Below are 57,671 nucleotides of genomic sequence, written 5' to 3' on the forward strand. Positions count from 1 at the left end.
GAAAAACGACCCAGGGACCTGCCGTGCATGCAGGTGAAATTCCTTTCGTCCAGGTTTTCGGCAACCTCAGGAACGGCTCCAACGCTGGCTTGCGCCGCGTGAACCTTAACAACTGGCCCGGCAGGACGAGGTGGAACAACGCTTCGCGCGAATCTGATTGATAGCTCCCATAAAACCCGCACGGCAGCGTACCCGGTGGAAGCATCGGGCTCGCCTGGCTTAACCAAGTGAAATGGCATATAAGACCACCGGGCCAGTAGACATTTTGCCGACCGCTCGGAATGCAATCAGAGAGCTGAATTGGTCGAATGAAAAGTTACTGCAAGGGCCTTGCCGTCGATGCCGATCTTGTCGGCAGGGCCTATGAGAATTGGCGGTCCGGCGAATCAGGCCGGACCAATGAATGGCGCGTATACAAGGAATACGGCTCGCCCGATGCCCTCATCGCCGAGATCGTAGCCGAGGCTAATGCCGGCACGCTGCGATTCGAGCCCTTGAGCACGAGGCCAAGGCAAGATGGCGGCAAGCTGCGCAACATCGGCGTCGAAGGTGTCAAGCAGCAGATCTGCGGCTACACCGTCGACCTCGCCGTCGATTCGCTCATGCGCGCGAAAACTGGATTCTGGCAGGTCAACAGACCTGGTATGGGACAGTTCCGCGCGGCACCGACGGTGCAGAAGTGGGTCAATCAGTGCGCCTACCATGTGCATCTCGACGTCAAATCCTGCTATGAGTCCGTGAGGTGCGCCGACGTCATGCGCGTGCTCGAGAAGTATGTGCGCTCGAGCGTCGTGCTCGGTATCGCCAAGGCGATCATGGACTCGTATCCGGACGGTCACTTGATGATCGGCAGCTATTTTTCGCTCAGGATGGCGCTGCTTATCCTGAGCTTCGGCTACCACCATGTCGAGGACATGCACAAAACTCGCCGCGGCAAGCGCGTCGCGCTTGTCGAGCATCAGGCATGGTACGTCGACGATATCTGGCTGTTCGGCAGCGACAAGAGAAATCTCAAGTGCGCAGCGCGTGACCTTGCGAAGTACCTCAAGGCCGAGTTTGGGCTAAAGCTCAAGCCGTGGAAGGTATGCAGGGCAACCGACGATGAGCCGACGGACATTGCCGGTCCAGTGGTCAGGCGCAAGCGGATCACCATCCGCGACAAGACCTTTCGCAAGGGGCGTCGAGCGCTATTTCGATGCCGCCGAAAGCCGACGAATCTGAGGTTGGCGAGGCGTTTGATCGCCTATTGCGGCTGGTTCAAACACACCGACAGTCAGAGATTCTGCGATGACAACGGTCTCTGTCCGGCACGCCGTCAAGCCAAAAAGGTAATCGCTAGACACGACAGATTTAGGAGTTCTCATGCAATTCGAGCTTGAGTTTTGCGACCGCGAGCCCGCAAAGGTGACGGTCATCCAGGACGGTCCCATCGCCAACATCTGGCTCCGCAAGGACATCACCGAGGACACCGTCGATAACGGTCCCGATGGCACGCCCTACAAGATTTGGCGCTGCAACACGCTGTTTTTCCAGCGCATCGGTACGCCGAGCGTTGAGGAAATCGAAGCCGACTTCGATGCAATCGCCGAGCAGCAGATCGCAGGCGGTCGCACGGTCGACGAGCGCATCGGTGCGACTGAGCAGACTGTCGCCGACAACGGAAAGCAGCTTGAGACGGCGTTTCAGGCGCTCGCCGAACTCGGCGACATGATCGCAACTGCGGGAGGTGAAGTCTAATGGCAGCAATCTACGCGACCCTCATCAAGGATGGGGCAATCAACCCCAAGACCGGTGAGCCTTGGAAGATTGAGGACGTGAACGTCCTTTGGCGCGCATCCGTCAAAAAGATTCTTGAAAAGTAGGACTGGCCCCGAAAGGGGCCTTTTCTTTTGCGCTGGCTGATTGCCCGCCAGTGCCGTGATGGGGCAAGGGGGGTGAATGAATGGAAGTGCTAAAGCTCTTCGTCCCATATGGTCCGGCGTGGCTTGGCGGCGTACTGCTGGCACTCATCGCCTTTTATTTTGGCCGACAGTTCCTCGAAGAGTACAAGCTCCAAAACGAGCGCAAGAGCGCCCTCGACATCAAGCGCGAGGAGCGCAAGCAAGACGAGGTGAAGGAGCGCGCCCAGCGCGACCGCGAGCGGTCGGAGATGGAGGGGCGGATTGCAGCCCAGATGGAGCGGTCAAATTCGCTGATGGAGGCCATGAAAACCCTAATGGAATCCGTTGTGGCGTCAAATGACGTCCTCCACTCGGATCTGGTTCACAGCCAGGCGCGCAGCCAGGGAATGGCGCAAAAGGTCGACCACATCTGCGACCGGGTTGATTTGCTCTACGACAAAGAATCTACGAGATAGGTTTATGAAATGACAGAGATTCAGGCGGGCCTCACGGTCGCCACGGTGCTCGTGGTGCCATACATCGTGCAGGCCATCAAGACTAAGGCGATGACTGGGAACGTTGCGCGTTGGACGGCCATTGCCGTCTCCGCACTGTGCGGCGCCCTCACCGCCATGGCAAGCGGGATGCCGACTGACCCAGGCGCCTGGGTGACATCAATCTTCGCTTGCGTCGGCGGCGTGCAGGTAGCTTACGCAGCTTTCAAGAGCGTTGGAATCACTGACAAATGGCTCGATGCGCTGCTCGCGCTCGGCGATATCAAGGCGGATTAGCCATGGCAATTACCCAGCGCGAGGCATTCGCGCAGGTCATGGAGCACCTTGTCACTCATGACGGCGGCTCCGGCCATGGATACTCGCAATACAACCGCATGGGCGATGGAACGACCGAGACGATCAGGCTGTCGGATGGCACAACTGTGACCATCGCCGGCGGCGATCGCGACTGCTCGTCTGCCGTCATTATGGCACTCCGCGCCGTCGGCATTAATACCTTTGGTGCCACGTATACCGGCAACATGCGCGAGCAGCTGCTCAAGACCGGTCTTTTCGGTTGGCGAAAAATGGGCGTCAAGTCAGCGCAACGCGGCGATATCTACCTCAATGAGAAGCGCCATACCGCCGTGTGCATCTCGCCTTATGGCTCCATGCGCGGCGACCTTTTGGCGCAGTTCTCCATCTCTGAGAGGGGAACCATCTCCGGCACCAAGGGCGACCAAAACGCCCGCGAGTCCAACATCAAGGCGTACTATTCCTATCCGTGGGATGGCACGCTCTATTGGCTCAACGACGGCAAGACGCTTTCGGGCACTAACACCGAGGTTGCCGACAACACCGACGCCGATCTCGGCGATGTGCGTTACTGGGGCCCCAAGTTCACGCGCGCGATTCAAAAGCAGCTCGGCACTACCGTTGACGGCGTTATATCCGGGCAGTGGGAGTGCAACCAGCGATCTTTCTGGGCTGTCGACCAGGGTTGCGTCGAATGGACCAAGACCGGCAAGGGCGTCGGCTCAGACATGGTGCTCGCCTTGCAGCGCAAGGTCGGATGCGCCATCTATCCTGTCGTCGGCGGTGTCCAGGCTCGACAGATGACCAACGGCACCATCCACAAGCACCAGCAATGGCTTATGGACCATGGCATCTCGGTTGGATCGTGCGGCGCCGATGGCTACCACGGCCCCGACACCAACAGGGCGGTCGCCCAGGCAATCAAGCGTAAGCTCTACGCAGCTTAGTTAGGAGCAGAAATGCTAGGTAACATCATTCTGGTGCTTTTAGGTGCACAGCTGGGCGCAGCTGTCGGCGTGCTCGCCATGTGCCTTTTCATCAATCGCAAATAGCGCTTCGCCCACTCCGGCTCTGCCGGGGTGGGCATTTTTTTGGCAAAAAAGGCCAAAATTATACTTGCGTACTGCTACCAAAGGTAGCATAATATAGACAACGACAGGGGCAAGAGGCACCTGCAATCCCGGGGGGGAGAACATCATGACTGACATCAAGCGCATCACCGACGAAGAGATCTTCGCTCTCAACACCGTTCGCAAGCGTCCGTGCATCACCGAGAGCGGTGAGTGCTACATCATCACCAATATCCGCATTTATGACGATGGCGAGCACTTCGAGATTGACGGTCTCCACGAGACCAACGTCCTTGCCACCGAGCGTGAGGCACGCGAATGGGTCGCAAAGATGATGCTCTCTAAGGATGAGTCCTGCTACTCGATCAAGCATACTTACACGATCCGTTGCCATCACGTCTTTTAGTTGGTGGTTTAGCGATGGATTGCACTGTAAAGTACTTGGACGTTCCTACTAGCTTTGACAGTATCGATGCTGTAGTCATCTGGTTTGATGATAAGAAAATGACCGTCAGTCACATGAGAGTGTTCGAGAAGATTTCCGACGCTCGCGAGTTTGCCGCGCAGCTTTGGGATGACGGAAAATTCTGCTGCGTTGAGCGCACGGTCGGATTGTACACACCGGACGCCATTGACCTTTCGATTCCGATTTATAAGATCCGCACTGTTTAACGGCGAAGCAAAGAATGGAGCCACCAATCATGAAGAGCGCGACGAATTCCAAGCACCAGTTCACTCGCGACGAGGTCATCGAGCGCGGTGAATACCTCGGGTGTACCGAGTATGACAGCGGATGCACCGAGCAGCGCTGGGTTCTCGACGGCATCGTCTTTGCTGAGACCTGCAACGCCGATGGCTACCGCACCGGTTTCCGCTGCCTGGGCAAGGCATCGAAGGTTTTGAAGTAGAGGGACGCGATTGTCATGAGGTATCCCAGCATTCAGGACGTTATCAACTACGAGATCATGCCGGCACTCGGTGAGTTTGCCGACGAGTATGACGTCGAGGAGATCGCACGCCGAACGTTCGACTGTGTCGATGGGCGTTTCGTGGAACGAGAGGACGTTGACTTTTGGGAGGTAGCTCGCGATTGCTACAAAGGCAATGCTCATGAGGATGACCTCGCCGACGAGCTTCGCGGCGCCTATGGCAGCTCTACCGAGACGCACCTGCCGTATGCTGAGAAGGTCTCAGAGCCTAGGACCAAGGCTGATTTCAAGGCACTGCGAGAGGCATGCGGACTTTCTCAGCAAAACGTTGCAGACGCGCTCGGCGTCCATTTGCAGACGATCAAGCGTTGGGAAAAGCCTTCATTTCCCTATGCCGTGCCGGATGATGCCTTTGGCTATCTCGACAGCGTCGCAGAGTCCCAGGCAAATCAGGTCAACTATATGCTCGGCGTCGTTGCCAAGCAGGTCGAGCAATTCGGTAAGAATCCAGTGCTGGTCCCGATCACTTACTACCGAGACCAGCAGATGTACGACAAGTACGGTCGAGACAAAGGTCCTTTTGGATGGCCAAACGCTGTCGCTCGAAAACTCGCTTACGAGCTCGACAAGCGCGGAATCTCTTACTCATTTCGCTACCCGGATGACGGCGCCGTGAGCACACCTGGCAGCAACTACTAGGCCGCGAGCAGCACGCCAAAGCCGCCTTTGAGTGGCAGTATCCCAACGCTGTGATATACTTGAAATAGTTCGGGATAATTCACGCCCGGGCTACCAAAATTGAACGCCCGGGCCTCGTAAGAGACCCGGGTTTTGTGTATTGACCGATATTTAAGGCGCGCGTTGAGTCTGCCGCCCGGACCGAGGAGTTGTCATGGACCTGCCTATCAGCTTGGAAGACATCACGTATGCCGAGAACTATCTGGCGCAGGGCGACCTGGCTACGGCGACGCCGCTGCTTGAGCGTCTGGTGGAGCTCGCCGAGGAGTATATCGACGCTGAGTGCAAGACGGAGGAGAAGCGCCAGTACTTTAGCTTCGACAGCAAGTTTGAGCGCCTGGCCTATCGCCGCGTGGAGAAGGATCCGCGCGAGCTGGTGCAGGTCGAGGTTCCCTTTGACCGCCTGTACTCCGACATGGCGTTTGCCTACATTCGCCAGCAGGATTATGTGAGTGCTCGGAATGCCCTGATGCAGGCCGTGCGTTGGGATCCCATGAACTGCAACTATCGCTTGGACTTGGCCGAGCTGTTCCGCGCGCTCGAGGACAAGCAGGAGTGGGCATCGCTCTCGTTCTCGGTGCTGGAGCGCGCGAGCGACGGTAAGTGCGCCGCACGTGCCTACACCAACTTGGGTCAGTACTTCTTGGAGCCCGAGACCGAGAACATTTCGGCAGCCGTGGGCTGCGCGCGTCTGGCGCTGCGCCTGGCGCCCAATGATGCGCATACGACGCGCCTGCTCAACAAGATCCATACCACCTATCCGGATGCCGCGGACGAGAGTGACGACCATGTGATGGGTGAGCTCGCCCTGCAAGGCGTGCCGACTTCGCCTTCGGCCGAGATTGCCATCTGCCTGATCATGTGTGCGACCGATGCTGCAAGCGACGGCGACAAGCAGGAGGCGACGCGCCTGACGGTGCGCGCTCGTGATTTGGTGGGCGAGGAGGCCTGCGCGGCGATTATCAAACTGGTGCGCGAGAGCGACGCCGAGCTTAACGCCGAGCGCAAGGCAAAGCGCGAGGCTGCGGGCTCAAACGCCGACGACGTCAAGGAGGCCGGCGATGCCCAGTAAGCGCGAGCGCAAGCTCATTTCCAAGAATCGCTCGGCACATCACGAGTACTTTATCGATGAGACGTTTGAGTGCGGTATTGAGCTGAGCGGTACCGAGGTCAAGTCGATTCGCGAGCGCGCGTGCCAGATTACCGATACCTTCGCGCTGATTCGTGGTGGGGAGTGCTGGCTCGTCGGCCTGCATATCCACCCTTATAGCCATGGTGGCGTGTGGAATCGCGATCCCGACCGTCGGCGCCGTCTGCTGCTGCACCGCAAGGAGATCGACTTTCTTGACGGCAAACTTCGCAACCGCGGCTATGCGCTGGTGCCGCTGGAGCTCTACTTTAATACCGACGGCCGCGTAAAGCTGCTGCTGGGCCTAGGCCGCGGCAAGAAGCTTTACGACAAGCGCGAGGATATGGCCAAGCGCGATGTCCAGCGCGAGATCGACCGCGCCCTCAAGGAGCGCAATCGCTAGGCGTTCTGTATAAGTTGCGGTGGAATACGGACTGTTTTGCCTGTTTGAGGGGCTATTCAGTCCTTATTTCACCGCAACTGCGGGCCTCTCATCTTGCTTATACTGTTTTGACACATATGTCTCAAAGGTGGTGTCCGTTGTGGGCGCCGCCTTTTTTTGTGGGTACATACATCCATGAGGTTCCAACCCGCGTTAGGGGAGTGATTGTTATGGACAAAACTGCGTACTTTACCATGCCGAGCGGTCTGTACGTGGTGAGCGCCGCGGCAGACGGGCTGCGCGCCGGCTGCGTCATCAACACTGCGGTGCAGGTGACGTCCATGCCGCCGCGCATTTCGGTTGCCGTGAACAAGGACAACGTCACCTCGGGCGTCATCGCTTCGGCCAAAGCGTTCGCGCTGACCGTGATCGATCAGACCGCCGATATGCTCTACATCGGTAACTTTGGGTTCCGCACCAGCAGCGATTATGACAAGTTTGCCAAATACGAGACCCGCGAGACGGCTCTGGGCATGCCCTATGTGCCCGAGCACGCGGCGGCCCTGTTTAGCTGCCATTTGATCGACACTGTGGATGTTGGCACGCATCTACTGTTTATCGGCGAGGTCGAGGATGCCGAGCGCTTGAGTGACGAGACGCCGCTCACCTACGATTACTACCATAAGGTCCTGAAGGGCAAGACGCCTCCGAAGGCGTCCTCGTATCAAGGCTAGAAATGTTTTAAAAATACTTGCATTATATTATTGAGAATCTATACTGATAAATGAAGTACATCACCAGTCGCGTTTGAGAGGAGAACATCATGGCTGAGGAGAAGAAGACGTATAAGTTCGTGTGCGTCGTTTGCGGTTACGAGGTTGAGGTCGATACGCCCGAGCTGCCCGAGGATTATGTGTGCCCGGTGTGCGGCGTCGGTCCCGATCAGTTTGAGCTCGTCGAGGAGTAGCTCGCAGACACACGGCGAAAGCCGAACATAGCTCTGTCCAAGGGCCTCGGTCGAATTCTCGGCCGGGGCCCTTTTCCTCCGCCCCCAAGGGATCACGGTTGCTGTTGGCCGATCCTGTCTGTTGTGAGTCCGGCCGACCTTTTGTCTCAATCTGTAACATCTAACGGTGGAAATTGGGCCCACTTGTTACATATCGAGACAAACCAAAACCGTCCGGCAGAAGATCTCAATCTGTAACATCTAGACATCGAAAGCGGGTCTAGATGTTACAGATCGAGACGTTTGCCTGAGTAGGTGCCCCGCCCCATTACATCCCTGTCAACAACACGACATCGAGAATCGTCACGATGGCACCGATCCCTACGAGCAGCGCGTTGAGCGGGCGCGAATTGGCATATTTGCCCATGACGCGGCGTGAGCTGGTGAGCCGTATGAGCACAAAGACCGTAATCGGCAGCTGAAGCGACAGCAGCGCCTGACTCCAGATGAGACCTTCAAAAGGATTTGGGACGACCAGGCACGCCGTCACTGCGCCGACGAAACAGGCCGCCACCCCGATCGAGGAATGTCGGTCGTGGATGTCGTATTCCTCGTCGAACATGCCCGCGGTGATGGTGCCCGCCGCCATGCCCGCCGTCACACTACTCGAGAGGCCCGCAAACAGCAGCGCTACCGCAAAGATGGTCGAGCTCGCCGGGCCCAAGATGGGGGAGAGCGTGGCCGCTGCGACGGCGAGGTCGTCTACGACCATGCCGTGCGCAAAGAAGGTCGTTGCGGCAAGGATGACCATGGCCGAGTTGATTGCCCAGCCCACGCCCATCGAAAAGAGCGTGTCGAAGAGCTCGTAGCGCAGACGTTCTTCGATAACCTGCTCGCCTTGGCCTTCGAAGTGCATGGATTGGATGACCTCGGAGTGCAGAAAAAGGTTGTGTGGCATAACGACCGCACCCAGAACGCTCACGATAATCGCGGCAGAGCCAGTGGGCATACTAGGCGTGATCCAGCTTGCGGCGGCTTGCGGCCAGTCGACCTTGACTAGTGCAAGCTCGGCCAAAAACGAGAGTCCTACCACGCCTACGAAGGCGATGATCCAGCGTTCGGCATGCTTGTAGGAGTTCGTCATGAGCATCGCCATCGATACTGCCGCCACGATGACGCAGCCCGCGCGCACGGGCAGCCCAAAGAGCATTTGAAGGGCAATCGCGCCACCCAGGACTTCGGCCATGGCGGTGGCGACAGTCGCGAGATAGGCGCTGGCGAGCACGGCACGTCCCGCGGGGCGGGGCAGGAAGCGAGTCGTGGCCTCGGCAAGACAGGCGCCCGTGGCGATGCCCAAGTGCGCCGCGTTGTGCTGCAGGACGATGAGCATAATCGTGGACAGCGTGACGATCCACAGCAGCGCGTAGCCAAACTGCGAGCCCGCGGCCATATTGGAGGCCCAGTTGCCCGGGTCGATAAAGCCGACGGTGACGAGCAGCCCGGGGCCGATATGCCGCGCAATGTCTAGGCCTCCGTGACCACCGGTGCGTCGGGAGCCAAAGCGTTGTTTGAGATGGTTGAGCATGGTGCGCTCCTGCGTATGGACGGCGTGACGTCGCATCTGGGTCGTGCGGCGCCACGCGTCGGATTTGGGTTGGGGCTACTTGTGCGCTTTGCCCTGATTGGCCACGGCGTCGATCTTGGCGGCGATGGTCGCCGGGTCGCCGATGTAGCGCTTGTCGAGGACGTTGAAATCGGTGTCGAAGGTGTAGACGAGCGGCACGCCGGTGGGGATGTTGACCTTGAGGATCTCCTCGGGCGTGAGGTGCTCGAGCTTCATGACGAGTGAGCGCAGGGAGTTGCCGTGTGCGGCGATGAGTACGCGCTTGCCGGCGAGCATCTGGGGGCGAATCTCGTCTTCGAAATAAGGCCAGGCGCGGGCGATCGTGTCCCTGAGGCACTCGGTATAGGGCAGCTGATCGGGCGCGACATCACGGTATTGCTCCTGGGTGTGGGGATCGCGCGCGTCGTCCGGCTCGAGTGCCGGCGGGCAGACATCGAAGGAGCGGCGCCAGATGAGCACCTGCTCGTCGCCGTGCTCCGCTGCGGCATCGGCCTTGTTGAGACCCTGCAACGCTCCGTAGTGGCGCTCGTTGAGCTTCCAGGATTTGATGACGGGCAGCCACTCGCGATCCATTTGGCCGAGCACGATGTTGAGGGTGTGGATCGCGCGCTTGAGGCGCGAAGTGTAGCAGACGTCAAAGTCGAAACCGGCTTCTTTGAGGGCTCGACCGCCTGCTGCGGCTTCTTCGCGGCCCGTGTCGGTGAGCTCAACATCGGTCCAGCCGGTGAACAGGTTGAGCTTGTTCCACTCGGACTCTCCGTGACGGATGAGGACGAGTTGCATCGTCTGCTGGTCTGCTTGGTGCGCCATAGGGGCCTCCTTGATCTGGCACGGTGTGCGTGCCGTTTGCTTGACGCCGCAAAGGATACCCGTTTTAAGCTTAAAAGTTAACCAAGACTAACAAAATTGTTGTATTTGAATGGGATGGTGAAAGGGGGCTGCCGAAATGTCTCGATCTGTAACAACGAGGGATGGAAATTGGGCCTAGGTGTTACAGATCGAGACAGGAAGAAATGGTCCTATGGAAAATCTCGATTTGTAACAGCTGGCCGCCAAAACCGGCCCTTCGTGTTACAGATCGAGACAAACCAAAACCGCTCCGCAGAAAATCTCAATCTGTAACATCTAGGCGCCAAAATCCGCTCTTCCTGTTACAGATTGAGATGTTTGAAGCGGTGAGCTTACAGGCCGAACTTGGGGCCTATGTTGTCGCCCTTGAGGTCGGCGGTGTCCACTCGTAGGGCGTGCGTTACGCGATTGTTTCGAAACGGGTGGGAAACACAACGGGTCGGCGATGCTCCTAGTATGCCTATTCAACTGACTGTCTAAATATCTAGGGGAGGATCGCGATGCAGGCAGATTCCGCTCAGCAGCAGGGCCTTTATCGCCCCGAATTCGACCACGATGCATGTGGCATCGGCGCGCTTGCCGATATCAACGGTGAGCGCCATCACCAGATTCTGGACGACGCACTGTCCATTCTGGTCAACTTGGAGCACCGCGGCGGCACGGGACTCGAGAAGAATACCGGCGATGGCGCTGGCATCCTGTTCCAGGTTCCGCATCACTTTTTCCGTAAAGAGGCTCAAAAGTGCGGTCAGATTCTGCCGGCAGAGGGCGACTATGGCGTGGCCATGCTGTTCTTCCCGCAGGACGACAAGGGCGTAGAGGATGCCCGCCGCGTGTTTGAGGAGGGCTGTGCCGAGGCCGGCGTGCCGCTGCTCTTTTGGCGCGAGGTGCCCGTCGACCCGCACGACCTGGGCGAGACGGCCCGCGCCTGCATGCCCACTATCCTGCAGGCCTTCCTGGGCCGTCCGGACGACACGCCCGCCGGCGATGCCTTTGAGCGTCGCCTGTACGTGTGCCGCCGCACCATCGAAAAGAAGGCCGATGCCGAGTTTGCCCTGCGAGACAAGATCTTCTACGTGTGCTCCATGAGCTCGCGCACCATCGTGTACAAGGGCATGCTGGTCGCCACGCAGATGCGCCGCTTCTTCATCGACCTCAACGACGCCGCCGTCAAAACGGCCGTGGCGCTCGTCCACTCGCGCTACTCCACCAACACCACGCCCAGCTGGGAGCGTGCGCACCCCAACCGCTTTATCATCCATAACGGCGAGATCAACACCCTCAAGGGCAACGTCAACTGGATTCGCGCCCGCGAACCCAACCTGTACAGCCCCGTGCTGCAGCACGATCTTGAGCGCGTGATGCCCATCATCAACCGCGAGGGTTCCGACTCCGCGATTCTGGACAACGTGCTCGAATTCTTGGTCATGAACGGTCGCCCGCTCACGCGTGCCGCGTCCATGTTGCTGCCCGAGCCGTGGGACCACAACGATAGCCTGAGTGAGGAGCGCCGCGCCTACGACGCTTACCAGTCCATGCTCATGGAGCCCTGGGACGGCCCGGCGGCCATCGCCTTTACCGACGGTCGCACGCTGGGCGCCGCCCTCGACCGCAACGGCTTGCGCCCCGCCCGCTACTACGTGACGCGCGATGGCCGCTTTATGCTGGCAAGCGAGGTGGGCACCATCGAGGTGAGCCCCGAGAACATCCTGACGAGCGGCTGCCTGGGACCGGGCCAGATGCTCGAGGTCGATTTTGCCCGCGGCCGCGTGATCTACAACGACGAGCTGCGCGCCCGCTATGCCAAGGAGAAGCCCTACCGCGACTGGATTGCCGAGGAGACACTGACCGTCGACGCGCTCGATGAGCCCGCCGCGCCCGCGCCCGCCGAGGATGCCGAGGTGCCCGCCGCCGTGCGCATGGCCAAGCTCGGCTATCACTGGGATGATGTTGACGAGGTCGTGCGCCCCATGGCCCAGCAGGGCAAGGCCCCGCTCGCCTCGATGGGTATCGATGCGCCGTTGGCCTGCCTGTCCAAGAAGACGCGTTCGTTCTTTGACTACTTCTATCAGCTGTTCGCTCAGGTCACGAATCCTCCGATTGATGCCCTGCGCGAGCACATGGTGACTTCGACCACGCTCTACCTGGGCAACCACGGCAACCTGCTCGAGGATTCCCGCACGGCCTGTCAGCTGGTGCGCTTGGAGCGCCCATTGCTCAACGAGGAAGAGTTCGAGCATATCTGTGCCATCGACCGTGTTGGCTTTAAGACCCGTCGTTTCCGTGCCGTCTACCGCCGCGATGCCGGCGAGGGCGCGCTGCAGGCTGCGCTCAAACAGCTTGCCGAGGACGTTGAGGCTGCGGTCCGCGACGGCGTGAACATTGTGGTGTTGAGCGATCGTGCCGCTGCGGGCGAGGTGCCCGTGCCGTCGCTGCTCGCCGTGGGCTGCGTGCACAACCACCTGATCCGCGCCGGCGTTCGTACTTTTGCCGACATCGTGGTGGAGTGCGGTGACGCCGTGTCCCCGCACGACTTTGCGGCACTGGTGGGCTACTCCGCGAGCGGCATCTATCCGTACAACGCACATGCGTGCATCCGCGATCTGGCGGCACGCGGCGACCTGGACGTGACGGCCGAGCAGGGCATCGCCAACTACAACAAGGCTGCGACCGCCGGCATCGTCTCCATCATGTCCAAGATGGGCATCTCCACGGTGCAGAGCTACCATTCGGCGCAGATCTTCGAAGCCGTGGGCTTTACGCCGGAGTTCGTCAACGCGTACTTTGCCGGCACGGTGAGCCGTGTGGGCGGTATGGGTGTCGAGGACGTTGAACGCGAGCAAAACGAGCGCTACGACGCCGCGCTCGCTATCCTTAAGAGCCCGGCTCCCGATCAGCTGCCCACGCTGGGCCTGACCAAGTGGCGCCCGCTCGGCGGCGAGGAACACCTCATCGACCCCCAGACCGTCTACCTGCTGCAGACCGCCTGCCGTGAGGACAGCTACGACACCTTTAAGGAGTACAGCGCCCGCCTGCACCGCACCGGCCGTGCCGTGCGTCTGCGCGACTTGCTCGACTTTGATGCCAGCGGCCGCACGCCGGTTTCGCTCGACGAGGTCGAGCCCGCGCTCAACATCGTCCGCCGCTTTAACACCGGCGCCATGTCGTACGGCTCCATCAGCAAAGAGGCGCACGAGTGCATGGCCATCGCCATGAATCGCCTGCACGGACGCTCCAACTCGGGCGAGGGCGGCGAGGACCCGCGTCGCGAGACCCCGCTGGCTAACGGTGACTCCAAGAACTCCGCGATCAAGCAGGTGGCAAGCGCGCGCTTTGGCGTGACGAGCCGCTACCTGTGCAGCGCCTTCGAGATCCAGATCAAGATGGCCCAGGGCGCCAAGCCCGGCGAGGGCGGTCACCTGCCCGGCAAGAAGGTCTACCCCTGGATTGCCGAGGTCCGTCAGTCCACGCCCGGCATCGGCCTGATCTCGCCTCCGCCGCATCACGACATCTACTCTATCGAAGACCTGGCCGAGCTCATCTTCGACCTTAAGAACGCCAACCCCGGCGCGCGCGTGTCGGTCAAGCTGGTCAGCGAGGCCGGCGTCGGCACCATCGCCACCGGTGTGGCCAAGGGTGCTGCCGACAAGATCTTGATCAGTGGCCACAACGGCGGCTCGGGTGCCGCTGCGCGCGACTCTATCTGGCATGCGGGACTGCCGTTGGAACTTGGCCTTGCCGAGGCCCAGCAGACGCTGCTGCAAAACGGCCTGCGCTCACGCGTGGTGCTCGAGGCCGACGGCAAGCTCATGGACGGCACCGATGTTGCCGTCGCCTGCCTGCTGGGCGCCGAGGAGTTTGGCTTTGCGACCATGCCGCTCATCTCGATGGGCTGCTTCATGCAGCGCGACTGCCAGCAGGATACCTGCCCCGCCGGCATCGCGACGCAAAACTGTCGCCTGCGTCGCGGCTTCCGCGGCAAGCCCGAGCATGTCGAGCACTTTATGCTCTTTGTTGCCGAGCAGCTGCGCGAGGTCATGGCGAGCCTGGGCTTCCGCACCGTCGACGAGATGGTCGGCCATCCCGAGTGCTTGCGCCAGATCGAGGTCCCGGGCAACCGCAAGGCTAACCTGCTCGATCTGTCGCCCGTGCTGGCGAGCGCGACCTGCGAGTTCGGTGCCCACATCTCGGGTGCCGACGGCCGTCACTTCCTGCCCCAGATGGCTGCGGACAGCGAGCTCGACAAGACGCTCGACTCCACGCTGTTTGTGCCTTACACGGCCGACGCTCGCGCGCACCTGCGCCCGATTCGCTTCCGCGCCGATATCGCCAACGTCAACCGCTGCGTGGGCACTATCCTGGGCAACGCGGTGACCAAGGCACATCCCGAGGGCCTGCCCGCCGGCTCCATCACCATCGATTGCGATGGTTCGGCCGGTCAGAGCTTTGGCGCCTTCCTGCCGCGCGGCATTACGCTCAACGTGTGCGGCGACGCCAACGACTACTTTGGCAAGGGCCTTTCGGGCGGCGAGGTGTCGGTGCGCCCCAACCCGCATGCGACCTACAAGTTCGACGAAAACATCATCGTGGGTAACGTTGCGTTCTTTGGCGCCACGAGCGGCCACGGCTTCATCAACGGCCTGGCCGGCCAGCGCTTTGGCGTACGCAACTCCGGTGCCACCGTGGTGGTCGAGGGCTGCGGCAACCACGGCTGTGAGTACATGACGGGCGGCCTGGCGCTCATCCTGGGCGAGGTCGGGCAGAACTTTGCCGCCGGCATGACGGGCGGCGTGGCCTATGTCTTTGACCAGTACGGCACGCTCGATGCCCGCGTGAACCACGAGAGCGTTGAGCTCAAGGCCCCGACGGCCGGCGAGCTGGCACAGATTCGCGAGCTCATCCAAGAGCACGTGGACGCGACGCAGAGCCCGCGCGGCATCAAGCTGCTCTACAGCTTTGAGACGATGAGCAAGCACTTTGTGAAGGTCATTCCGACCGAGTACGAGCGTGTGCTGGCGATTGTCGCTGCGAGCGAGGCCGTCGGCAAGACGCATGCGCAGGCAGAGGAGCTGGCGTTTGACATTGTGACCGGTCGCGCGAGCGCCGCGGATGTCGCTCGCTTCGATATTGCGGGCGGTGCTGCGGGTGCTGCGTCCGTGGCCGCCAGCTCTGTTGCTTCGACCAAGAAGGAGGCGTAAGTGCTATGGGTAAGCCCGGTGCTTTTCTTGATATCGATCGCGTGACCCACGAGCTTCGCCCCGTGGAGGAGCGCAGCCGCGATTTCGATCCGCTGTACGTGGAGCTTGACGACGATGCACGCCGTGCCCAGGCGAGCCGCTGCATGATGTGCGGCGTGGCGTTTTGCCAGATGGGCGCGAGCTTTGGCAAGGCACGCCCGAGCGGCTGCCCGCTGCACAACCTGATTCCCGAGTGGAATGAGTTGGTGTACCGCGGCCGCTGGGACGAGGCGGCCGAGCGCCTGTCGCTCACCTCGCCCATGCCCGAGTTCACGAGCCGCGTGTGCCCGGCGCTGTGCGAGGCCGCGTGCAACCTGGGTTCGGTCGATGGCCAGCCCACGACGATCCATGACAACGAGCGTGCGATCAGCGACCATGAGTGGGCAAACGGCGGCCCGCGCCGCTTTGAGCCGGCAGGGGAGGACGCGCCCTCGGTTGCCGTGGTGGGCTCCGGTCCTGCTGGTCTGGTGGCAGCATGGGAGCTTGCGCGTCGTGGCGCCCGCGTGACGGTGTTTGAGCGCGACGACCGCCCGGGCGGCCTGCTCATGTACGGCATTCCTAACATGAAGCTCGAGAAGTCCGTTGTCGAGCGTCGCGTGGCGCTCATGCGCGAGCTGGGCATTGTGTTCGAGCTGAGTGCTGATGCGAATGACCCTGCGGTGGCGGCCAAGCTCAATGGCTTTGACGCCGTCGTGGTGGCTGCTGGTGCCCGCGCTCCGCGTGGGCTTTCGGCTGCGAACGTGGATGCTCCCGGCGTGGTGTATGCCGTGGACTACCTGACGGCTTCGACCGTCTCGGTGCTCGACGGCGGCGAGCCCGCGGTGAACGCGCGCGGCTTGGACGTCGTGGTCATTGGCGGTGGCGATACGGGCAACGACTGCGTAGGTACCGCGGTGCGCCAGGGTGCGCGCAGCGTGCGCCAGTTTGAGTTCTTGCCGGCTGCGCCCGATAAGCGTGCGGCGAGCAACCCTTGGCCGCAGTGGCCCAATGTAAAGAAGACCGACTACGGCCAGCAGGAGGCCATTGCCGCCATGGGCGGCGAGATGCGTGCCTGGGGCGTGGATACCCTCGAGGTGCTGCTGGACAAGAAGGGCGCGGCTGCGGGTCTGCGCGTGGTCGATCTGGACTGGTCGGCGGGAAAGCCCGAGCGCATCGCGGGTTCCGAGCACGAGGTGCCGGCGCAGCTGGTGCTCATCGCCTGCGGCTTTACGGGCCCGGAGCACGGTGTGTTCGACGCCGTTGGCGTGTCTGTTGCCACCGCTGGTCGTCCGCTGCCGGTGATGGCTGCCGAGGGCTCGCACCTCGCGGCTCGCACGGAGGGTGTCGCCGCGGATGCCGCGCCGGTGTATGTGGCGGGTGATGCCCGCAACGGCAGCTCGCTCGTGGTGAACGCCATGGCCGATGCCCTGGCCTGCGCTGCCGAAGTCGCAGACGCGCTGGAGCTGTAAAGTAGTCATTTAAGAACGTCCCCAATGACTGGTCATTTTTGTCTAGTCGTTGGGGACACTCTTTGCGAGCGATTTGCTCGTTTGTCGACGTGTGGGTGCTCATTTGCCGACTTCTTGGGCTGTGGCCACCTGTTGTTTCTGTGGTGGCTGCGGGCATCTGGCTCAAAAGGGCGAGTTGGCTGTCTATGTTTACCTGCTGTTTTGTTGCGGTGTGCATTTTCGGTCAAGCTTTTCGTCAAGTGTTTGGTCAGCATCTGGTTTGCTGCCGGAGGCCTATTTTGCCCGCGCTGGTCGTGGCTGCCCACCCTCCTCGTAAGCTCAAATTGAGGTCCATCAGTTTGAGGAGGATGCCATGACTGACCACGCTTTTGACCGAGCAGAGCTGGCTGAAGCTGTCGGCAACGATATTGCCGACATGGCTCACTTTTGGATGCTGCGGAAGTTTCAATTCCTGGAGCCGGCGCGCGAACAGTTCGAGATCATTGTCGACCCGTGGCTCAGCTATTGCGCCGAGCCTTCGCAAAACGAAATCATGGCCTACAACATGGCGTTTACCGATTGGCTGCTGTTTGAGCGCCCCTATCGCCATGGCAAAACGCTGCTCGAGCTATATGTTGACGAGCCGCCGGCATCGCTTTCGCCTGCCTCGCTCAAGCGGCTCGAGCAGGTACGCGACACGCAGTATTTCTCGCGCTTTGGCATTTTGGACAAGAATCCTGCGTCCGGCATGGTCGTGCTGAAGGACACGCGCACCGATCATCGCTTTGATGTCTACGATTCGCATATCGTGCAGAAGGAGCACTGGAGTGACGGCGCGATTGCGGTGCGCCTCGCCTGCGTCGACGATGTCTGGCTTACGGCGGGACAGCTCTACCTGTATGACATCGCGCGGCTGAGCGATACGGCGGTCGATGGGCCGGGTGCGGTGCATCCGGAGGACCTGCAGGACGGCTTTGACACCTCGTGCATCTGCTTCTTCTTGCGTCTGGTCCGCGACATCATGGGCGCCCAGGGGCGGTACGTAAAGTCGCTCAACATCTACGAGCAGGAGTGGGAGTAGGGGATGGGTAGTTGTCGCCTGCCTTGCCTTTTGCCTTTTTGTCTCGATCTGTAACGTTTGGGGGCAAAACACCGGTCTACCTGTTACAGATCGAGACGTTTGTCGGCGGCAGCGGCGGCGGCGATGGCCCATTTCTCCGATGTGGTGGTGATGAAAGTGTCTAATACTGTTCTTAAACATATGCAGGCGACACGTAACACCTTGGCGCGGAATAGGATGCTTGCCAGGCTCGCGAAGGCGGCTGAACAAGGCATGCTGTTTGTGACGCACGACCATGCCGAGCTCATGTGGCTGCGGCGTCATGTGGGAACCGATGATATTGCGGAGCCCGAGCCGTATTTGTTCTGCTTGCAACATGATTGGGTTGTACTGACGCCGGCGGAGCGAGCACTGCGGACCATCAAAGGGCTTGCAGAATTTCATCCCGATTGGGCGTTTTGGGGTTATGACGCGGCACTTTTGTGGGGTCTGGAGGTGACGAATGATCTGCTTGGACCGCGATTTCTTGTTAAGACAGGTTGCTCGGTGCCGCTGAGTGCGGGATGCCGGCTGTTGCGTCCGCAGGCGGCGGGTGCGCTTGAACAAGTCGACGGCGTGCGGGTGACGCCGTTTTGGCGCACGGTAGAGGATTGTCTGCTGCGTGCGCCGTTTTCGTATGGTCTGGCGATCGCCGATTCTGCGCTGCGGGCGAAGGGCATATCGCGCGACGACCTCTGCGAACGGCTCCAGGCCGATTGCGAGGGCAGACGCGGGTATCGCAGAGCTCAGGTGATTGCGTCGCATGCGGACGGGCTGTCCGAAAACGGTGGCGAGTCTCGTATTCGGGCGTTCTTTATTGCATACGGTTTTCCGGTGCCAGAGTTGCAAGTGGAGTTTCGTGACCCGCTTGATCCGAGCCAAGTGTTTCGCGTCGACTATTTGTGGAGGCTCGAGGACGGAACGTGCGTGATTGGCGAGTTGGACGGAAAAGGGAAGTATACCTTACAGAACGACGAGGGTCGGGAGTGGGTCGACCCGTTCGTGGCAGAACGTCAGCGGGAGTCCCATCTGACAATGCTCGGGCACAAGGTGCTTCGGTTTACGTTTGATGAGCTCAAGAATCCGGGGAAGCTGGTTGAGAAGATGAGACTGGCGGGTATTCCGCGACGGGCCGATTTGGCTGAGGAATGGAGACGCCAGTGGTATGGGCGCTGAGGGGTGCAACTGACGCGGATGTGGTTGTTCCTGCCGAGTTTGTCTTGATCTGTAACAACAAGGGGCCGTTCGGCCTCGCAACTGTTACAGATCGAGACAGAAGGTTGGCTGCCGCTAAAATATCTCGATCTGTAACATCTAACGGCCGAAAACCGCTCTAACTGTTACAGATTGAGACAAAGGTTGGACGCGGCGCCGAAAGATCTCGATCTGTAACATTTGGAAGGTTAAAGACGGTCCACCTGTTACAGATCTAGACATTTCCCGGATGTCGCTGGAATGGGGCTGCAACGCGTTCCATTCTCCGCATCTCCTCCTTTCTCCGTTAACCGATATGTCCGCAGCAACCCTGCCGAACTGGGTAATAATGGACAAATGTTCAAGTTAATCGTGAGGGAGGAGCTCGATATGGCGACTGCCGATCGTCCCACGTTGTTTATCAATGCGACCGTTCTGGATGGTTCGGAGCATATGGAGCCGCAGCTCGATATGGCCGTGGCCGTCGAGCGTGGCATCATTACCTGGATGGGACCGAGCGCTGTGGCCCAAGCTCCAGCGGGGGCCGAGGTCATTGACCTGGCCGGCGCGTATCTCATGCCGGGTCTCATCAATATGCACGTGCATCTGTGCGGCTCGGGCAAGCCAGTTTCGGCGGGCGATGCGGGTGCGCTGATGAAGAAGCTCGACAATCCCGTGGGCCGCGCCATCGTTCGCCACATCCTCAAAGGCAGTGCCCAGCAGCAGCTGGCAAGCGGCGTGACCACGGTGCGCGGCGCGGGCGACCCGTTGTTTGCCGACATTGCCGTGCGTGACGCTATCGATGCCGGCAAGTATCAGGGCCCGCGTCTGGTGGCGCCGGGAACGGGCGTCACGGTGCCGGGTGGCCATGGTGCAGGCTTGTTCGCTCAGGTGGCTAATAGTCCCGCCGAGGCGGCCGAGCAGGTACGTGATCTGTATGCGCGCGGTGCCGACGTCATCAAGCTGTTCGTAACGGGCGGCGTGTTCGACGCGACCGAGGTGGGCGAGCCGGGCGTGCTGCGTATGCCGGTAGAGGTTGCCGCGGCGGCGTGCAAGGCGGCGCACGAGGTGGGCCTGCCGGTTATGGCTCATGTCGAGAGCACCGAGGGCGTACGCGCCGCGCTTCAGGCCGGCGTCGACACAATCGAGCACGGCGCTCCGATGACCCCCGAGATCCTGGAGCTGTACCGCGGCGCCGCGGGAGCACAGCTCGAGGGACGCGCGCCGAGCGTGACCTGCACGATTAGTCCGGCGCTGCCGTTTGTACTGCTCGACCCGGAGAAGACCCATTCGACCGACACACAAAAGAAGAACGGCGACATCGTGTGTTCGGGCATTATCGAGAGTGCTCGTGCGGCGCTGGAGGCTGGCGTTAAGGTGGGCCTGGGCACGGACTCGAGCTGTCCGTTTGTGACGCAGTACGACATGTGGCGTGAAGTCGCTTACTTTGCCAAGTACGTGGGCGTGAGCAACGCCTTTGCGCTGCATACGGCGACGCAGGTCAATGCCGAGCTGCTGGGCCTAGGCGGCGAGACCGGCACGGTCGAGTGCGGCAAGGCCGCCGATATCCTGGTGACGCACGAGAACCCGCTCGATGACCTGTGTGCTCTGCGTGAGCCAATGCACGTGATGTGCCGCGGCAACCTGGTGCGCAAACTCAAGGTGAAGCGTATTCCCGAGGTGGACGCCGAGCTCGACGCGATTATGGCCATGCCTGCCGAAGCGCTGGCCGAGGAGCTCGCCCGCGACGGCGTGGCATAGGTGTGACAAAGGGGCGGCCCCTATGCCGCGTTCAAAAAAACCGAGGTCTCCACACGGGGCCTCGGTTTTTATTCTTCCTATGGTGTAGCTGCTAGGAGCGTGTCTCCATCTTGGCGTGGCACTTGGGGCAGGTGACGCGGATCTTGCCCTTGCCCTTGGGGACGGACAGCATCTGGCCGCAGTTGGGGCACTTGAGGTAGGCCGTGGTCTTGCGACCCTTCCACATCTTCTTTGCCGTGCGCTTGGCACGCTCAAAGTCTTCCTTGCTCGTTCCAACTGCGCGCGAGGTGCTGGCCGCTGCAGTTCCACCGCCCAGGCTGGCGACGAACTTGCCCAGGCAGGGGACGTTGGCAGTCGCGGCAACGAAGGCATCATTTTCCTTGCGGCGGGCGTCGATGTTTTTGGACAGGCCGCGCAGCACGCCGAGCACGATCACGGCGATGGCGATCCAGCCGAGCCACTGGATACGGGCCATCGACCCGATCATCGCGATGATAATGCCTGCGAAGCCCAACACGACGGTGAGTTCATCGGCGCCGTTGCGACCCTTCATAAAGTCATTCATGCGAATTGCCTTTCGTTCGATATACTGCACGCCTTTATACCCGATTTAGAGCAAGGGGGACAGGTTAATCTGCACCAGTGTGGTGCAAGCATACCTGTCCCCAGAACACCAAGACGGTGCAAAGAAGATTGTTCCCAATGCCCCAATTACTTGGAGAGCTTGTCGACGACGCGTTCAATCTCGGCAAGCTTGGCGGCCTTGAGCTCCTCGTCGCCCGATTCGATTGCCGAAGTCACGCAGCCTTCGATATGCGCCTTGAGCACGTCGGCGTTGATGCGCGCGAGGAGCGCCTGTGTGGCCATGAGCTGCGTAGAAATATCGACGCAGTAGCGGTCCTCATCGACCATCCGCAGGATGCCGTCGATCTGACCGCGTGCCGTCTTGAGCATGCGGGTCACCGATTTATGGTCTGCCATCATGGCGGGTTCTCGTTTCTGGTCGGGGGGGGTACGTGCGGGTCGTTACGCGGCGGTTACGGACAGGGCATGGAATTTCTCACCGGTGTCTTCGACGGCGGCAGCGAGCTGCTCAGCGGTCACGGTGTCGGCGCACTCCACCTGTACGGTCTGAGTCTCGTGATCGGCATCGGCGTCGGTCACGCCGGCAACGTTGAGTAGTGCCGTCTCGACAGTAGCGTCGCAGTGGCCGCACATGAGGCCGGAAGTCTTAATTGTGTAACGCATGGGTATTCCTCTCTGTTGTGTCGGCTTTCCCAGGCACCCGACCTTGACCTTCAAGCCGTCGCTCGCGTACCAAAGTACGCGTCGCTCCTCTTTCAGGTCAATCTCGGGCACTTGGAAAACCCGTTCTAAATGGACTTAATGGTGAGCCTATTTTGCCACTTTAGGCTTAAAGGATTTCAGGCGCAGCGCATTGCTTACGACGCACACGCTCGACAGGCTCATGGCCGCGGCGCCAAACATCGGCGAGAGCTGCCATCCGGTGAGCGGGAAGAACACGCCCGCGGCGAGCGGAATGCCGATGCCGTTGTAGAACAGTGCCCAGAACAGGTCCTGCTTGATGTTGCGGATCGTGGCGCGCGAAAGCTCGATGGCGCGGGCGACGTCCATGAGGTCGCCGCGCATGAGCACCACGTCGGCGCCCTCCTTGGCGATGTCGGCGCCGGTGCCAATGGCAAGGCCCACGTCGGCGCGCGCCAGGGCGGGGGAGTCATTGATGCCGTCGCCCACCATGGCGACCTTGCCGCCCGCATCCTGCAGTTCGCGCACGTGGCGTTCCTTGTCGGCGGGGAGGACGTCGGCGATAACCTGTTCGCTGGTGAGTCCCACGCGGCGGGCGATGGCCTCGGCCGTCACGCGGTTGTCGCCGGTGAGCATGCGCACGTCGACGCCGAGCTTGCGGAGCGCGGCGATGGCCTCGGCGCTCGTTTCTTTGACCTCGTCAGCCACGGCGATGGTGCCGGCAAGCTCGCCGTTCTTGGCAAAGAACAGCGGCGTCTTGCCCTCGGCAGCGAACTGCTCGGCAAGACCGGCGGGCACCTCCGCGCCCAGCTCGTTCATCAGGCGCACGTTGCCGGCCGCGATGACATTCTGCCCCTCGCGTGCCGTAACGCCTCGCCCGGGCACGGCGGCAAAGTCCTCGACCATGCGCGCGACGATTCCGCGCGACTCGCACTCGGCCATAATCGCCTCGGCCAGCGGGTGCTCGCTCGAGCGCTCCAACGCGGCGGCCAGCTTGAGCAGCGCTTTTTCGCTCATGGCGGGCGAGCCGTCGGCGCGTGCGGCAACCACAATGTCGGTCACGGCCGGCTTGCCGCGGGTGACGGTGCCGGTCTTATCGAGCACCACGGTGCCCACGCTGCGCAGGTTCTCCAGCGCCTCGGCGCTCTTAAACAGAATGCCCATCTCGGCGCCCTTGCCGGTGCCCACCATAATTGCGACGGGCGTGGCCAGACCCAGTGCGCACGGACAGCTGATCACCAGCACGGCCACGGCGGAGGTGAGCGCCTCGTTGATGCTGCCGGTCAGTGCCATCCACACCACAAAGGTCACGGCCGAGATCACAAACACCACGGGCACAAACACGCCGGCGACCTTATCGGCCATGCGGGAGATGGGCGCCTTGGTGGCGTTGGCGTCCTCGACGAGCTGGATGATTTTGGCAAGCGACGTGTCGGCGCCCACGCGTGTGGCACGGAAGGTAAACGAACCGGTGCGGTTGACGGTGGCGGCGTTGACGGTGTCGCCGGCGGTCTTTCCCACGGGGATGGACTCGCCGGTGAGCGCACTCTCGTCCACGGCCGACGCGCCCTCGAGTACCACGCCGTCGACAGGGATAGACTCGCCGGGGCGCACGCGCAGGACCTGGCCGGGAAGGATGCTGTCGACGTCCACCGTGGTCTCGCTGCCGTCCTCCGCCACGACGGTCGCGGTCTTGGGCGCCAGGTCGATCAGCGCCTCGATGGCGCCGCCGGTCTTGGATTTGCTGCGCGTCTCGAGGTATTTACCCACGGTGACGAGCGACAGGATCGTGCCGGCGCTCTCAAAATACAGATTGTCCATGCCCGTCATCATGGCCTCGTGGACCTGACCCGCGGCTAACTGGTCGGCCATGATGAACATGGCATAGAGCGACCAGGCGACGGAAGCGGTGGCGCCGACGGCGATGAGCGCGTCCATGGTGGGCGCGCCGTGAACGAGCGATTTAAACCCGTTGATAAAGTACGCGTCGTTGACATAGACGATGGGGATGAGCAGGACAAGCTCGGTGAGGGCGAGCGTCATGCTGTGGATGTGGTCCGTGAAGATGCCGGGCAGTGGCCAACCGAGCATGTGCCCCATGCCTATGTAGAACAGCGGGATGAGGAAGGCGATCGAGACGATGAGGCGGGCGCGCATGGCAGAGGCGGCGGCCTCCAATTTTTTGGTGGGCGACTCCATGTGGGCGGCGCCGGACCTGACCTGCGTGTTGCCGCTTGAGCCGGCGGCACCGGTGCCCGCATCGACGGGTGAGGCCGAGTAGCCCGCACGGTCGACGGCGGTGCAGATATCGTCGGAGGTGACCTGCGCGGGGTCATAGTCGACCATCATGGAACCAGCGAGTAGGTTGACCGCGACGCTTTGGACGCCGTCGAGTTTGCTTACGGCGCGGTCCACGTGCGCCTGGCAGGCGGCGCATGTCATGCCGCCCACGTCGAACTTATCTTGAGCCATGGCTTCTCCTTTCCGTGGTTCGGTGTTGGAATTGTTAACTTGCCGATACTATACACCCATACCCCCTGGGGGTGTCCAGTATAGAAAGAAATGTATGACATTTCGTTACAGATGAGGGTGGCTGCTCAATCGTTGGCAGCTCATGTCAAACATCTCGATCTGTAACATCTAGCGGGGAAAATGACCTCTAACTGTTACAGATCGAGATTATGTTTTGCGATGTTTGAGTTCGTCTCAATCTGTAACGTGTAGACCCGGTTTTGTCTCGTAACTGTTACAGATTGAGACAATCGGCCCAGACCCGCCTCGTCATCTGTGGTTTACGTGGGGGCATGCGAAGCACGGGTATACTAACCGGCGGCGAATCTGCTCCATCGCTTAGAGCTGCTGCGTCTGGACGGCGCGTGATAGGGCTGCCAAAGCGATCGCCAGCGTGCTGAGCAACGTCCTCTCTGTGCGCACCCGTTTTTGTATGTATTAGCGCACTACCAAGCACGCCCCGCGCGGCCGCATGCCGTGCCCATAACGCGTGCAGATAAGGAACAACAACATATGCGTAATTCTGTATCCGACGTCACCGACGCCGAGATTCTGGACGAGACCCGCGAGGCCATGACCCAGGCTGCCTTCGATGCGGCTGACGAGGCCAGCGCCGCCGAGACCGTCGAGTCCGCTACCGAGAGCCTGCCCGCCTTTGACGAGCTGGGGCTTTCGGACGAGATGCTTCGTGCTATCGAGAACCTGGGCTACACGGCGCCCACGCCCGTTCAGGCCGGCTCCATCCCCGTGGTGCTCGAGGGCCGCGACTTGCTTGCCGCCGCTCAGACCGGCACCGGCAAGACGGCCGCCTTCTTGCTGCCGACCATGAACAATCTGGAGCACATCGCTCCGCCCAAGCCTGTGCGCGAGCGCGGCGGCCGCAACCGCCGTCGCGGTGCTAAAAAGCCTGAGGGTAACGGCCGTGGCCCTGTGATGCTCGTCATCACCCCCACGCGCGAGCTTGCCCAGCAGATCGACGAGGTCGCCGGCAAGATTGCCGACGTCACGGGCCATGTCGCCGTGACCGTCGTGGGCGGCGTGAGCTACAAGCCACAGACCGCTGCCCTCAAGTACGGCTGCGACATCCTGGTCGCAACGCCGGGCCGTCTGGTCGACCTGATCGAGCAGGGAGCCTGCCACCTGAACGAGGTCAAGGTGCTGGTGCTCGACGAGGCCGACCGCATGCTCGACATGGGCTTTTTGCCCGCCGTCCGCCGCATTGTGCGCGAGACGCCGGCCGAGCGCCAGACGCTGCTGTTCTCGGCGACGCTCGACGAGGAGGCCGTGGGCGAGATCACCGACCTGGTGAGCGACCCGGCACGCGTGGAGATTGCGCCTGCCACGTCGACCGCCGACACCGTCGACCAGTTTGTGTTCCCGGTGTCCATCGAGGCCAAGAACAACCTGCTGCCCGAGTTCCTCAAGAAGGAGGGCCCGGAGCGCACCATCGTCTTTATGCGCACCAAGCACCGCGCCGACAGCTGCTGCCGTCGTCTGGAGCGTAAAGGCATCAAGGCTGCCGCGATTCACGGCAACCGTAGCCAGGCCCAGCGCGAGCGCGCGCTTTCGGCTTTCCGCGACGGCACCGTCGACGTGCTGGTGGCAACCGATGTTCTCGCCCGCGGCATCGACATTAGCGACGTGCGCTACGTCGTGAACTTTGACGTGCCGGCCGAGCCGACCGACTACATCCACCGTATTGGCCGTACGGGCCGCGCCGGCGAGCTGGGCTGGGCCATCACGTTTGTGACCGAGCAGGACGTGGACGAGTTCTACGAGATCGAGAAGCTCATGGACAAGACCGCCGACATCTACGAAGCCGGCGAACTGCATGTGGGTCCCAACCCGCCCGCCGTCGATCCCGGGCGCGATCCTGCCGCCTTTAAGGTGAAGAAGAAGACCAAGCGCGGCAAGTCCAAGAGCAAGAAGAAGCTTGAGCAGGCGCGTCGCGACGGCAAGCGCAACGGCGACGATTACGGCGATGTGGCCGGTCGTTCCAACCGCGGTCGCGACGAGCGTCGTGGCGACGGCGAGCGCCCGAGTCGTCCCAAGCGCGGCGGCAAGACCCGCGTGCGCGAGGGTGTTCAGGCTCGCGTGGACGAGGCTGTGGAGAGCGTGGCCCGCGAGGTGGCTGCCGAGGAGCGCGGCGGTGCTGCTGTCGTCGAGCAGGCCCCGCGCGGCAACCGTGCCGAGCGCCGTGCCAAACAGTTCCAGGGCGAGGCTCATCGCCGTCGCCGCGAGGACGAGGACCGTGGTGGTCGTCGTCGTGTTGAGCGCGAAGACGAGGGCCGTGGTTCGCGCGGCGGCAAGCGCGGCTCGGGCGACCGTCGTCGTTCCGGTCGTGATGACGAGCGCAGTGGCCGAGACGAGCGTCGCGGCGGCGAGGGCGCTCGTGGTAACGGCGGCCGCGGCGGTGCTGGTCGTTCTAACGAGTCGCGCGATCGTCGTGACCCGCGTGCCAGCCGCGATCGTCGCGATGACTGGCGCAACTACGACGATACCCGCGAAGAGCGTCGCGGCGGCTACCGTGGTGGTCGCGGCGGCAACCAGGCCGGTTCCCGTGGCGGTCGTGCCGGCGGTCGCGATAACCGTGGCAGCTATGGCAATAGTCGTGGTGGCAAGCGCGGTAGCAGCTCCCGTCGCCCCGGTGACGGCGGCGGCAAGCGCAAATAACGCACGCATCGCCCGCTAGAGCGAGGTGAACCAAGGGCCCCGAGCAACTACGCTCGGGGCCCTTTTTGTTTGCCGTATCCGATCGCTAGTTCAAATGTGATTTCCTCGGGAATGCATCTAGAGGATGCCGTGGGCCTGTTTCCTACCATGCGGCAATGGGTCCCATGGGGTGCGCCGTGCATTTTTTGGAGTATTCTGCAGTTCGAGTTGTCTGCATATGATTTGACGTCGCCAACGGTGGCCTTCGGATATCCCTAGCGAGCGTTCTGAGTCAGATTTCGTCGTTTTCCGGAGCAGGGGCGCGTCATTCTCGCCATGTCGGGACTTAAAAGGATGCGGCGCCCTACAGTTTTGCCCATCCGCGGCGGTGCTGGCGCGGTCACGTTGCAGAATACTCCGTTTTTTGCACGGGCCAGGATGGGGTACCTCAGGAGAACGCGGCGGTATCCCGTAAATATATACAATCTGTACCGTAATTTATACAAAACGAAGAGGCAGACAGCGTAGGGTGGGTGCATTGGGGTGCCTGGCGCACCGAAACGGGGAGCTCTCCCCATGCGCCGTATACTCTGTCTGAATGTGAAAACGGCTTGACGCGTTGCCAGGCGTAGGGAGAGGGTGCCTCGATGAGCGTATTCGAAATTGTGTTTAGTCCGACGGGTGGAACGCGGAAGGTGTCTGGCCTTGTGGCCGGGGCGCTGGACAATAATACCGTTACCGTCGATCTGACCGATAGCGGGCTAGATCTCAGCGCTGTCTCGATGACTGAGGACGACGTGGCCGTAATCTCTGTGCCGGCGTATGCCGGTAGAATTCCGGCTGTGGTGGCTGACCGGTTGGGCATGGTGCGCGGCAACGGGGCTCGGGCTGTTTTGGTTTGTGTATACGGAAACCGCGCGTTTGAGGACACGCTCGTAGAGCTGGAGGACGTTGCGAAGCATGCGGGATTCCGGGTAATCGCGGCAGTTGCAGCCATTGCAGAACATTCCATTGCGCGACAGTTTGCTGCCGGTCGTCCGGATGTGCAGGATGCGGCGCAGCTCGCAGAGTTTGCGCAGCAAATTCAGCAAAAGCTGTTGGCTGAGGATACATCCGAGCCCTCTATTCCCGGCAATCGTCCTTACAAACAAGCCAGAGGTCACCGCATGGCACCTGAGGCAACAGAGGATTGCGTCTCCTGCGGTGCATGCGCCGCGGCGTGCCCCGTTTGTGCTATCGACAAGGGTGACCCCAAACGAGCAGCTGGCGAGGCGTGCATCTCCTGCATGCGCTGCATTGCCGTATGCCCGCGAGGCGCTCGTAAGCTTGATCCCAACAAGCTATCCGCTGTTTCCCAGATGCTGAGCAAGGTTTGCGTCGTGCGGAAGGAATGCGAGCTCTTTGTCTAGCGCATACGAAATTGGTGCAATGGGGCCAGGTTAATCTGCACCAACCTGGTGCAAACAAACCTGTCCCCAATGCACCAGAGTGAGGAGTGTCCCCGAGTGCCGGCAGAAAAGGAACGTCCCCAAGTGCTGCCTAAATACCGTTTATCGAAGAAAAAATACCGCTCACCGGTCATAATGACTATTCTGGCTTTGGGCTTGTCTAAAATAACTCCCGTAAAAAGAAATGCGGAAGGTTACCGAGTCCCTCGGACGTGGGCCTAACCAAAGTCTTTGAACGAGTGTGTCTCTATGGATGCATTCGCTTGATTTTGGTTGGGCTATATTTATGAAGGGACATGCCACCATGGGTTTCTTTTCTCGCCTGATGGGCGGTTCGGATGAGCAGAAGACTGCAGCTTCCGAGTTCGAAATCCTCGCTCCCGTTTCCGGCGAGCTTGTTCATCTAGAAAATACCAATGACCCCGCTTTTAGCAGCCGTGCCGTGGGCGATGGCGTTGCCGTGGTTCCCCAAGAGGGAACGGTGTGCGCTCCTGTTTCCGGCACCGTCGCGGCGTTGTTTCCGACTGAGCACGCGCTGGGCATCATGTCCGACGACAGCTCTGCTCAGGTGATGCTGCATATCGGAATCGACACTGTTAAACTTGAGGGCAAGGGCTTCCATGCGCTTGTTGCCCAGGGTGACCATGTCGACGCGGGCCAGCCCCTCGTCGAGGTCGATTTCGACGCGGTCCGCGCCGCCGGCTTCGATCCCACGGTCTTCGTTATCGTGTGCGAGCGTTCGGAGAACTCGACTCTTCGTGAGCACGCTTCCGGCCCTGTTGCTGTTAAAGAGCCTGTCGTCTGGCTTTCCGAGTAAATTCTTGTGGTGGGTACCGTGGTTATCAAGCGAGTTTTCAACAACAACGTCGCAATGGTCACTTCGGACGATGGCTCCGAGCTCATTGTCATCGGTCGAGGCCTCTGCTTTGGCCGTCATGCCGGCGACGCTATCGATGAAGCATCGGTCGAAAAGACCTATGCGCTGCAGGAGGGCACTTCTCAGGATTCGCGTACGATTGACCGCTTGGCACATCTTTTGGAGTCCATCCCCACCGTCAACCTCGTGATTGCCGAGGACATTGTTCAGATGCTCCGTCGAGAGCTCAATGTTGATATCAACGACAAGATTCTCATTGCTCTCGCAGACCATATCAGTCTTGCTTTGGAGCGCGAGCGTAAGGGCGTCCCCTGCGAGAATCCGTTGCTGCTCGAGATCCAGCAGTTCTATCGCAAGGAGTATGCGCTTGCGGGCCGTGCGCTGCAGATTATCAAGGAGTATATGGGCATCCAGATGAGCGAAGAAGAGCAGGGTTTTATTACGCTGCATATCGTCAACGCCACCATGCCGCAGCGCTCTGACCGTCTGATTGTTTCGGTCCAGCTTGTTCGCGACGTGCTCGCGATTGTTTCCGAGCACTATGCCACGACCCTTGACGTCACCTCGTTGCCGTACGAGCGTTTCGTTCGCCATCTGCAGTTTTTTGCGCAGCGGGCGCTCGATCCCGCGGCGGGGCAGGTCAATGGCGACGCGCTGTTCCGTATCGATGAAACGGCGTATCCGAGGGCGTTCTCGTGTGCGGAGTCAATTGCCGACCACTTAGCGTCTACCTATAACGTTGTCGTTACCGATGCCGAGAAGAGTTATCTCGCATATCACATTGTTAACCTGCTTGGAGAACCTGGTCTCTAGGCATAACGTGCCCACACATCGATTGATATAAGGCAAGGCTCACGGTCTTGTCCAGGGCACATCTGTCTTAATTTGCGGAAAAGGAAGGGGAGTACCGCTATGACCGCAAAAAAGAAGTTCAATTTCAAAGCGCCGTTGGAGGTGTTCGCGAAGTCAATCGTTCAGCCGATGATGTATCTCTCGGTTGCCGGCATTCTGCTCATCGTGGGCATTATTCTGACCAACAAGACCATCTGCGCCGTGATCCCTGTGCTGGGCTCCGGTCCGTTCCAGCTTGTGGGCGCCGTTGTCTATCAGTCGCTGATGTTTATCATCAACAACCTCTCGATTCTGTTCTGCGTGGGCATCGCCGGCGCCATGGCAAAGAAGAACAAGGGCCATGCTTCGCTGATCGCCCTGATGTCGTTCTTCCTGTTCCTGCAGGCTAACAACATCGTGCTCAACGCCACCGGCTCTCTTGCCGAAGCGAGCGGCATGCTCGGCCTTACCGGAACCGGCCAGAGCACCGTTATGGGCATTCAGGTGCTCGATACCGGCGTGTTTGGCGGCATCATTCTTGGTTGCATCACCGGTGCCGTGTTCAACAAGTACTCGAACAAGCAGTTCCCCATTGCCCTTTCGATGTTCTCGGGCGTTCGTTTTCCGTTCCTGATCATGATCATCATTTCCTGGATCATGGGTGCTGGCTTCTGCATCGTTTGGCCTCCGGTTCAGGGTGCCATCTCCTCCGTTGCCGGCATCATTAAGGAGTCGGGCAACATCGGTCTGTTTATCTACGGCATGCTCAACAAGCTGCTCGTTCCTACCGGTCTGCATCACCTCATCTACACCCCGTTCCAGTTCTCCGATGTGGGCGGCACCCTGACGCTGGGCGATCAGGTTATCGCCGGCGCCTATCCCATCCGTGTCGCCGAGATGGCAATGACGGGCCAGCCCTTCTCCGATAGCACCTACTTCAACAGCTACACCTTCAACAACCTGTGGCCCTACATCGGTATCGGTCTCGCCTTTATCTTCACCGCTTACAAGGGGAACAAGGATAAGACCAAGGCCGTTATCATCCCGCTGATCATCACCGCCGTGCTCTCCTGTGTCACCGAGCCCATTGACTTCCTCTTTGTCTTTGCCGCTCCCGTGCTCTTTGTCGTTCACTCGGTTCTTTCCGGTATCTTCCTGGTCCTGCTCAAGGTCCTCTCCGTGCCCGCTTCGACTGCAGGCGGCATCATCAACATCGTGGTCTCCAACCTGGTCCTCGGTGTCGATAAGACCAACTGGCCGGTTATGCTGGTGCTTGGAGTCGTCAACGCCGCTCTGTACTTCTTCCTCTTCACCTTCCTTATTAAGAAGCTCAACCTCCACACGCCTGGTCGCGAGGAAGAGTCCGAGCTCGCCGAGTCCGTTGCCGAGGGCGAGGCCGCCGCGTCTGTCGCGGTGAAGCAGGGCGCTGTTGCCGCGGCTCCCGCAGAGGGCGTCGATGCAGGCATCGCCGACCTGGTCGCAGGTCTTGGTGGCAAGGACAACATCGAGGAGCTCGAGAACTGCTTTACGCGTCTCCGCGTGAACGTTAAGAACCCGGACCTCATCAATGAGGACCTCATCAACCACGTGCCCAACAGCGGCATCAACCGCAACGGCAATAATATCCAGATCATCTTTGGCATGAAGGTCGCCGAGATGCGTGACAAGGTCGAAAACGCAATTGAGAAGGAGCAGTAAACAATGATCATTACTCTGTGTGGTGGCGGATCCACCTTTACCCCCGGCATCGTCAAATCCATCGCCCTGCGCAAGGACGAGCTCGACGTTGACGAGATTCGTCTGTACGACATCAACGAGGAGCGCCAGCGCAAGATCGGCGTGCTCGTGGACTGGATTTTGCACGAGGACCTCGGCCTGGACATCAAGCTCATGGTGACCACCGACAAGGAGACTGCCTTTACGGACGCGAGCTTCGTGTTTGCCCAGATGCGCGTGGGCGGCTATGCCATGCGCGAGCAGGACGAGAAGATTCCGCTGCGTCACGGCTGCGTGGGCCAGGAGACCTGCGGCTGCGGCGGCCTTGCCTACGGCATGCGCACCATCTTCCCCATGGTCGAGCTGATCGATGACGTTGAGAAGTACGCTAAGAAGGACTACTGGATTCTCAACTACTCCAACCCTGCTGCCATCGTGTCCGAGGGCTGCCGCGTGCTGCGTCCCAACGCTCGCATCATCAACATCTGCGACATGCCGATCGCGATCATCGACGTGGTTTGCGCCGCACTCGATATCGACAAGAAGGATGTCGAGTACGATTACTTTGGCCTCAACCACTTTGGTTGGTTCACCTCGATCCGCCACAAGGGCGAGGAGGTGCTCCCGCAGCTGCGCGAGTACATCAAGGAGCATGAGATTCTGCTGCCCGACTCCTACCTCAAGGGCATGGGCTCGCTCATGGCAAAGAAGCCCGAGGAGGCCACTGACGAGCACCCCGAGCAGAACCGCCACACCAAGGGCAGCTGGTACTACGTCTGGAAGGGCGAGTACGAGATCATGGAGTGCTTCCCGGAGTACCTGCCCAACACGTATCTGAACTACTACCTGCAGCAGAAGGAGTTCGTCGAGCATTCCAACCCCGAGCGCACCCGTGCTAACGAGGTTGAGGAGACGCGTGAGAAGAACCTCTTCGACGGCATCGACCACTACGAGAAGACGGGCGAGATCGACGAGAGCACGTTCTATGCGGGCAGCCACGGCGACTGGATTGCCGATTTGGCTATCGCTCTGAAGAACGACACCAAGCAGCGCTTCCTGGTCATTTGCGAGAACAAGGGCGCTATCCCCAACATGCCCTACGACGCTATGGTCGAGCTGCCTGCCTACATTGGCAAGAATGGCCCCGAGGTCATCAGCCGCGACAACATTCCTCTGTTCCAGCAGGGCCTCATGATGCAGCAGCTGAACTCCGAGAAGCTCGTGGTCGAGGCTACGATCGAGGGTTCTTACGAGAAGGCGCTCAAGGCCTTTACGCTGAACAAGACCGTGCCTTCGATGAAGGTCGCCAAGGAGGTTCTCGACGACATGATCGAGGCCAACAAGGGTTACTGGCCCGAGCTTAAGTAAAAGCAACAGGGTCGCTGGCCGCATACCTGGAGCAATGCCCCGTCCACGTGATTGCGTGGGCGGGGCATTGTCATTTGGTAACGCGTTTTACCAAATATGGCATTTATCTGCGGTAATGTTCTATTTCACCGCCGAGGGTGACATTTCATACCGCCTGCCGAACTGCGTGGAGACCTAACAACTTTTTAGGTCAGTGTTGTGCGTGTAGCAACTTCGCCCGGCCTCGCCTCCGGGCTGCCATGTGAGAGGGGATCTTATGGCTCGACTGCACGTAATGGAACGCAGCCACGCTCAGGCCGTCATGGACGACCTGCACGATGCGCTCGGACGTCGTCTGGCGGTGAGTTCGCTCGCCCCGTGCCCCGTTGAGTTTACGGCAGCGCTCGTCAATCTGTGCTCCACCCAGAGCTGCGGCAAGTGCACGCCCTGCCGCGTGGGCCTGAGCGCGCTGAGCGACCTGCTCGCCGATGTGCTCGAAGGGCGCGCCGATGAGTCCACGCTCAACTTGATTGAGCGCACCGCCCGCACCATCTATCTTTCGAGCGATTGCGCCATCGGCTACGAAGCTGGCGCCATGGCACTCACGGCCATTCGCGGCTTCCGCGACGATTTTGAGCATCACATCCGCGAGCGCTCCTGCGGCTTTGACCGCGAGGCCCGCGTCCCGTGCGTTTCGGGCTGCCCGGCGCACGTCGACATTCCCGGGTACATTTCGCTGGTCGAGGCCGGCCGCTATGCCGACGCCGTCAAGGTCATCCGCAAGAACAATCCGCTGCCGCTCGTCTGCGGCCTGGTGTGCGAGCATCCCTGCGAGATGCACTGCCGCCGTGGCATGGTCGACGACCCCATGAACATCCTCGCCCTCAAGCGTTTTGCCGTCGAGCACGGTGAGCTCAACGACCACAAGCCGCATGTAGTGGACAACACCGGCAAGCGCGTCGCCGTGATCGGCGGCGGCCCGGCCGGCCTTTCCTGCGCCTACTACCTGGCCGTGATGGGCCATAAGGTGACCATCTTTGAGCAGCGCCACCACCTGGGCGGCATGCTGCGCTATGGCATCCCCAGCTATCGTCTGCCGCGCGAGCGCCTGCAGGCCGAGATCGACTGGATTTTGAGCGCCGGCATCGACGTTGAGCTCGATCACTCCGTCAACGGCGAGGAGCTTGCCCGCCTGCGCGACGAGTTCGATGCCGTCTACCTGGCCATTGGCGCCCACAGCGATAAGAAGCTCGGCCTTCCGGGCGAAGAGGCGCCCGGCGTGGAGTCGGCCGTCAAGATGCTGCGCGCCATCGGTGATGACGAGCTGCCCGACCTGAGCGGCCAGCGCGTGTGCGTCATCGGCGGCGGCAACGTGGCCATGGACGTGGCGCGCTCTGCCGTGCGCTGCGGTGCCGAAAAGGTGAGCATTGTCTACCGCCGCCGCATCTGCGATATGACGGCTCAGGACGCCGAGATTGCCGGTGCCCAGGCCGAGGGCTGCGAGGTTCTGGAGCTGACGGCGCCGCTCGCCATCGAGACGGGCGAGGACGGTCGCGTGAGCGGCCTGCGCGTGCAGCCGCAGATTATCGGCGAGCCCCGTCGCGGTCGTCCGGCCCCGCGTGCCGCCGCCACGCCCGAGCGCGTCATTCCCTGCGAGCGCGTGTTCGTGGCCATTGGCCAGGACATCGATTCCAAGCCGTTTGAGGACATGGGCATCGTCTGCAAGTGGGGTCGCGTCGTCACCGATTCGGATGGCGCCGTGCCCAACTTCGACGGCCTCTTTAGCGGCGGCGACTGCCAGACCGGTCCCGCCACCGTCATCCGGGCCATCAACGCCGGCCGCGTTGCTTCGGCAAATATCGACCGCTACCTGGGCTTCGACCACAAGATCAAGCTCGACGTTGAGCTGCCGACCGTGCAGTTTAAGGGCAAGCACGAGTGCGGCCGCTGCGAGCTGGGCGAGCGCGAGGCCGGCGAGCGCATCCGCGATTGGAATCTGGTCGAGCAGGGCCTTACCGAGGAAGAGGCACGCCAGGAGGCAAGCCGCTGCCTGCGTTGCGACCACTTTGGCTTTGGCGCGTTCCGCGGAGGGAGGAACCTGGAATGGTAGAGCCCAACAAAACCACTGTCAGCGACAACACCGAAAGCGGAGCACTCAACATGGTCAAGCTCACGATCGATAACTGCGAGGTCGTGGTGCCCGAGCACACCACGATCCTGGATGCGGCCAAGTCCGTCGGCATCCAGATTCCCACCCTGTGCTATCTGCGCGATCTGAACGAGATCGGCGGCTGCCGTGTGTGCGTGGTCGAGGTTGAGGGCTGCGACCAGCTGGTTGCCGCCTGCAACAACTACGTACTCGACGGCATGGTGGTCCACACCAACAGCCCCAAGGCCCGCGAGGCGCGTCGCACCAACGTGCAGCTGCTGCTGTCCCAGCACGACTCGCGCTGTACGAGCTGCGTGCGCAGTGGTAACTGCAACCTGCAGACCATCGCCAACGACCTGGGCATCTTCTATCTGCCGTACGAGCAGCACCTGGCGCGCGAGGGCTGGGACTTCGACTTTCCCATCATCCGCGACAACGACAAGTGCATCAAATGTATGCGCTGCATCAAGGTGTGCGAGAGCGTGCAGGGCTTAGGGATTTGGGACCTGACCAACCGCGCCACGCATACCGCCGTGGGCACCCGCGGGCGTGCGCCGATCGGCAAGACCGATTGCGTCGCGTGCGGTCAATGCATCACGCATTGCCCGACAGGCGCGCTGCGCGAGCGCGATGACACCGAGGCCGTGTTCGACGCTCTCGCTGATCCCGACAAGATCGTGTTGGTGCAGATCGCGCCGGCCGTGCGTAGCGCTTGGGGCGAGGAGCTCGGCATTCCGCGCGAGGAGGCCACCGTCGAGCGCCTGGCCTGCGCACTGCGCCGTGTGGGCTTTGAGTACGTGTTCGATACTGATTTCTCGGCCGACCTCACCATTATGGAGGAGGGCTCCGAGCTGCTCGAGCGCCTGGGTAAGGCCGCCAAGGGCGAGGGCGACAGCCGCGGCTGGCCCATGTTCACGAGCTGCTGCCCGGGCTGGGTACGCTTTGTGAAGGCGCGCTATCCGGAGTTTGTTGACAGCCTGTCCACGTCCAAGTCGCCGCAGCAGATGTTTGGCGCTGTCGCCAAGACTTATTACGCCAAGGTTCTGGGCGTGGAGCCCGAGCGCCTGTTTGTGGTGTCCGTGATGCCGTGCACGGCCAAAAAGGCCGAGTGTGCGCTGTCGAGCATGGTGGGCGAGGACGGCGCGCCCGACGTGGACGTTGCGCTGACGGTGCGCGAGATGGTACGCATGATCCGCGCAAGCCACGTGAGCGTCGGCACGCTGGTCGAGGAGCCGCTCGATACGCCGCTGGGCTTTGGCACGGGCGCGGGTGTGATCTTTGGCGCCACGGGCGGCGTGATGGAGGCCGCCGTGCGCTCGGCATATTACCTGGTGACGGGCGAGAACCCCGACGCCGACTTCTTTACCGACGTGCGCGGCCTGGACGGCTGGAAGGAAGCCGTGGCCGATATCGATGGCACCAAGGTGCGCGTCGCCGTGGCACACGGGCTGGGAAACGCTGCCCGTCTGCTCGACGCGATTCGCGACGGCCGCGTGAGTTATGACTTCGTTGAGGTTATGGCATGCCCGGGCGGCTGCGTCGGTGGCGGCGGTCAGCCCATCCATGACGGCTGTGAGCTGGCAGCCGAGCGCGGCCAGGTACTGTGGGGCCTCGATGCGAACGCCAAGATTCGCTTCTCGCACGAGAATCCCGATGTCCAGGCGTGCTATCGCGAGTTCTTGGGTGCGCCGCTGTCGCCGCTGGCCGAGGGATTGCTGCATACCGACCATCACGCATGGACGATGCCTAACGAGGGGACGTGCTAGCGATGCGCGCGTTTGATTTTGAAATGTCGCGCCGGGGATTTGCCTCGGCGCTTGCCGCGGGCGCGTTGTCGCTTGCGCTGGTTGGCTGTGGCGGCGGAGCTGCGGGGGCGAGGTCTTCTGCGGGTTCGGCTGCTGGGTCTGCGGCGAGTGGCGCTGCCGCTGAGTCGGTCGAGGTGCGCGTTGCCTCGCTCAAGGGACCGACGTCGATCGGTCTGGTGCAGTTTATGGACCAGGCTGCCGATGGCGAGACGGACAATGAGTTCGACTTTGCGATCAGCGCCGCGGCCGACGAGATTGTGCCCAAGGTCATTCAGGGCGATATCGACATTGCCCTGGTGCCGGCCAACTTGGCGAGCGTGCTCTACAACAAGACCGAGGGTGCGGTGCAGGTCATCGACATCAACACGCTGGGCGTGCTGAACGTTGTGACGGGCGACGCAGGCGTGGCCTCGTTTGGCGATCTGGCGGGTCGTACCGTCTACATGACGGGCAAGGGCACCACGCCGGAGTACGTCATGAACTACCTGCTGGAGCGCGCGGGCCTGACCGGTCAAGTGACGCTCGAGTTTAAGAGCGAACCCACCGAGGTGCTGTCGGCCCTGCTTGCCGACCCGTCCGCCGTGGGCGTGCTGCCGGAGCCATTCAAGACCGCTGCCATCGCCAAGAGCGAGGGCAAGCTGTCGGCACCGGTGAGCCTGACCGATGTGTGGGACGAGCTCGCGGGTGACACGGGCTCCCGTTTGCTGACGGGCGTGACCGTGGTGCGCCGTGCCTTTGCCGAGGAGCATCCCGAGGCCGTTGCGGAGTTCTTGAGCTGCCATGCGGCGAGCGTTAAGGCTGTCAATGCGGCGCCGGCAGACTGGGCGCAGGCCGTGGTCGATGCCGGCATCGTGGACAACGCCAAGATCGCCGAGAAGGCGATTCCCGGGTGCATGCTTGTCTGCCAGACGGGCAAGGATATGAAGGCGGCGCTCTGTGGGTACCTGCAGGTGCTGGCCGATGCGGACGCGAGCGCCGTGGGCGGTAAGCTCCCGGCCGATGATTTCTACTACATGGAGTAGCCCGTGCGTGCGTTTGCTCGACAAATGACAGAGCGTATGAAGGCGGTGTCGGCAGCAGGTGCCGTCGCCGCCTTTTGGCTTGCTGTGTGGGTGCTGGTGGCGGCGCTGGTGGCGCAGCCGCTGATTTTGCCGGGGCCGGGTGCTGTTGCCTTGGCGCTGCTGCGCCTGATATGCGATGCCGGCACGTGGGCGATTCTGGCGGGCTCGGGCGCGCGGATACTGGGCGGGCTGGCGCTTGCCGCGGTATGCGGCGGTTTGTTGGCCGGGATTTCTGTACGGTCGCGGGCGTTTGCCCGCTTGGTGGCGCCGGCGCTTTCGTTTGTTAAGGCGACGCCGGTTGCCTGCGTGGTGGTCCTGCTGCTTATTTGGTTGGGGTCGGCACGTGTGAGCATCGCGGCGGTCTTTTTGATGGCGCTGCCGGGCGTATATTTCTCACTGGTCGAAGGCTTGTCGCAGGTGGATAAGCCACTGGAGCAGATGTTCCGTCTGCATGGCGTGCGCGGCTGGCGACTGTTTTGCGCCCATACCTGGCGCGAAGTCCTGCCGTTTGTGCTTTCGTGTGCGCGTGCCGTGATCGGCATGAGCTGGAAGGCCGGTGTGGCAGCCGAGCTGATCGGCATGGCGGTGGGCACCGTGGGTGAGCGCATCTATCAGGCGAAGCTTTTGATTGAGACGGCTGATCTGCTGGCGTGGACCGTGCTGGTCGTTGCCGCCTCATGGGCGTGCGAGCGCGTGCTGGTGTGGCTGCTGCGGGTTTCGGGGCCCGTGGCGTGGGGTGCGGCCGTGCGGGCGCATGGGCATGGGCTGCGCGGGCGTGCGAGGGCTGCGGGCGATGGCGCTGCAGCGGAGCTTGCGCTTGCCGTGGGCGATCGCGCGCCCTGGGCGCCGGCGCTCGACGGGCTGGTGCTCAACGTGCCCGCGGGTGGGCGTATCTGTGTGATGGGCGCCTCGGGTGCGGGTAAGTCGACGCTCCTTGCCCTTGCGGCAGGGGAGTGCGCACCGTGCTCGATGGTGTTTCAGGATGCACGCTTGGTCGAGTCCGCCTCGGCGCTGGATAACGTGCTGGTGTGCGCCGATGCACGCGTGGACGCCTCGAGTGCTGCGGCCCTGTTGCGCTTGCTGGTGCCGGGGGTCGATGTGCATGCTCGCGTGGCCGAGCTTTCGGGCGGGCAGCGCCGTCGTGTCGAGATCGCTCGAGCCCTGCTGTGTCCGGGCGGCGCGGTGATTCTTGACGAGCCCTTTACCGGTTTAGATACCGCTGCGCGCGACGCATGCGCCGAGGTCGTGCTCGACTTGCTCGACGGCCGCATGCTCCTGCTTGCCACGCACGATGTCGCCGACGCTCAGGCCCTCGATATCTCGGATATCATCACGCTCTAAATACTAACTCAGCAACAAAATGATCCGTTTTCCTTCGTCCCCATGGGGTCGGGTGTGGTATTCTATCTGCGGGGTAATACTTAGGAATACCAAGTAATACCAACGCCGTAGAAACAAACTCCAGATGCGGGCCAATCGGGTTGCCTTCACAGCCCGTCGCCCAGCCGCGTGGCCCGCATCTATCCGCACTACCGTCGTTTCAAAAAGGAAGCGCCATGGCAGAACACATGACCCCCGTAGTCGCGAAGGTCTTGCCCGAGGAGAAGGCAGCCTTCGCGGCGGCAACCCAGCTCGTGGGCACCACGCCGTCCAACGCCATCCGCATGTTTATCGCCGCGTTCAATCGCTGCGGCACCTTCCCGTTTGACATCTCGCCCAACGGGGCTTTTGGCACTGCGCCCGATTCTCATCAATAATGACTGTCCCAAACTGCCGGCATTTGGGGACGTTCCTTTTCTGCCGGCAGTTAAGGAACGTCCCTAAGTGCCGGGTTTTGAGGAGGTTGGCATGCTCAATGCGATGATTTGGGCGCTTGCCTGTTTTGGCGTCGTCGCTGCCGATATCGCCCTGAGCGTGGTTTTGTTCTCCGCTCTGGGCGTCGCATCGGTGTTCATGGGCTTTTCGATTGACGGCCTCGATATTCAATTGCTTCAGGCTGTCGCGCAGACGGCATCGTTTTTAATGGCGCTGCTGTGGTGGCGTTATCTGTGGCCGCGTTCGTTTATGGCACGCCGGCAATGCGCGCATCCGCTCGGCGGGGGAGCGCGTGGGGCGTGGAAGCGCATCGCCTGCGTTATCGTGATCGGCCTTGCCCTGCAGGTGGTCGTTGGCTACGTGACCGACGCCGTGCTGTCGCTGTTGCCCGAGGCTGCGGCCGACTACAGCGAGCTTGTCGAGGAAACAGGCATGGGCGACACCAGCTATCTCGCCGTCCTGACTACGGTGCTCGGCGCCCCATTTTGTGAAGAGCTGCTGGTACGCGGCATTATTTTTGAGTTTTCGCTTCGAGCGTTTAATCCGCAGTGCCGCCCACTTTGGAAGCGCCGGCGTCGTGCGGGTGCGCAGGACGGCGCCATGGTGCCCTGGGCGGCCCCGAGCACGTGGGGTATCACCGCGGCGATTGTGCTGCAGGCGGCAATCTTCGGTTTTATGCACATGAATTGGGTGCAAGGTTGCTACGCGGGTGCCGCTGGCCTCATCTTTGGTTGGGTGCTCGTGACGACCGGAAAGCTCCGCTACACGATCCTGCTGCACTTCGCCTTTAATGCCGGGTCGTATCTCATGACGTTGCTCTGGTTTGTGAACACGCCGTTCGACGTGGCAATTACGGTCGCCATCGCCGGCGTCATCCTCGTTGAGGCAATGCGGTCGCTGCGCCGCGCGTGTGGGATGGATGCAGCGAGCGCACCGCTGCCCTAGTTGCGACGCCCGCCGCCGTTGGCGCCCTGTCGCCCCTGGGCCGCGCGATTGCGCCCGGCGGTGTTCTGCGCACGCGACATGCCACCGTGCCCCTTGCTGCCTTTGGGTCCCTTGCCAGCGCCGCCAACGCCACCGTGGGCCTTGCCGCCCTTCTTGCCGGTGCCATGCCCCCCGCCGGCAGATGTCTCGCCCGGGCGCGGCGGCACGGGGCGAATCAGGCAATGCTTGGTGTAGCCAATCAGATCGCGGCGGCCGGCTTTTTCCAGCGCCTCACGCACGAGCTTGTAGTTCTCGGGCTTGCGGTATTGGATGAGCGCACGCTGCATGGCCTTCTCGTGTGGGTCGCGTGCCACGTAGATCGGCTTCATGGTGCGTGGGTCCACGCCGGTGTAGTACATGCAGGTCGACATGGTGGACGGCGTGGGGTAGAAGTCCTGCACCTGCTCGGGCATGTAGCCCATGTCGCGCACGGCCTCGGCAAGGTCCACGGCTTCCTTCATCGTTGAACCGGGGTGGCTCGAGATTAGGTACGGCACCACATACTGCTTGAGTCCGTATTCGCGGTTCAGGCGTTCAAATTTACGGCAGAACGCGTCGTAGACGGCGCGGCTCGGCTTGCCCATCACGGAGAGCACCGCGTCGCTCACGTGCTCGGGCGCTACGCGTAGCTGGCCCGAGACATGGTGTTCCAGCAGCTCGCGCAAAAACTCGTCCGAGGCGTCGGCCATGGTGTAGTCAAAGCGGATGCCGCTGCGCACGAAGACCTTCTTGACGCCTGGCAGCTGGCGCAGGTCGCGCAACAGCTGCGTGTAGCCGCTCTCGTCGACCACCATGTTCTTGCACACGCTCGGCCACAGGCAGCGCTTGTTCTTGCACACGCCGTGCTTGAGCTGTTTGTCGCAGGCAGGACGGCTAAAGTTGGCCGTCGGTCCGCCCACGTCGTTGATGTAGCCCTTAAACTCGGGGTCGCGCGTGAGTAGCTCGGCCTCGCGCATAATCGAATCGTGGCTACGCATCTGCAGCACGCGGCCCTGGTGGAAGGTCAGCGCGCAAAACGAGCACTCACCAAAGCAGCCGCGGTTAGAGCTGATGGAAAACTTGATCTCGGCAAAGGCCGGCACGCCGCCTGCCGCGTCGTAATCGGGATGCCAATCGCGTGCGTAGGGGAGTTCGGCAACCTCGTCCATCTCATCGGTGGTGAGCGTCGCCGACGGCGGGTTCTGCACCACATAGACGCTGTTGGGGTAGGGCTCTACCAGGCGGTGTCCGGTGATGGGATCCATGTTCTGCTGCTGCACATTAAAGCTGCGCGCGTAGTTGAGCTTGTCGGCGGCAAGGTCGTCCCAGCTGGGCAGCAGGTCGTAGTCGTAGACCTCGTCGAGCGAGTTGGTACGGTAGACGGTGCCGTTGATATAGGTGATTTGGTCGACGGGCAGGCCCGCGTCGAGCGCGTCGGCGATCTCGACGATCGCGTGCTCGCCCATGCCGTAGATGAGGATGTCGGCGCCCGAGTCGAGCAGCACCGAGCGCTTGAGCTTATCCTGCCAGTAGTCGTAGTGGGCCAGACGACGCAGGCTCGCCTCGATGCCGCCGATGATGATGGGCGCGTCCTTGAACGTTTGGCGGATGAGGTTGCCGTAGACCGTGACGGCGCGGTTGGGGCGGTGCCCCTCTTTACCGCCAGGGGTGTAGGCATCGGTGTGGCGACGATGCTTGGTCACCGAGTAGTGATTGACCATGGAGTCCATGTTGCCGGCGGAGACCAGAAAGCCCAGGCGCGGCTCGCCGAGCACGGTGATACTGGCGGGATCGGTCCAGTCGGGCTGACAGATAATGCCCACTTTGTAGCCGTGTGCGTCGAGCACGCGGCTGACGATGGCCATGCCAAAGCTGGGATGGTCCACGTAGGCGTCGCCGCAGATGTAGACGAAGTCGCACTGGTCCCAGCCACGCGCATCCATGTCGGCGCGGCTGACGGGGAGGAACTTGTCGCGGCCCGGACGCCAGGGGCGGACGGGTGTCGCCTTGACGGTTGTGGCCTGTGCCTTACCGCCGCGCTTTTGCTGCTGGCCCTGTTTGCCCTGCTGACTGCGCTGGTTGTTCTGAGCGTGCTGAGGCTTTTTTGCCACGATCCCTCCCGGTGTTTGTATGCTGCACGTAATTGTAACCAGTCTTTTTAGGACGGGGCTAAAAAGACTGGTGGAGTACACGAGGTCTCGGGTGTCGGTGCCGCGCCCGCCGTTTGTTTCCAGACTGTGTATCTGCGCGTTGGAGAACCCGTCTCGCGCGTACGCCATGTTGTCAATGGGTTACAGTATGAACGGCGGCTATGTTTCCGCCAACGCACGAGAGAGTCGTCAACAAGGAGGATGCACGACGATGCAGCGTGCCAAACAGATATCGGAATCCATTGAGCTGGGCATCATCTTGGCGCTCGCCGGTGGCTTTATGGATGTGTATTCGTACATTGGGCGCGACCATGTTTTCGCCAACGCGCAGACGGGCAACATCCTGCTGGTGGGCGTGAGCATCTCGGAGGGCAATTGGGCACTTGCGGGGCGTTACTTCTTCCCTGTGGTTTCGTTTGCTGTGGGCATTATGCTTGCCGACCTGGTACACGAGCGTTTTGGCAGCGTGATCCACTGGCGTCAGGTGACGGTGTTCTTTGAAGCCGTCATCTTGCTGGGCGTGAGTTTTATTCCCGGTGGCGATTTCAACCTGCTCGCCAACTGCCTTACTTCGTTTGCCTGCGGTATGCAGGTCGAGAGCTTCCGCAAGATTCATGGACACGGCATCGCCACGACCATGTGTATCGGCAACCTCCGTAATGCCTTGCAAAACGTGGACGACTACATCATTACCCACAAGCGCGGCTTTTTGGAAAACGGCCTGCTGTACTTTGGCGTGATCTTTACCTTTGTGTTTGGCGCCGTGTTGGGCAACTGGTGTATTGAGCGCATGGGCCTGCACGCCATCGTCGTGGCGAGCGTGCTGCTGTTTGTCGCGTTTGCCATCATGTTTATCGACCGCGAGCGCGACTTGCGTTTTCGCTGGAAGGTTGCGGCCGAGGCTTGGAAAGAGGGCTGCCGAAAGTAACCGAATGCGGCAAAGAGACAGCCCCTTTGCCGCATTATTTTTCATCTCTATGTAGTACAGCTTCAGGAGCCAGAAAAAAACTATCTAGCTCCTGAATGTTGTTACGAACTGCTTTTTGCAATTTATTCGAGATGCTCTTCAATCCGAGCCCTCAGAAGGGCAATGGCTGTGGGTATTCCAATTGCGGCGGCTAATTCGGCTTTATCCAAAACCTGTATGTTAAAGCACGATTGTTTATCACATTGAAGGACGTTAACTGAAGATAGCTTCACTTCCCGTTGACTGAATATATCGTAATCTCCAAATAGGAAGTTACCTTTTATTGTGTAATTCGGTATGTTCGTTACGCACTTCATCTCAAGTCTGTTTAGGCCATAATCGAACACCGCAACTTCCTTGTGTTCGATGATGAGCGCAACCCTGGGCATGTTACTAAAACCACCGTCGACGACAGTAAAGAGCTTTTCATTTGCATCGTCATAAACGGTGTATTTAAGACTCAATAGCTGTCCTAGTGGACCCGTGAACCCATGTCTTTTGATGTTGAGGTTGTCTCCCGCTGGGTTGACGAGAGCCAGAGCATGCGGATAAGGGTTACCTTCAATTGAGATTCGATATTCGTTTGTAGCCGTCTTGCTCGATTTAGGACCAGTAGCCTTCACGCGTCATCGCCTCGATTGAATTGGAACCGTCTTCTGCTTCGTGCGGAGAATTACGCTGTATGTTGCAGTACATGCAGCTGCAATAACCGCATGGGCAATTTCTAACAAAATGAATGACACTATTTGCTGCATGCATATTAATTACTATAAAGTATCCTTTTATAAACGTATTGTCAAACATATATTGCTAAAACAGAAACAATTTATAGACTGAGTTGGTCGTATTCTTTGGGCAATTGCTCCTATAATCTAGCCTTCGCTGCAGTCGGGAGGGAAGGACTGGGGCTCCGTTATTATGTTGAAACGCTTTAACACTTTTGACGTTCTCATGCATTTTTTGTTTCAAAAGCGTTAGGATGGGACTCATAGCGTGGGGCGTAATGGGCGCCCCGCACACGATGGGAGGCTATCAATGGCTAATCGTTTCGTTCTCAACACCATTTCTTATCATGGTTCTGGCGCCATCAAGGAGATCCCCGGCGAGCTCCAGCGTCGTGGCTACAAGAAGATCTTCGTCTGCTCCGACCCCGATCTGGTCAAGTTTGGCGTTACCGCCAAGGTAACCGACGAGCTCGACGCCGCCGGTATTGCTTGGAGCCTCTACTCCGAGATTAAGCCCAACCCCACCATCCAGAACGTCAAGGACGGCGTCGAGGCCTTTAAGGCCGCCGAGGCTGACGCTATCGTGACCATCGGTGGTGGCTCCTCCATGGACACCGCCAAGGCTATCGGCATCATCATCAACAACCCCGAGTTCGCCGATGTCCGCAGCCTCGAGGGCGTTGCTCCGACTAAGAACCACGCTGTGTTCACCATCGCCGTGCCGACGACCGCCGGTACCGCTGCCGAGGTGACCATCAACTACGTTATCACCGACCCCGAGAAGGTCCGCAAGTTCGTGTGCGTCGATACCAACGACGCCCCCGAGGTCGCCGTCGTCGACCCCGACATGATGGCTTCCATGCCCGCCGGCCTGACCGCTTCCACCGGCATGGACGCTCTGACCCACGCTATCGAGGGCTACACCACCAAGGGCGCTTGGGAGCTCTCCGACATGTTCCACTTTGAGGCTATTAAGCTGATCAGCGAGAACCTGCGCGACTCCGTTGCCGAGGCCAAGTCCGGTCAGCCCGGCTCCGGCCGCGAGGGCATGGCTCTTGGCCAGTATGTCGCCGGCATGGGCTTCTCCAATGTCGGCCTGGGCATCGACCACGCCATGGCTCACACCCTGTCCGCTCACTACGACACCCCGCACGGCGTCGCTTGCGCCATGCTGCTGCCGATCGCTATGGAGTTCAACAAGCCGGTTTGCGCCGAGCGCCTGGCCAAGGTTGCCGTTGCCATGGGTGTTGACACCACGGGCATGAGCACCGACGAGGCTGCCGACGCCGCCATCGCCGCCGTCAAGCAGCTCTCCGCCGACGTGAACATCCCGCATGTCTGCGAGGCCATGAAGGCCGACGAGATCGAGGTCCTGGCCAAGGACGCCATGGCTGACGCCTGCTTCCCGGGCAACCCGCGCGAGGCGACGCTCGACGACGTCATCGAGCTCTTCAAGAAGATCTGCCCGGCTGCTTAACCTGGTTCGGCGGGCCCCGCCCGTTAGCCCCAGAATCGTCCTCGGACATGTCGGAGGCCCCGCTGCGCACTACGTGCGGCGGGGCCTCCTTCTGTCCTGCGGAAAGATTCTGGGGCTAACGGGCGGGGCCCGCCGGCTCGTTGTCGTGGCGGGCGCTGTTCGGAAGAGCTCGATGGGTCATCTCGCTGGGTAAATATTTGTGCGTGATGGTATCGTTGTTGGGGCTTTTACTGATTACGGGATGTTGACTTTGGAGTTGTGGATGGTGTCCCAAATGGATTCTACGCTTGGTTTTATTACTGACCAGCTTAAGACGCTGACTTCTATTGCCTCGCCTACGGGCTATACCCGTGCGGCTACTGACTATCTAATGGAAACGTTGCGCGATATGGGCTTTGGCCCCGAGCGCTCCAATAAGGGCAACGTGTTGGTTGAGCTTGGTGGTGAGGGCGAGCCGCTTGTCCTGGCGAGCCATGTCGATACCCTGGGCGCTATGGTGCGCTCCATCAAGGACAATGGTCGCCTGCGTCCCACGACGCTCGGCGGGCATCAGTGGTCTACGGCCGATGGCGAGAACTGCACCGTTTATACGCGCGATGGCAATAACTACACGGGTGTGGTCCTCAATACCGAGCCTTCGGCGCATGTGGCCGATGAGCCGGTCAAAACCATCGAGAAGAACATGGAGATCTTGCTCGACGAGAATGTCGACAGTAAGGACGACGTGCTTGAGCTGGGTATTCAGACGGGCGATATCATCGCTATGGATCCGCGTACCACGGTGACGGAGAGCGGCTACATTAAGAGTCGCTTCCTGGATGACAAACTGTCGGCGTCGATTCTACTGGGTCTGGCCCGCGCCGTTGCTGACGGCGAGGTGACCCTTTCGCGCAAGGTTTCGCTGCTCTTTACGGTGTACGAGGAGGTCGGCCACGGCGGTGCCTTTGTGCCGGCTGACACGCGCGAGATGATCAGCGTGGACATGGGCTGCGTGGGTGACGACCTGGGCTGCACCGAGCGCATGGTTTCGATTTGCGCTAAGGATTCGGGTGGCCCCTACAACTACGACCTGGTAACCACGCTGTCCAACATCGCGCGCGAGCTCGAGCTCGATTACGCCATCGACGTGTACCCGCATTACGGCTCGGACGTCGAGGCCACGCTCTCGGCCGGCTACGACATTCGCCATGGTCTGATCGGCCCCGGCGTGTACGCGAGCCACAACTACGAGCGCAGCCACATCGACGGCGTGCGCAATACCTACGAGCTGGTTCGTGCCTACGTTCAGCGCTAGACGCATCGACAATGCTCATCGAGCCTGCCGCCCCGGTTGTTGCAGCGATGCCAGCCGGGGCGTCCTCTATAACTTGCGGTGGCGGGGAGCTGTTATTTGATGGCTGACGTAACGGTGCCGCCGCCCAGGACGATGTCGCCGCGGTAGACGACGACTGCCTGGCCGGGGGCGATGGCTCGCTGTGGCTCGTCAAAAGTTAGCAGCATTTGCCCGTCTTCGCCACGTGTAAGGGTTGCTGCCTGGTCCTTTTGACGGTAGCGGTACTTGGCGCCCACGCGGATGCCGCCGGCATCCAGCTCGGCCTCCATGCGGTCGGCAGGGGCGCTCCAGATCCAGTCGTTGGCCGTGAGCGCCGTGGCCGTCAGGTCCTCTGCCTCGCCCAGATGTACGGTGTTGTTGACGGCGTCGACACCCGTTACGTACACGGGATGCGCCATCGCGACGCCCAGGCCCTTGCGCTGGCCGATGGTGTAGCGCAGCGCGCCGTTGTGGCGCCCGACCACGCTGCCGTCGCGCCACACAATGTCGCCCGGTGCAGCGGGATGTTCGCAACGGCGCTCGATATAGCCCGCGTAGTCACCGTCTGGAATAAAGCAGATGTCCTCGCTTTCGGCCTTCTGGGCGTTGGTAAAGCCCTGCTCGGCGGCTATGCGGCGCACGTCGCGCTCTTTGTCTAGGCCTGCCAGCGGAAAGATCGTGTGCGCCAGGCGCTCCTGCGTGAGCGAATACAAAAAGTAACTCTGGTCCTTTTTGGGGTCCTCGCCGCGATGCAGCTGCCAGGTGCCGTCGGGCGCCTGGCTCGTTTTGGCATAGTGGCCTGTGGCGATGTAGTCGCAGCCCATATCCAGCGCCGCATCCAGCAACGCGCCAAACTTAATATGGCGGTTGCAGATGATGCACGGATTGGGCGTCAGCCCCTCCTGGTAGGCGTTCATAAAACGCTCGACAACGTTGCGGTCGAAGGTTTGCTGCAAGTCGAGCACGTGATGGGGTATCCCCAGGCGCTCGGCGACGGCCTTTGCATCGGCGATGTCGCGGTCGACCTTACTCATGCCCGTGGTGGGATCGGGCGCGGGGCAGGTGAGGCGCATGGTGGCACCGACACATTCGTAACCCTGACTTTTGAGCAGATACGCGGTCACGCTGGAATCGACGCCGCCGCTCATGGCGACGAGCACGCGCTTGTTGTGCATGGGGAGGTTCTCCTTGGTGGCATGTGGCCAAAAAAGAAAAGCGGCGCGGGAGGCTGGTTCCGCGCCGCAGACATTGTAGCAAGTTCGGGCGTCCTGTGGGACACCCTGTTGGGATGAGCTCAGGCTGCCAGAAGAGAGGGGAGACCGGCGTGCCTTGGACTCGTTCTAAGAACGAGAGCTCTAGTCCTGGAAGAGTGCCGTGGACAGGTAGCGCTCGCCGGTGTCGGCGAGCAGCGCCACGATGGTCTTGCCCTCGTTCTCGGGGCGCTTGGCCAGCTGCAGTGCGGCCCACACGGCGGCGCCGGACGAAATGCCCACGAGCACGCCCTCCTTGTGGCCCACGGCGCGGCCGGTGGCAAAGGCGTCGTCGTTCTCGACGGGGATGATCTCGTCGTAGACCTGGGTGTCGAGGACGTCGGGCACAAAGCCGGCACCGATACCCTGGATCTTGTGCGGGCCGGCTTGGCCCTTAGAGAGCACCGGGGAGGTGGCGGGCTCGACGGCGACGACCTGAATCTCGGGGTTTTGCTCCTTGAGGAACTCGCCCACGCCGGTCACGGTGCCGCCGGTGCCGACGCCGGCGACGAAGATGTCGACCTTGCCGTCGGTGTCGTCCCAGATCTCGGGGCCGGTCGTGGCCTTGTGAATGGCCGGGTTCGCGGGGTTCACAAACTGGCCGGCGATGATGCTGTTGGGGGTCTCCTTCTGCAACTCTTCGGCCTTGGCGATAGCGCCCTTCATGCCTTTGGAGCCGTCGGTGAGCACGAGCTGCGCACCGTATGCCTGCATCAGCTTGCGGCGCTCGACGGACATGGTCTCGGGCATGGTGATGATCACCTTGTAGCCGCGGGCGGCCGCCACCGAGGCGATGCCGACGCCGGTGTTGCCGCTCGTGGGCTCGATGATGGTGTAGTCGCCGCCACGCACGAGCTTGCCTGCCTTCTCGGCCTCGTCAATCATGTTCTTGGCGACGCGGTCTTTAACGGATCCGGCGGGGTTGAAGTATTCCAGCTTGACGAGCACGCGGGCCTTGAGGTCCTCATCGGCCTCAAAGTGGGTGAGCTCCAGGAGCGGGGTGTGGCCGATAAGCTGATCGATGGACGTGTAAACCTTGCTCATGATGAACCTCCAAAGTGTTCAAATGACTGGATACCGTGTGGTTTTACGGTGTGTCTAGCAGCTAAACCCATAAACCTTATAGGTTGTTCGTTTAGCTGTTGGGAAGCATAGTAGACACCAAAGCCTAGTAATGCAATAGGAAATAGGAGATTATTGCAAGTTGATTAACCATCTTGACCGGAACGGGTATTTTCAAAGCCAATTTTTCGGCTAGAATTTCAACGGACTAAAAGACCGAAAGGCAGCTATATATATGTTGGTTTCCACAAAGGGCAGATATGCCCTGCGCGTTATGGTCGACCTGGCCGAGCACCAGGCGACAGGCCGTATCCCGCTTAAAGAGATTGCGGCGCGTCAGGGTATTTCGGAGAAGTACCTCGAGAATATTCTGGCTACGCTCGTGCGCGCCAACATGCTCTCGGGCATGCGCGGCAAGGGCGGCGGCTATGTGCTCACGCGCCCGCCCGAGCAGTACACGGTGGGCGAGATCTTGCGCCTGACCGAGGGCAGCCTGGCGCCGGTCGCCTGCCTGGATGGCGACTGCAAGGGTTGTTCGCGCTCTGACGAGTGCCCCACGCTCGACGTGTGGAAGAACCTGGACAAGCTCATCAACGACTACCTCGACGGTGTGACGCTTGATCAACTTGTCGCTCCCAACGAAGGCTACGACTACGTGATCTAGCCCACCTGCCATTTGGGGACGGGGTGGAAATGGCAGATTCTCTCGCCCTTTGAGACTTGGCAAATAAGAAGGCCGCCCATTTTTGCGATGGGCGGCCTTCGTTTTGGGCTGTTGAGACGGGCGCGGTCGGAATGGCCGTTTTAGCCCTCGGCGATGCTGTCGAGGATGCTGCGCATGATGGACACCAGGATGCTGCCCATAAAGGCCGATCCAAAGCTGGCGATGGAGATACCCGCGCCCAGCAGATTGACCGACAGATAGCTGGCCAGCTCGAGCATAAAGCTGTTGACTACGAGCTGAAAAATACCCAGCGTAATGATCGTGAGCGGCAGCGAGATGACCGTCAGGAACGGCTTGACGAGCGAATCGACGATGTTCAGGAACAGTCCCACGAAGGCGAAACAGACCCAGGCCTCGGCAAAACCGAAGGGCTGGATGCCGGGAACGAGGAACGTGGCAATCGCGATGGCGATCGAGGTAAAGAGCCAGTTAAGCATAAAGCGCATGGTGTGAATCCTTTCTTGCGCAGGGTGCGTCGGTGTCGCGTGAAGCGGTTTGCTGCGGCAGCTTGGACGGCCGCTCGGGTGTGCCGCCTTGTTCGGCCGCCCATTGTCTCAGATATTCGTGGAGCTTACGTGCGCATTCGGTTTCAAAACGGCGTTCGTCCTAGAAAATGCGCCGCTGGCAGAGAGTTTTGTCGCTTTAGTTTGGTGGTGTGCTAAACTGCTACGGGCAAAAGCCACACGCGTTGCCCTATTGCATAGAACGGGCGAACGATGCCCGATGTCAGTATCAACTTCGATGCCTTTTGGCGGGTTTGGCGGTGATCGATGAATATCGAGAACATGTTTGACAAGCCTGATGTCAAGCAGCTGGTCCACGCATTTAGTCTTTTGGATGACGAGAAGGATATCCAAGCGTTTTTGACCGATATCTGCACGCCGCGCGAGATCTGCGATCTATCGCAGCGTCTGCAGGTTGCGCGTTATCTGGATGAGGGCGAGCCTTATGTTGAGGTTCAGGCCCGCACCGGCGCTTCGTCCACTACGGTGAGCCGCGTTTCAAAGGCACTCAACGGCGAGTACGGCGGCTATCGCAAGATCCTCATCAAACTGGAGGATGGCGAGTAGGCCAGCGGCAACAAACGAATTGCGCAGAACCGTCCCTTCGGGGGCGGTTTTTTGATCCTTTGGGGACGGAGGAAAACGGATCGCTGGGTTAGACTGACCTCCTCGGTGATCCATTTTCCTCCGTCTCCAAGGGGTCAAATCTGTTGGCGTGGGGCAAATCTGTCCGCGCGGGCGGGTAGGATGGAAACATTGAATATTGCGAACGGTTTGAGTGGAGGACCATGCCTGTTCGAATCTATACCACCAACGCCGGCGCGGATTTGAGCGATGCCGAGGCGGCGCTGCTTGCCGACCTTATTGCCCGCCACGGGCGTGCCGTGCTGCTGGCGCCAACGTTTGCTGAGCTCGACCTGTGCCGTCATGATGCGGCGGAAGCCGGCGTTTCGCTGGGTATTGACTACAAGACGCCTACATCGTGGCTTCGCTCGCTTTGGGAGCTTTTGGGCGACGGGCGCGGTTTCGTCGACAACCTGCAGCGCCAGATGCTGTTTTCGGACATGGTAGCGCGCCTCGACGACGCCGACCTGCAGCCGCTTTCGCGCAGCCAGGGCACGGTGCGTATGCTCGCGCGTATGGCTCGCGATGTGCTGCCGGGTGTGGCAGGGACAGGCACCGAGCGTTGCTGCGACAACGCTTGCAAGCCCAAGCCCAAAAGCGACGCCGAGGCTCGCGTGTTTGAACTTTTGTGCGCCTATGCGCGCGGTTTGGACCGTCGAGATATGGTCGAGCCCTGCGAGGCGGCTGACATTATGGCCGATGCCCTGGCCGATAACCTGCCGGCGTGCACCCGCGCCGTATGCGTGCGCGGTATCACGTCGTTTACGCACGGCCTGCTCGAGCTGCTGTCTGCCGTGGCGAACAATGGGGGAGAGGTCGTCGTACTGCTTGCCTGCGAGCAGGCGGCGATGCGCGAGGAGCTTGCCGCGGCATTTGATGCCCGCGGTGTGCTGTTCGAGGCCGCGCCGCTGAGGGAGGACGCCGTCGCGTCTGATGCCGCTTGCGGGACCGCCGCTCAGCCTGCCTTTATTGAGGTCGCCGGCCCCCATGCCCGTGCCCATGCTTATGCGGACGCCATCGATAAGTTGGCGAAAACGCACAAGGAGTCCAAGGACGATAAGGCTGCTGCAACGCCCGCCGACCCCGTACGCGTGCTCGTTGTTTCTGCCCGGGCACCCCAGCTGTTCGGTGAGCTCGCCTCTCGTCTGGCGGCTCGTCATATCGCTGCCGAGACAGTTGAGTTCACGGCGTTTTCTCAATCCATTGCGGGCAGGCAGTTCACGGCGCTCGCCAACCTGATCGAGCGTATGAAGGCCGCCGACGAAGGGGCAGCTTCTAAGACTGAGTGGTGGCCCGCGCCGGAGCTTACCGACTGGATTTACAGTCCGCTTTCGGGCGCTGATGCCGTCAATGCCCGTACCTTCGATAAGAATATGCGTCTCTCGCGCAGCAAGACTACCGCGGGCGTTAAGAGCCTGCTGCAGAGCGTCCAAGGCCAGGTGAGGGGCGCGCGCAAGGCGGCGAGCGACGAGAACTGGTTTAAGAACGTGCCGTGCGTGGTCTCGGACGTGTTCCAGGCGCTGTGGCGTGACAAGCCCGTGACGGCGCTCAAGGCCATGCTTGCCGTTGCCGAGGCGTTGCCCGATCGCTCGCTGGGCAGCTTGGATGGCCAAGCCCGTCGCCAAGCGGAGGTGGCCCTGCTGCGCCACGTCATCGGCATCCTTATGAATGGCGCCCGCGCGCTCGACGTGTCGCAGGCCGCGATCGTGCCCGTGCTCGATGGCATTCGCACCAAGGTGGACAAGCGTAGTACCGCCTACGATTACGAGACCTACGAGGTTGACCGTGCGCCACGTGCTCAGGTTCGTTTTGCTTCGCTTGCCGATGCGGCGGCTCTGCGCCCCGGCAGCTACGATGCTGTGCTGTTTGCCGATGTCGATCTGGACAGCTATCCGCTCTCGCACGAGGAGGGACCGCTGGCTACGCTGACGGCGAGCCTTGGTCGCGAGGGCGTGACGCTTGAGCCTGCGGCCCTGCTGCGCGTGCGCTTTGGCCGTGCGATGCAAGCGTCGCGTGGTCCGGTTGCGCTCGCCCGCGTGACGCACGATCGCCAGGCGCGCGAGTGCTATCCGGCTGCCGTGTGGACCGAGCTGCGGGCGCACGCCGAGGCCGCTGACGCCGACAAGGCCGCTGACGATGCTAGGGCCGCTGACGATGCTAAGGCCGCTGACGATGCTAAGGCCACTGGTGACGCTAAGGCCGCTGACGCCGACAAGGCGAAGTGCGTGGGTGAGGGCGATATCGTAAGGGACTTCGATCCCGCGGCAGGCGAAGGTCTCAAGCGCGAGCGCGTGACCTGTGAAGCCCCTCAGCATCTGAGTGCCGAGGCCGTGCCGTATTTGGTCCTGCGCCGTCGCGATGGCGAGGGCGAGGGCGCGCGGCTCGTGCCGCGCCTGACGTCCGCCTCGCAGATCGAGGCCTATTCCACCTGCCCGCTGTGCTGGTTCGTCTCGTATCGCGTCAAACCTCAGTCCATCGATACGGGCTTTGGCAACATGGAGAAGGGCAACTTTGTCCATGACGTGCTGGAGCACTTGCATGCACGTCTTCCGCAGGAGGGCATGGAGCGCGTGACGCCCATGAATCTGCCGCGCGCGCAGGGGCTGTTGCGCGAGGTCTTTGCCGAGACCCTGGCCGAGCATGCGGGCAAGCGCGGTACCGAGGGCCCGCTGGTGCCGCTCTCTCCAGTGGAGGAGCGCCAGGTGGCTGAGATCTTGCCGCAGCTGGAGGGCGTGCTTGCCTACGAGTCCGAGGCGCTCACCCCCTTTGCTCCGCGCTACCTGGAGTTTGCGTTCAACGAGCTCCAGGTCGAGTATGCCGGTTGGCCGCTCGGCGGGCGCATCGACCGCGTGGATGTGGATGCCGAGAATCGCGCCGTGGTAATCGACTACAAGCATCGCACGGGCGTTGAGGAGTTTAAACTCGCCGACCCCACGGTGCGCGACGAGGAATCGGGCGAGGCCGCCATCGACGACCCGCGGTGGCTGCCGCCCCATACCCAGACGCTTATCTATGCGCAGGCCATGCGCCGGGCGCTGGATCTGGATGCCCGTGCGGCGCTCTATTTTTCGACCAAGGGCGGCAAACCGGCGCTGCGTGGCGCCGCGAGTGCCGAGCTGCTCGAGGAGGAGCGTGGTGACGGCCGCATCCCGGGGCTTAAGAAGGGCTTTCCCGGCGAGGGTGGCAGCATGGACTTCGACGCCCTGCTCGATCGCGTGGAGGCCGGCATCGCCGAGCGCCTGCACGAACTCGAGGCAGGCGACGTTGCCGCCGTCGACCCGACGTCGGCTCAGGCCGCGCATGCGCGCTGCTCGTATAACCACGAAGGAACGTTTGTAAGGAGGGACGTGTAGACCATGGATCTTTCGACTTTGATGCCGCAACAACTGCAAGTCGTCAAAACGCTCGACCGTCCGCTGTTTGTCTCGGCGGGCGCCGGTTCGGGCAAGACCTTTACCCTCACGCGCCGCATCGTCTACGCGCTCTCGCCCGAATCCGGTCCGTTTGTCGAGCATCTGGATCAGGTGCTCGCCATTACCTTTACCAAAGATGCCGCGGCCGAGATTCGCGACCGCGTGCGTCGCGCGCTTATCGAAGAGGGTATGGACGAGGAGGCCCTGACCGTCGACGACGCTTGGATCTCGACCATTCACGGTATGTGTTCGCGCATCCTGCGCGCGCATGCGTTGGAGCTGGGCATCGATCCCGAGTTCACGGTGCTTACCGATACCGATGAGCTTATGGATCAGGCTGTTGAGCATGTGCTGGCCCGCGCGACGGCGCCCGATGCCGCCCCCGAGCTCGCGGCATCGCTCAAGGCCCTCTACGCCTGGTATCCCATGGCGGGCGAGGGCGGTCCCTTTGGCGCCGGCACGACCATCAAGGGTCTGGTGCGCGACCTGCTGGAGCTCTCGAGCCAGCTGCCGGGCGGTATGGACGACGTGCGCGTGGCGCGCGGCCAGGCCGACACCTCGGCCCTTGCCGATGCCTATCGATCGGCGTTGGGCGCAAGCAAGGCCGCGACCGAAAAAGCGCAGACGGCGCTCGATGCCATCGACGCGTTCGAGGCGAGCGGCAAGACCATGGCCGATGCGGCGCGACTCATGATGTCGTGCACCATGCCGCGCGCGAGCAAGGCATTCCCTAAGGAGCAGGTGGAGCTACTCAAGGCAGAGGCCGCCGATGCGTTTATCAATATCGTGCTGGCCTGCGGCGGTCCCGCGCTCGAGGCACTGGTGGGGCTTGCCCGTGCTGTAGAGGCTGAGTACCGCGCGCTCAAGGCCGGCCAGTCTGCCCTCGACAACAACGATCTGCTGCGCATGGCCTACGAGGCCCTGCGCGATTACCCGGCCATCCGAGCGGCATACGAGGGTCGCTTTAAGATGGTCATGATCGATGAGTTCCAGGATACCGATCAGATGCAGGTCGACCTGATCCGTTACCTGACGGGTGCGGGGGAGCGCGCGTTGTGTACCGTAGGCGATGCACAGCAGTCGATCTACCGCTTCCGCGGGGCGGAGGTCGAGGTGTTCCGTCGCCAGGAGCGCAAGGTGGGCTCGTCTGCCGCGCCCGAGGCGGCGGCCGTCGCTGGCACTGCTGCCGATGTCCCCGCCGGCGAGCTCGTTAAACTTGTGCGCAACTTCCGCAGCCATGACGAGGTGCTGCGTTACGTGGCACGCGTCTTCGACGGCGATGACGGCGGCCTGATGCAGGGCTTTTTGGATCTTGAGGCGAGCGACGGCCGCAAGGACACGCTGGTGGCAGACGCCTCGCGTCGGCAGGCGCTCTTTGTTGCCGGCGGCAGTACGCAGGAGCGCACACAGGCCAAGGCCCGCGCGATCGCGGAGCGGTTCCGCGCGCTTGCCGATGCCGGTCAGCCCCAGGGCGGCATGGTGCTGCTGCTGGGCCGCATGACCAACGCCGACGTCTATGCCCAGGCTTTCCGCGACCAAGGACTCGACTGCGTGATCGCGGGTGGCTCGGTCTTTGCCCAGGCAGCCGAGGTGCAGACGGTGCGCGCCCTAGTCTGCGCGCTCGCCAACCCGGCCGATACGGCGCAGGGCCTTATGCCGCTGCTCGCCTCGCCGATGTTTGCGCTCGGCGCCCAGGAGTTCCTGGCGCTGGCGACCAAGCTCGATAGCGAGACGGGGGAGACCTCGCGCCGGAATATCGACGCGGGCATCATGAGCGATTCCGATGTGCCCGGCTTGCAGGGCTTGCCACTGGTGACGCGCGCCCGCGAGGTGCTGCGCTATGCGCTGCGCCGCGTGGGACGTGATTCGTTCGCCAACATCGCGCGCGACGTGGTCAACGCCTCCGGCTGGTTTGTGCGTCTGGCGCAGCGTGGTCCCGAGGGCAAGGC

At 61.3% G+C, this 57,671-nt stretch carries 49 protein-coding genes (1 of these 49 only partly in view); 38 read left to right on the forward strand and 11 right to left on the reverse strand.

Features of this window, described 5'->3' with window-relative positions; translation table 11 throughout:
- Nucleotides 1–308 precede the first annotated feature (308 nt).
- The 14 genes from DXC99_RS05580 to DXC99_RS05640 all read left to right on the forward strand — a co-directional run bounded on the left by DXC99_RS05580 (nt 309) and on the right by DXC99_RS05640 (nt 7,904).
- Nucleotides 309–1,379, forward strand: a complete 1,071-nt coding sequence (locus DXC99_RS05580) for a hypothetical protein (protein ID WP_117629551.1) — start codon at nt 309–311, stop codon at nt 1,377–1,379.
- Nucleotides 1,363–1,737, forward strand: a complete 375-nt coding sequence (locus DXC99_RS05585; protein ID WP_117629552.1) for a hypothetical protein — start codon at nt 1,363–1,365, stop codon at nt 1,735–1,737. The genes DXC99_RS05580 and DXC99_RS05585 overlap by 17 nt, the downstream gene beginning before the upstream one ends.
- Entirely contained in the window at nt 1,737–1,862 is a 126-nt protein-coding gene (locus tag DXC99_RS10575; RefSeq protein ID WP_255413308.1) for a hypothetical protein, read from the forward strand. Before DXC99_RS05585 ends, DXC99_RS10575 begins: the two co-directional genes overlap by 1 nt.
- An 80-nt stretch (nt 1,863–1,942) precedes the next feature.
- Nucleotides 1,943–2,356: a hypothetical protein gene (locus DXC99_RS05590; RefSeq protein WP_117629553.1), complete on the forward strand. Its 414-nt coding sequence runs from the start codon at nt 1,943–1,945 to the stop codon at nt 2,354–2,356.
- Between the two features lie 9 nt (nt 2,357–2,365).
- On the forward strand, nt 2,366–2,671 hold the full coding sequence (locus DXC99_RS05595; protein ID WP_117629554.1) for a hypothetical protein: 306 nt from the start codon (nt 2,366–2,368) through the stop codon (nt 2,669–2,671).
- Between the two features lie 2 nt (nt 2,672–2,673).
- On the forward strand, nt 2,674–3,636 hold the full coding sequence (locus DXC99_RS05600; protein WP_158551662.1) for a peptidoglycan amidohydrolase family protein: 963 nt from the start codon (nt 2,674–2,676) through the stop codon (nt 3,634–3,636).
- 250 nt (nt 3,637–3,886) lie between these two features.
- Nucleotides 3,887–4,165 carry a hypothetical protein gene (locus tag DXC99_RS05605; protein WP_117629556.1) on the forward strand — a complete coding sequence of 93 codons (279 nt, stop codon included), beginning with the start codon at nt 3,887–3,889 and terminating at the stop codon, nt 4,163–4,165.
- Between the two features lie 14 nt (nt 4,166–4,179).
- Nucleotides 4,180–4,431 carry a hypothetical protein gene (locus tag DXC99_RS05610; RefSeq protein ID WP_117629557.1) on the forward strand — a complete coding sequence of 84 codons (252 nt, stop codon included), beginning with the start codon at nt 4,180–4,182 and terminating at the stop codon, nt 4,429–4,431.
- Between the two features lie 29 nt (nt 4,432–4,460).
- Nucleotides 4,461–4,667: a hypothetical protein gene (locus DXC99_RS05615; protein ID WP_117629558.1), complete on the forward strand. Its 207-nt coding sequence runs from the start codon at nt 4,461–4,463 to the stop codon at nt 4,665–4,667.
- Between the two features lie 15 nt (nt 4,668–4,682).
- The gene (locus tag DXC99_RS05620; RefSeq protein WP_117629559.1) at nt 4,683–5,387 is read left to right on the forward strand and encodes a DNA-binding transcriptional regulator; all 705 of its coding nucleotides are present in this window, start codon (nt 4,683–4,685) and stop codon (nt 5,385–5,387) included.
- Nucleotides 5,388–5,580: 193 nt separating this feature from the next.
- The gene (locus tag DXC99_RS05625) at nt 5,581–6,498 is read left to right on the forward strand and encodes a hypothetical protein (protein WP_117629560.1); all 918 of its coding nucleotides are present in this window, start codon (nt 5,581–5,583) and stop codon (nt 6,496–6,498) included.
- A complete protein-coding gene (gene smpB, locus DXC99_RS05630; protein WP_006235325.1) occupies nt 6,488–6,958 on the forward strand; it encodes an SsrA-binding protein SmpB in 471 nt (156 codons plus the stop codon). The genes DXC99_RS05625 and smpB overlap by 11 nt, the downstream gene beginning before the upstream one ends.
- Nucleotides 6,959–7,167: 209 nt before the next feature.
- Complete coding sequence (locus tag DXC99_RS05635; protein ID WP_117629561.1) at nt 7,168–7,671, forward strand: flavin reductase family protein; 504 nt, start codon at nt 7,168–7,170, stop codon at nt 7,669–7,671.
- 89 nt (nt 7,672–7,760) lie between these two features.
- Nucleotides 7,761–7,904 carry a rubredoxin-like domain-containing protein gene (locus DXC99_RS05640; protein WP_055251878.1) on the forward strand — a complete coding sequence of 48 codons (144 nt, stop codon included), beginning with the start codon at nt 7,761–7,763 and terminating at the stop codon, nt 7,902–7,904.
- Nucleotides 7,905–8,211: 307 nt separating this feature from the next.
- On the opposite strand, the gene DXC99_RS05645 is transcribed toward DXC99_RS05640, so the two are convergent.
- Complete coding sequence (locus DXC99_RS05645) at nt 8,212–9,468, reverse strand: Nramp family divalent metal transporter (protein WP_117629562.1); 1,257 nt, start codon at nt 9,466–9,468, stop codon at nt 8,212–8,214.
- A 75-nt stretch (nt 9,469–9,543) separates the two neighbouring features.
- On the reverse strand, nt 9,544–10,290 hold the full coding sequence (gene gpmA / locus DXC99_RS05650; protein WP_199408876.1) for a 2,3-diphosphoglycerate-dependent phosphoglycerate mutase: 747 nt from the start codon (nt 10,288–10,290) through the stop codon (nt 9,544–9,546).
- Nucleotides 10,291–10,856: 566 nt separating this feature from the next.
- Between gpmA and gltB the strand changes: the two genes are divergently transcribed.
- The 5 genes from gltB to DXC99_RS05675 all read left to right on the forward strand — a co-directional run bounded on the left by gltB (nt 10,857) and on the right by DXC99_RS05675 (nt 21,074).
- Nucleotides 10,857–15,554: a glutamate synthase large subunit gene (gene gltB / locus DXC99_RS05655; protein ID WP_117629564.1), complete on the forward strand. Its 4,698-nt coding sequence runs from the start codon at nt 10,857–10,859 to the stop codon at nt 15,552–15,554.
- Nucleotides 15,555–15,559: 5 nt separating this feature from the next.
- Complete coding sequence (locus tag DXC99_RS05660; protein WP_117629565.1) at nt 15,560–17,041, forward strand: glutamate synthase subunit beta; 1,482 nt, start codon at nt 15,560–15,562, stop codon at nt 17,039–17,041.
- 352 nt (nt 17,042–17,393) lie between these two features.
- A complete protein-coding gene (locus DXC99_RS05665; RefSeq protein WP_117629566.1) occupies nt 17,394–18,101 on the forward strand; it encodes a hypothetical protein in 708 nt (235 codons plus the stop codon).
- A gap of 99 nt (nt 18,102–18,200) precedes the next feature.
- On the forward strand, nt 18,201–19,295 hold the full coding sequence (locus DXC99_RS05670) for a hypothetical protein (protein ID WP_117629567.1): 1,095 nt from the start codon (nt 18,201–18,203) through the stop codon (nt 19,293–19,295).
- A gap of 408 nt (nt 19,296–19,703) precedes the next feature.
- Nucleotides 19,704–21,074, forward strand: coding sequence for an amidohydrolase family protein (locus DXC99_RS05675; protein ID WP_233505678.1), 1,371 nt, complete (start codon nt 19,704–19,706; stop codon nt 21,072–21,074).
- A gap of 91 nt (nt 21,075–21,165) precedes the next feature.
- Here DXC99_RS05675 and DXC99_RS05680 read toward each other — a convergent pair whose 3' ends face one another.
- From DXC99_RS05680 to DXC99_RS05695, 4 genes are all read right to left on the reverse strand, one after another.
- Complete coding sequence (locus DXC99_RS05680) at nt 21,166–21,639, reverse strand: hypothetical protein (RefSeq protein WP_117629569.1); 474 nt, start codon at nt 21,637–21,639, stop codon at nt 21,166–21,168.
- A gap of 146 nt (nt 21,640–21,785) precedes the next feature.
- On the reverse strand, nt 21,786–22,058 hold the full coding sequence (locus DXC99_RS05685) for a metal-sensing transcriptional repressor (RefSeq protein WP_117629570.1): 273 nt from the start codon (nt 22,056–22,058) through the stop codon (nt 21,786–21,788).
- Nucleotides 22,059–22,100: 42 nt separating this feature from the next.
- Nucleotides 22,101–22,322 carry a heavy-metal-associated domain-containing protein gene (locus DXC99_RS05690; protein WP_117629571.1) on the reverse strand — a complete coding sequence of 74 codons (222 nt, stop codon included), beginning with the start codon at nt 22,320–22,322 and terminating at the stop codon, nt 22,101–22,103.
- Nucleotides 22,323–22,469: 147 nt separating this feature from the next.
- Nucleotides 22,470–24,812 carry a cation-translocating P-type ATPase gene (locus tag DXC99_RS05695; RefSeq protein ID WP_117629572.1) on the reverse strand — a complete coding sequence of 781 codons (2,343 nt, stop codon included), beginning with the start codon at nt 24,810–24,812 and terminating at the stop codon, nt 22,470–22,472.
- A 552-nt stretch (nt 24,813–25,364) separates the two neighbouring features.
- On the opposite strand from DXC99_RS05695, the gene DXC99_RS05700 reads away from it, so the two are divergent.
- From DXC99_RS05700 to DXC99_RS05755, 12 genes are all read left to right on the forward strand, one after another.
- Nucleotides 25,365–27,524: a DEAD/DEAH box helicase gene (locus DXC99_RS05700; protein WP_199408874.1), complete on the forward strand. Its 2,160-nt coding sequence runs from the start codon at nt 25,365–25,367 to the stop codon at nt 27,522–27,524.
- A 626-nt stretch (nt 27,525–28,150) separates the two neighbouring features.
- Complete coding sequence (locus tag DXC99_RS05705) at nt 28,151–28,912, forward strand: EFR1 family ferrodoxin (protein WP_117583954.1); 762 nt, start codon at nt 28,151–28,153, stop codon at nt 28,910–28,912.
- A gap of 343 nt (nt 28,913–29,255) precedes the next feature.
- Entirely contained in the window at nt 29,256–29,768 is a 513-nt protein-coding gene (locus DXC99_RS05710) for a PTS glucose transporter subunit IIA (protein ID WP_158549076.1), read from the forward strand.
- Between the two features lie 18 nt (nt 29,769–29,786).
- The gene (locus DXC99_RS05715; protein ID WP_117629598.1) at nt 29,787–30,641 is read left to right on the forward strand and encodes a PRD domain-containing protein; all 855 of its coding nucleotides are present in this window, start codon (nt 29,787–29,789) and stop codon (nt 30,639–30,641) included.
- 99 nt (nt 30,642–30,740) lie between these two features.
- A complete protein-coding gene (locus DXC99_RS05720) occupies nt 30,741–32,357 on the forward strand; it encodes a PTS transporter subunit EIIC (RefSeq protein ID WP_117629574.1) in 1,617 nt (538 codons plus the stop codon).
- 3 nt (nt 32,358–32,360) lie between these two features.
- Nucleotides 32,361–33,743 (forward strand): 6-phospho-alpha-glucosidase, encoded by a 1,383-nt coding sequence (locus tag DXC99_RS05725; protein ID WP_117629575.1) that lies wholly within the window; start codon nt 32,361–32,363, stop codon nt 33,741–33,743.
- Nucleotides 33,744–33,999: 256 nt separating this feature from the next.
- Entirely contained in the window at nt 34,000–35,832 is a 1,833-nt protein-coding gene (locus DXC99_RS05730) for an NAD(P)-binding protein (RefSeq protein WP_117583958.1), read from the forward strand.
- A gap of 50 nt (nt 35,833–35,882) precedes the next feature.
- Nucleotides 35,883–37,637: a [FeFe] hydrogenase, group A gene (locus DXC99_RS05735; RefSeq protein ID WP_117584000.1), complete on the forward strand. Its 1,755-nt coding sequence runs from the start codon at nt 35,883–35,885 to the stop codon at nt 37,635–37,637.
- Between the two features lie 2 nt (nt 37,638–37,639).
- Nucleotides 37,640–38,698 carry an ABC transporter substrate-binding protein gene (locus tag DXC99_RS05740; RefSeq protein WP_117629576.1) on the forward strand — a complete coding sequence of 353 codons (1,059 nt, stop codon included), beginning with the start codon at nt 37,640–37,642 and terminating at the stop codon, nt 38,696–38,698.
- A gap of 3 nt (nt 38,699–38,701) precedes the next feature.
- Nucleotides 38,702–40,078: an ATP-binding cassette domain-containing protein gene (locus DXC99_RS05745; RefSeq protein ID WP_147329347.1), complete on the forward strand. Its 1,377-nt coding sequence runs from the start codon at nt 38,702–38,704 to the stop codon at nt 40,076–40,078.
- A 215-nt stretch (nt 40,079–40,293) separates the two neighbouring features.
- On the forward strand, nt 40,294–40,494 hold the full coding sequence (locus DXC99_RS05750; RefSeq protein WP_117583961.1) for a hypothetical protein: 201 nt from the start codon (nt 40,294–40,296) through the stop codon (nt 40,492–40,494).
- Between the two features lie 91 nt (nt 40,495–40,585).
- Nucleotides 40,586–41,497: a CPBP family intramembrane glutamic endopeptidase gene (locus tag DXC99_RS05755; protein ID WP_147329348.1), complete on the forward strand. Its 912-nt coding sequence runs from the start codon at nt 40,586–40,588 to the stop codon at nt 41,495–41,497.
- On the opposite strand, the gene DXC99_RS05760 is transcribed toward DXC99_RS05755, so the two are convergent.
- The gene (locus tag DXC99_RS05760) at nt 41,494–43,626 is read right to left on the reverse strand and encodes a YgiQ family radical SAM protein (RefSeq protein WP_233503843.1); all 2,133 of its coding nucleotides are present in this window, start codon (nt 43,624–43,626) and stop codon (nt 41,494–41,496) included. The two genes, DXC99_RS05755 and DXC99_RS05760, sit on opposite strands and share 4 nt — an antisense overlap.
- A 250-nt stretch (nt 43,627–43,876) precedes the next feature.
- On the opposite strand from DXC99_RS05760, the gene DXC99_RS05765 reads away from it, so the two are divergent.
- Nucleotides 43,877–44,593, forward strand: coding sequence for a YoaK family protein (locus DXC99_RS05765; protein ID WP_089572184.1), 717 nt, complete (start codon nt 43,877–43,879; stop codon nt 44,591–44,593).
- Nucleotides 44,594–44,715: 122 nt separating this feature from the next.
- Here the strand turns inward: DXC99_RS05765 and DXC99_RS05770 are convergent, their stop codons facing one another.
- On the reverse strand, nt 44,716–45,255 hold the full coding sequence (locus DXC99_RS05770; RefSeq protein WP_147329349.1) for a hypothetical protein: 540 nt from the start codon (nt 45,253–45,255) through the stop codon (nt 44,716–44,718).
- Between the two features lie 412 nt (nt 45,256–45,667).
- On the opposite strand from DXC99_RS05770, the gene fucO reads away from it, so the two are divergent.
- Both fucO and DXC99_RS05780 read left to right on the forward strand, forming a co-directional pair.
- Entirely contained in the window at nt 45,668–46,834 is a 1,167-nt protein-coding gene (gene fucO, locus DXC99_RS05775; protein WP_022094861.1) for a lactaldehyde reductase, read from the forward strand.
- Nucleotides 46,835–47,108: 274 nt separating this feature from the next.
- Nucleotides 47,109–48,128 (forward strand): M42 family metallopeptidase, encoded by a 1,020-nt coding sequence (locus DXC99_RS05780; protein WP_117583964.1) that lies wholly within the window; start codon nt 47,109–47,111, stop codon nt 48,126–48,128.
- 92 nt (nt 48,129–48,220) lie between these two features.
- Here DXC99_RS05780 and mnmA read toward each other — a convergent pair whose 3' ends face one another.
- Both mnmA and cysK read right to left on the reverse strand, forming a co-directional pair.
- On the reverse strand, nt 48,221–49,444 hold the full coding sequence (gene mnmA / locus DXC99_RS05785; protein ID WP_255413309.1) for a tRNA 2-thiouridine(34) synthase MnmA: 1,224 nt from the start codon (nt 49,442–49,444) through the stop codon (nt 48,221–48,223).
- A 57-nt stretch (nt 49,445–49,501) separates the two neighbouring features.
- On the reverse strand, nt 49,502–50,440 hold the full coding sequence (gene cysK / locus DXC99_RS05790) for a cysteine synthase A (protein ID WP_089572177.1): 939 nt from the start codon (nt 50,438–50,440) through the stop codon (nt 49,502–49,504).
- A 253-nt stretch (nt 50,441–50,693) separates the two neighbouring features.
- Between cysK and DXC99_RS05795 the strand changes: the two genes are divergently transcribed.
- Complete coding sequence (locus tag DXC99_RS05795; protein ID WP_117564502.1) at nt 50,694–51,122, forward strand: Rrf2 family transcriptional regulator; 429 nt, start codon at nt 50,694–50,696, stop codon at nt 51,120–51,122.
- 140 nt (nt 51,123–51,262) lie between these two features.
- On the opposite strand, the gene DXC99_RS05800 is transcribed toward DXC99_RS05795, so the two are convergent.
- Nucleotides 51,263–51,628, reverse strand: a complete 366-nt coding sequence (locus DXC99_RS05800) for a phage holin family protein (protein WP_055250947.1) — start codon at nt 51,626–51,628, stop codon at nt 51,263–51,265.
- Between the two features lie 324 nt (nt 51,629–51,952).
- On the opposite strand from DXC99_RS05800, the gene DXC99_RS05805 reads away from it, so the two are divergent.
- The 3 genes from DXC99_RS05805 to DXC99_RS05815 all read left to right on the forward strand — a co-directional run.
- Entirely contained in the window at nt 51,953–52,252 is a 300-nt protein-coding gene (locus DXC99_RS05805; RefSeq protein WP_022094855.1) for a YerC/YecD family TrpR-related protein, read from the forward strand.
- A gap of 221 nt (nt 52,253–52,473) precedes the next feature.
- A complete protein-coding gene (locus DXC99_RS05810) occupies nt 52,474–55,662 on the forward strand; it encodes a PD-(D/E)XK nuclease family protein (protein WP_117629577.1) in 3,189 nt (1,062 codons plus the stop codon).
- Between the two features lie 3 nt (nt 55,663–55,665).
- On the forward strand, nt 55,666–57,671 hold the 5' portion of the coding sequence (locus DXC99_RS05815; RefSeq protein ID WP_117629578.1) for a UvrD-helicase domain-containing protein. Its footprint extends 1,630 nt past the window's final position; 2,006 of the gene's 3,636 nt are visible here — the first part of the coding sequence; it begins with the start codon at nt 55,666–55,668; its stop codon lies off the right edge, out of view.

The sequence above is a fragment of the Collinsella sp. TF10-11AT genome (assembly GCF_003437565.1).
Lineage (GTDB): Bacteria > Actinomycetota > Coriobacteriia > Coriobacteriales > Coriobacteriaceae > Collinsella.

Excerpts from the sequence above, each read along its gene's own strand:
- DXC99_RS05580 (WP_117629551.1), top strand. The coding sequence starts at position 309 with ATGAAAAGTTACTGCAAGGGCCTTGCCGTCGATGCCGATCTTGTCGGC.
- DXC99_RS05585 (WP_117629552.1), top strand. The coding sequence starts at position 1,363 with ATGCAATTCGAGCTTGAGTTTTGCGACCGCGAGCCCGCAAAGGTGACG.
- DXC99_RS10575 (WP_255413308.1), top strand. The coding sequence starts at position 1,737 with ATGGCAGCAATCTACGCGACCCTCATCAAGGATGGGGCAATCAACCCC.
- DXC99_RS05590 (WP_117629553.1), top strand. The coding sequence starts at position 1,943 with ATGGAAGTGCTAAAGCTCTTCGTCCCATATGGTCCGGCGTGGCTTGGC.
- DXC99_RS05595 (WP_117629554.1), top strand. The coding sequence starts at position 2,366 with ATGACAGAGATTCAGGCGGGCCTCACGGTCGCCACGGTGCTCGTGGTG.
- DXC99_RS05600 (WP_158551662.1), top strand. The coding sequence starts at position 2,674 with ATGGCAATTACCCAGCGCGAGGCATTCGCGCAGGTCATGGAGCACCTT.
- DXC99_RS05605 (WP_117629556.1), top strand. The coding sequence starts at position 3,887 with ATGACTGACATCAAGCGCATCACCGACGAAGAGATCTTCGCTCTCAAC.
- DXC99_RS05610 (WP_117629557.1), top strand. The coding sequence starts at position 4,180 with ATGGATTGCACTGTAAAGTACTTGGACGTTCCTACTAGCTTTGACAGT.
- DXC99_RS05615 (WP_117629558.1), top strand. The coding sequence starts at position 4,461 with ATGAAGAGCGCGACGAATTCCAAGCACCAGTTCACTCGCGACGAGGTC.
- DXC99_RS05620 (WP_117629559.1), top strand. The coding sequence starts at position 4,683 with ATGAGGTATCCCAGCATTCAGGACGTTATCAACTACGAGATCATGCCG.
- DXC99_RS05625 (WP_117629560.1), top strand. The coding sequence starts at position 5,581 with ATGGACCTGCCTATCAGCTTGGAAGACATCACGTATGCCGAGAACTAT.
- smpB (WP_006235325.1), top strand. The coding sequence starts at position 6,488 with ATGCCCAGTAAGCGCGAGCGCAAGCTCATTTCCAAGAATCGCTCGGCA.
- DXC99_RS05635 (WP_117629561.1), top strand. The coding sequence starts at position 7,168 with ATGGACAAAACTGCGTACTTTACCATGCCGAGCGGTCTGTACGTGGTG.
- DXC99_RS05640 (WP_055251878.1), top strand. The coding sequence starts at position 7,761 with ATGGCTGAGGAGAAGAAGACGTATAAGTTCGTGTGCGTCGTTTGCGGT.
- DXC99_RS05645 (WP_117629562.1), bottom strand. The coding sequence starts at position 9,468 with ATGCTCAACCATCTCAAACAACGCTTTGGCTCCCGACGCACCGGTGGT.
- gpmA (WP_199408876.1), bottom strand. The coding sequence starts at position 10,290 with ATGCAACTCGTCCTCATCCGTCACGGAGAGTCCGAGTGGAACAAGCTC.
- gltB (WP_117629564.1), top strand. The coding sequence starts at position 10,857 with ATGCAGGCAGATTCCGCTCAGCAGCAGGGCCTTTATCGCCCCGAATTC.
- DXC99_RS05660 (WP_117629565.1), top strand. The coding sequence starts at position 15,560 with ATGGGTAAGCCCGGTGCTTTTCTTGATATCGATCGCGTGACCCACGAG.
- DXC99_RS05665 (WP_117629566.1), top strand. The coding sequence starts at position 17,394 with ATGACTGACCACGCTTTTGACCGAGCAGAGCTGGCTGAAGCTGTCGGC.
- DXC99_RS05675 (WP_233505678.1), top strand. The coding sequence starts at position 19,704 with ATGGCGACTGCCGATCGTCCCACGTTGTTTATCAATGCGACCGTTCTG.
- DXC99_RS05680 (WP_117629569.1), bottom strand. The coding sequence starts at position 21,639 with ATGAATGACTTTATGAAGGGTCGCAACGGCGCCGATGAACTCACCGTC.
- DXC99_RS05685 (WP_117629570.1), bottom strand. The coding sequence starts at position 22,058 with ATGATGGCAGACCATAAATCGGTGACCCGCATGCTCAAGACGGCACGC.
- DXC99_RS05690 (WP_117629571.1), bottom strand. The coding sequence starts at position 22,322 with ATGCGTTACACAATTAAGACTTCCGGCCTCATGTGCGGCCACTGCGAC.
- DXC99_RS05695 (WP_117629572.1), bottom strand. The coding sequence starts at position 24,812 with ATGGCTCAAGATAAGTTCGACGTGGGCGGCATGACATGCGCCGCCTGC.
- DXC99_RS05700 (WP_199408874.1), top strand. The coding sequence starts at position 25,365 with ATGCGTAATTCTGTATCCGACGTCACCGACGCCGAGATTCTGGACGAG.
- DXC99_RS05705 (WP_117583954.1), top strand. The coding sequence starts at position 28,151 with ATGAGCGTATTCGAAATTGTGTTTAGTCCGACGGGTGGAACGCGGAAG.
- DXC99_RS05710 (WP_158549076.1), top strand. The coding sequence starts at position 29,256 with ATGGGTTTCTTTTCTCGCCTGATGGGCGGTTCGGATGAGCAGAAGACT.
- DXC99_RS05720 (WP_117629574.1), top strand. The coding sequence starts at position 30,741 with ATGACCGCAAAAAAGAAGTTCAATTTCAAAGCGCCGTTGGAGGTGTTC.
- DXC99_RS05725 (WP_117629575.1), top strand. The coding sequence starts at position 32,361 with ATGATCATTACTCTGTGTGGTGGCGGATCCACCTTTACCCCCGGCATC.
- DXC99_RS05730 (WP_117583958.1), top strand. The coding sequence starts at position 34,000 with ATGGCTCGACTGCACGTAATGGAACGCAGCCACGCTCAGGCCGTCATG.
- DXC99_RS05735 (WP_117584000.1), top strand. The coding sequence starts at position 35,883 with ATGGTCAAGCTCACGATCGATAACTGCGAGGTCGTGGTGCCCGAGCAC.
- DXC99_RS05740 (WP_117629576.1), top strand. The coding sequence starts at position 37,640 with ATGCGCGCGTTTGATTTTGAAATGTCGCGCCGGGGATTTGCCTCGGCG.
- DXC99_RS05750 (WP_117583961.1), top strand. The coding sequence starts at position 40,294 with ATGGCAGAACACATGACCCCCGTAGTCGCGAAGGTCTTGCCCGAGGAG.
- DXC99_RS05755 (WP_147329348.1), top strand. The coding sequence starts at position 40,586 with ATGCTCAATGCGATGATTTGGGCGCTTGCCTGTTTTGGCGTCGTCGCT.
- DXC99_RS05765 (WP_089572184.1), top strand. The coding sequence starts at position 43,877 with ATGCAGCGTGCCAAACAGATATCGGAATCCATTGAGCTGGGCATCATC.
- fucO (WP_022094861.1), top strand. The coding sequence starts at position 45,668 with ATGGCTAATCGTTTCGTTCTCAACACCATTTCTTATCATGGTTCTGGC.
- DXC99_RS05780 (WP_117583964.1), top strand. The coding sequence starts at position 47,109 with ATGGATTCTACGCTTGGTTTTATTACTGACCAGCTTAAGACGCTGACT.
- cysK (WP_089572177.1), bottom strand. The coding sequence starts at position 50,440 with ATGAGCAAGGTTTACACGTCCATCGATCAGCTTATCGGCCACACCCCG.
- DXC99_RS05795 (WP_117564502.1), top strand. The coding sequence starts at position 50,694 with ATGTTGGTTTCCACAAAGGGCAGATATGCCCTGCGCGTTATGGTCGAC.
- DXC99_RS05800 (WP_055250947.1), bottom strand. The coding sequence starts at position 51,628 with ATGCGCTTTATGCTTAACTGGCTCTTTACCTCGATCGCCATCGCGATT.
- DXC99_RS05805 (WP_022094855.1), top strand. The coding sequence starts at position 51,953 with ATGAATATCGAGAACATGTTTGACAAGCCTGATGTCAAGCAGCTGGTC.
- DXC99_RS05810 (WP_117629577.1), top strand. The coding sequence starts at position 52,474 with ATGCCTGTTCGAATCTATACCACCAACGCCGGCGCGGATTTGAGCGAT.